This is a genomic window from Photobacterium sp. S4TG1, from assembly GCF_036040035.1.
GTDB lineage: Bacteria > Pseudomonadota > Gammaproteobacteria > Enterobacterales > Vibrionaceae > Photobacterium.
In genome coordinates this window covers 1-57,671 of record NZ_JAYXUH010000002.1, presented here as the reverse complement: position 1 = coordinate 57,671, position 57,671 = coordinate 1, and the positions used below count along the sequence as shown (strand labels likewise).

Sequence of the window (57,671 nt, the reverse complement as noted above, 5' to 3'; positions counted from 1 at the left end):
GATCGGGCAGATCGTAGTGATATAGATCTTCGCCGTTCAAATGGGCAAATTTTGAAAGATGTTATAAAAACTCAGGCTATTTATCCTGGTGATATCGTTATTATTGATCAAAGCTTTTTCTAAAAAGGATAATTATAGATGAGTTCATTATTTGTTGGAGAAGGAAATAAACTAGAAAGTACTATTGACTTTACACGTTTGTTTAAATCAATCATGAGAAATTGGTGGAAAATTTTAATATTTACCATGTTTGTCACCGGTTTATCTATTCCCTTTATTTTGAAATTAACACCAACATACGAGGCTTATGCAACAGTATTATTGAAGGCTCAGCTCGCTAATCCAACCACATTTGATAAAGTGATTGATTTTGATTCTACTCGAAGAGAATACTATGAGACTCAATATCAATTATTAAAATCTCGCCGTGTTATTTCACAAGTGGTAGATAATTTAGAGTTATATGATAAGCCTGAATTTATTGGCAATAAAAACATTAAACTTGATACGTTAGATAAACGAAAAGAACGTAGTCTTCAGTATGTATTAAAACATATGACAATATCACCTATTCGAAAAACGCAATTAGTTGCAATTGGCTTTGAATCAACAACGGCAACAGAGTCTGCTGCTGTTGCTAATGATATTGTTAAAGTGTTTGTTAATTATTCAGTTGAAGATAATCGTGATGCTAATTTAAATACGTCATCATTACTTAAAACTGAAGTAAATGATTTACATAATAGATTGAAAGTAAAGGAAGAAAAGCTTAATGCATTCTTAAAAACTGAAGGACTTATTACTTTTCGTGGAGTTGATGGTTTTCAAACTGAACAGCTATCATTATTGATGGACAATCTAGCAACGGCTAATGCCCAGCGAGTAAATTTAGAGGCTCTTTATAACGTTGTTACCAATTACCAAAAGCAAGGATTTAATGCATTAGCTGCTATTCCTGATGTTTCTCGTCATCCGCAGATGGAAAATTTACGTCAAATGATTATTGAGCAGAAGGCTCAACTTGCAGATCTTCGACATCGCTATGGCCCTAAATACGAGAAAGTTATTCAAGCTCAATCACAGCTGAATATTCTTCAACGCCAAGCAAATGCTTTGATTAATGAAATTGCGGAAGGTATTAAAGAGCAATATAAGTCGTCATTAATTAAGCAAAATCAATTACAAGCTGCTGTTAATAAAAGAACAAATGCATTTCAATTGTTAGGTGAGAAAAAAACAATATATGATAATATGATGGACGATATTAGCCAAACACGTACATTGTATAATCAATTGTTGCAGCGCCAAAATGAAACCCAAGTTAGTGGTCAATTTTCTGAATCTACGGCAAAAGCTATTGATAGCGCTACAATACCATCAAAACCAACTAAGCCTAATAAAAAGTTATTAATTATCGTTGTTGCTATTATGTCATTATTAATTTCTGTCTTATTTGTAATTGTAATGGCTGCTTTAAATAATAAAGTAATCTCTATTAATGAAATAAAGCGCCGTTTAGGTCTCGAAGTTATTGGCGAAATTAAGCTATATGATCAAAATACTACCCCTAAATTAGTATTTGAAAATACTATGGAATTTTCAACATTAGATGAAGCATCGCTTGGTATTCGTAGCCAGTTATTACTATTAAATACTGATGCCAAAACGTTAGCTATAACATCAGCGACTATGGGTGAGGGAAAGTCATTAGTCTCTACATTAGTTGCAAAAACAATGTCAATTGATGCTAAAGTATTATTAGTTGATATGAACCTACGTAATAAAAGTATTACTCATTCTTTTGGCTATGAGAATAATAGTGGTTTAACTGATATTCTTTATAAGTATATATCAGTGCGAGATGCTATTATTCCTTATAAAGGAATTGATATTTTAACTACTGGTAGTAATACGTCTTGTTCACCATTATTAGTACTAACTCATAATAAACTTCTATCATTATTTTCTGAATTAAGAACAAAATATGATTATATTATTATAGATACTCCAGCTGTAAGTGATGCTAAAGATGCAACTTTAATTAGTCAGCTTACTGATGCTATTTTATTTGTAGTTGCTTCTAATTGTAATAGCGCGAATGTTTCTCTATTTTCAATCGATCAGCTTAAACAATATAATGCAAAAGTGATCGGATGTGTATTGAATAAGGTAAGAAAACAAAGCTTAGAATCTAATGAAAATATTTCAGTAATATCATCAAAGGATGTTCTTTTATGAGTTTAATTAAAGGGGCCTCTACCATAGGAGGAGCTTCAGTAATCTCACAATTAATAGGTGCGTTTACTATTTTATTCATGTCATATCGCTTTGGTATGTCGGATGTAGGTAACTATGCACTTACATTTAGTATTATTATGATTGGTGCTCAAATCGCACTCTATGGTTCACATTTTCTATTGCCAAAAGTCGATCCGCAAGATATTGGTAAAGCTGTAGTATTTTGTATGTTGCAATCTTGGGGAATAAGTGTAATTTATATCTATATTGTTAGCTATTTCTTTTCGTTACCATTTTTTGCGATTTACGTTTTAACCGCAAGTTACTCAATGATGATTATTTCTGAGTATGTTTTCTTACGTAATCAAAATTTTAGTCAGTTGGCTATTCAGCGTATATCAGCCACTTCAGTTGTATTTATTGCATTATTAGTGTCATGGAAAGTTGAGTATTTTTATTATATATGGGCTATTGTTCATTTATGTTTGATTGGTTATTGGTTATATAAATGCCTAGATTTCAGTATGTTTTCTAAATCTGATTTCTTGCCTACAACGCAAATTCAGTTTTTCATCAAACACTGGAATCATTTATCACGAGTAGGGACTGCAGAAGTTGTGGCAAATGCAAGCTTACAGTTACCTACAGTATTAATTAACTATTGGTTTAGTCCATTAGTTGCGGGTTACTTTGCTGTTGTTAATCGTTTTTGTTTATCTCCTGTCCTTATTTTGGGTCAGTCGGTACGTAATTATACTTTTTCTAAATGGTCTGAAGATTTTCGTAATAAAGTATTTAACTATGCTGAGTTTAAACAGGTGCGATTGTTTTTAATAACGATCGCATTAATCACGGTTGCGGGTATTTATTTTGTTTATCCATGGTTAACTCAGCATGTATTAGGTGAGCAGTGGATACAATCAGTCGAAACATCGCGCTTAATGTTACCTTATGTCTTTGCAATGCTTGCTTTTGTGCCATTGACTGTTATTGAATTAATATTTGGAAAGCCTAATTATTTTTTACGTATTCAATGTGAACAACTAGTAATAGTTGCGCTAGCGTTTTTTATACTACCATTAATTTATAAAAGTTATACGGTTTCATTATTAGTCTTCACTATATTAACGGCAACAAGATACTTAATGATTTATATTAGTATCAACAAGCATGCACTTATTTTACGTAATAAAGGCGTAGCATAGATGAATACTGGCACCTTTTTTCAGGTTTATGTATTTATTACACTTATATTTAGTGGTACAGCCCAGTATTTTTCAAATATTGATGCTTTTTTATGGTTGCCTTTTATTATGACTATGGTAATGGTTTTGCTAATACCATTACAAACTCGCTATAATTATGAACAATTAGATCAGCTTGAAGCGACGGTTCTTGTACTTTTTGTGGGATTTTTTGTGTTAGCAATAACTACTACTTTGATGCAAGAAGGGTTAAAAACAACTATTGCAGGTATTAAAAATGGGTTAGGTATATCATTATTATTGCCTTGCCTCATACTTGGCTTTTGCCGTGAATCACAATTATATAGAATTACGCAGAAGCTATATTGGATATTTTATGCTCAAATACCATTAGTAATGTATCAAGCTTTAGTTGTTGTGCCTGCTCGTGTGGCTTTTCAAGGTAAAATGGACTCATGGGATTCTGTTGTTGGTACTTTTGGCGGCAGTATGGTCGCTGGAGGTAATGGAGCATCGATGGGCCTATTTACTTTGCTTATAATGATGATGAAATTATCAGAGTATAAGCATGGTGTTGCAAAGCTTTGGTCATTAATATTGCACTTAGCTATAGGTTTTATTATTTGTGTTGTTGCTGAGGTTAAGTTTGTTACGTTGTTAGCGCCATTTTTTCTTCTTTATGTCTATATAAAATCCAGTTACATTAAAGAAGTAAAGGTTATTGATTTTAAATCAATTTTTTTATCTATTGTCGGTATTTTTATTCTATTATCACTAATAATAACGATTCTATCACTTGGTTTTTCAAGTGAATATCAATCACATTCAATGAGCATTTTTGATATTTTTATAGAAAATATTGGTTATATTTTCGATCCGACGATTATTGTTGATGGCCTTGATGGTAATTTAGATGAATTAGGACGTGTTACCGCACTGGCATTTTGGTCATATCATTCTGATATTCATGGTATTGTAAATCAGTTATTTGGCTATGGTTTAAATAGTTCAAATGCTGGCGGAGCAGAGCCTGGCTATATTGCGATGTTATTTGAATTAAGTTTAGGTTCAACAGCGTTAGCTATTTTTTTATGGGAAATTGGCCTTGTTGGTACTGGATTATTATTAGCTATTGTGTTTATTATCTTGCATGGTTCAAAACCACAACCATTATTTTCGATGACGTATTTATCAAAATCAGATATTAAACTATTATCTTATCAACCTGCATTTATCGGATTTATTATTGCAGGTCTAATTACTTTACCTTATTCACCATTATTAGCGTTGATACCTGTATTTCAATTTCAGTTTTATTTTTCGTTAGGTGCAATAATGATTATTCGTAAAGCAACTTTGACTAAAGCAAGAGGTCTACATGCTTGAACTAATAAAAAAAGAGTTAATATTGAATTCGAGTTTAACATCTAAATTTTTTATTGTTAATTTTCGATTAGCGTCTTTTTTTTATAGGGGCGGAATAATAAATAAATTATTTATTATTAACGTTATTGTACTTAAATTACTTAAATTTATTTGTGGGATTGATATATCTCCTAAAACAAAAATAGGCTCTGGTCTAATTTTGTTTCACCCGCAAAATATTGTTATTAATGCTAATAGCGTATTAGGTGATAATATAATGCTTAAACACAATGTAACTATTGGTAATAAAGTCGATCCTATTACAGGTCAGCATATTTCACCAGTCATTGGTAATAATGTTGAATTAAGCCCCGGAGTTATAGTGTTAGGTAATGTTAGTATCGGTGATAATTCAGTTATTGGAGCTGGAGCAATTGTCACTAAAAATATTCCTGAAAATTCAATTGCTGTTGGGAATCCTGCCAAAGTAATTAAACAAGTAGATGAGAGATAATTGATGGATAATAAAGTCAATGTGATTAACTTTGTACCGGAAGAGTTACCATCATATCGTCCAGATGTTGATGTTTTATACTCTAAAGAGTTACCTAAAGAAGGTGTGAATACCACGATTATAGGTATGCCCAAAACAGAAACGGTAAATATTAAGACCGAGGGTAGCACTTTAAAAACCAGTAAAAAAACAACTAATCGTCATTTAGATTCAGTGTGTTACTTTTTTTATGCTGCAAAGCTAGCTTGTAGAGCTAAAAAAGATGGTTTTCACTTAATTCAAGTACGTGACATGGTTTGGGTGGGCTTAATTTGTCTGATAATCGCTAAATTAATCAAGCTACCTTATACCTATTGGGTATCATTTTTATATGCAGAAAGCCGTACGATGCGGGCTAAAGATCAGACTGAAAATATACCTAGTTGGAAACGCCCAATTATTTTAGCTCGTGGCTTGGTTGAAGAATTTATTCTTTATCGCATTATTTTACCTCACTCAGATCGCGTCTATGTCCAAAGTGACTTTATGCTCAATTACATTAAAGATAAAGGTATAAAACCAAGTACGATGATGGTTGTGCCAATGGGGGTTGATATTGAAAAGATTGATGCCTTTGTTAATACAGATGCGATAAAAATACAGCAGTGGGGTGATGCACCAGTTATTGCTTATTTAGGTAGCCTTGATCGATTACGTAAACTTGACGTTATTATTGAAGCATTTAAAGAAGCTAAGGTTACTGTGCCAGATCTTAAATTACTTTTTGTTGGTGATTCTGAAGTGATGAAAGATCGCGAGTTTTTACAACAAACAGCTGATGATATGGGATTGAGTGATGATTTTCATATTACGGGTTGGGTACAAACAGAGCAGGCGTGGGCATATCTTAAAGGTGTCGATATGGTGATTGGTTTTATGAATCGCGGATTGTTGTTAGATGTATCAACACCGACCAAGGCTATGGAATATATGGCACTTAAAAAAGCCATGATTTGTAATGATTCACCGGATCAGCAATTTGTTATTGAACAATCTGGCTGTGGACGAGTGACTGATGGAACGAGCCAATCCTATGCTGCTGCAATGGTTGAATTAGCACAGCATCCAATGACACAAACAGAGTTAGATGCTGGATATAATTATATTAAAAATAACCGTTCTTACGCGTTTATTGGTGAGCAAGTTGCTGCTGATATTAAGAATGTCGTTAATCAAATAAATTCATAATGACTGGTAATTCAATGAAAGTTCTATTTGTTAATAAATTTTTCTTCCCACATGGTGGCGCTGAGACTGTTTTCTTTCAAGAACGCGATATGGTGCAAGAAGCAGGATATCAAGTTATTGATTTTTCAATGAAGCATGAAAAGAATATTCCATCAGATTATGCGGATTTTTTTGTTGATAATGTTGATTACCATGGTAAACATTCTATTTTTGATAATATTAAAGTTGCAGTGAACTTTGTACATAATCAATATGCATGTGATCAATTTGAAAAGCTAATTAAAGCTGAGCAACCTGATATTGTTCATTTCCATAATATTTATCATCAAATCACACCATCAGTGATCAAGATTGCACGAAAATTAGGTTGTAAAACAGTATTAACTGCGCATGATTATAAGTCTGTTTGCCCCAATTACAGCATGCTTGCTGCTGGGGAGAATATTGACTTAGATTGGATCACCGGTAGTAATATTAATCTCTTTAAATACCAGTGGCAGGATGGTTCATGGCCACGCAGTGTATTACTATCATTAGAAGCATTATATCATCGTACGATGAAGAGCTATGAAGCATTAGATGCTTTTATTGCCCCTTGTGAATTTATGAAATCAATGATCTTACGTCAAATTCCATCAGCAAATGTTGATGTAATTGTTAATGGTATTGATGCATCAACCACTGATATTGGTAACGACGGTGGTTACTTCTTATTTTGTGGTCGCTTAACTCAAGAAAAAGGTATTGTGACATTAGCACAAGCACATAGCCAACTTAAAGGTAATACACTGCTTAAAGTATTAGGTACTGGGCCGATGTTTGATCATATTAAGCAACATTTTGATAATGTTGAGTTATTAGGTTTTCAAACCGGGGACGCATTGACAGAAATTATTAAAAATGCGAAAGCGGTTATTGTGCCATCTGAGTGGAATGAAAACTGCTCTATGTCAGTGTTAGAAGCGATGAGCTATGGCAAACCAGTGATTGGGGCAAATATTGGTGGCATTCCTGAGCAAGTATTAGATGGTGAAACGGGCTACTTATTCACAGCGGGTGATGCTGATGATCTTACCGCTAAAATGCAGTCATTAGCAGATGATGAAACATTAGTTGCTGCTATGGGACAAAAAGCACGCGCACGATTATTAAATAAATACTCACTGAAGTTGCATAAAGAAGAGTTGATAAAGCTATATCAATCACTTTTGGCTAATTAATTTTTTATTAATAATAAAATGTTAGTTAGCCCTGATGTTTGTATTTGAAGAGATCCTATTGTGAATAAATCTATTCTAGTTTTAGGTACGCGTGGTATACCCAATGTGCCTGGTGGTGTCGAATCCCATTGTCAGTCGTTATATCCTTTATTGGTTGAAAAATATGCATTAGATATTATATTAACAGCGCGTAAACCTTATGTTCCGTATACTGAGAGTGAGTATGAGGGCGTAAAGTTGAAAGCGTTACCAACGATGACAAATAAATCGTTAGAAGCGCCGTTACATTCATTTTTAGCTGCGTTTTATGCAATAAAAGAAGGGGTCGACATTGTACATGTGCATGCTATTGGTTCTGGTTTAGTTATTCCATTATTACGCTTATTTGGTAAAAAAGTCGTATTTACACACCATAGTCAAAACTATGATCATCAAAAATGGGGTAAGGCCGCGAAATTTATACTTCGTCTTGGTGAAAAGTGGGCAATGAAATATTCATCAGAGGTGATTGTTATCTCTGATTTTATGCAAAATCTAATGAATGAAAAATATGGCCGTAATGACACCCATTTGATTTTTAATGGTGTTAATCCGCCACAATTACCGGCACCAAGTAAGATCAATGATTATTTATCAAAGTATGATCTTAAGCCTCGGGATTATATTATTGCTGTTGGTCGTTTTTCTCAAGAAAAAGGGCTGGATGTTTTATTAGAGGCTTATAAACTTAGTGGTATCAAAAAAAAATTGGTATTAGTTGGTGATAGCGATCATGTTACTGAATATAGTTATAGGCTCAAAAATACAGCAAGAGAGATGGATAACGTTATATTAACGGGTTTCTTATCTGGGGAAGAGTTACATAGTATTTTCTCACAAGCCGATATATTTGTTTTACCATCATTTAGTGAAGGGCTACCGATAGCTTTATTAGAAGCAATGTCATTCTCTTTACCTGCTATTGTTAGTGATATTCCGGCCAATAAAGCGGTACACTTAGATGAGAATTGCTATTTCCCATGTGGAGATAGTCAAAAACTAGCTGCATTACTCACAATGACAGTCGATCAGCCGTTAGTTTGTTATGCCGAATATTTAAAAAAATATGATTGGCAATTAATTGCACAGCAAACTCATGATGTTTTTTTAGCTTTAGATAATGGTTAATCGTAATGGACGAATGTACAGTTGACTCATGCGGTAAATATACGCAAATACAACAAGATGTCATTGATCGTGTTATAACAACAATACCGATAGATGTTTTGAATTCATTGGATTATAAGCAATTAACTGCGATTAAAAAAGCAGTCGCTATTAATAGTGGTTATAATGATCACTATGTTGATTTTCGTCCTGTTATTGGTATCGGGCGTTGGCGTTACTATGCAGTCTTTTTACTAGGTAAAGATCGTCGTAAAGCGCCTCGGAATCAAATGACTATTACGACTATTATTAAAGCAATTCAAATTGTATTTGGACTATTATTTCTATTTATAGCCGCAGTATTAGCTTTATATTTAATTAAATCAGCATTAGGTATTGACATATTTAAACATTTTTCATTTGGTATTTGGGATTATTTTAGATTGCATGTTTTACAATAACTTCAATAAATAATAGTAATTAGTAAATGTTGAATACTTTAATTATATATGTTTTATATTTATGGTTGCAAAATAATATAAGGGTTTAAATAAAATGAAGTGGGTGAAAAAATTTACAGATCAAGATTTTTGGCGTATTGGACTAATTAGAAAGCATCCATTAGATGTGATTGTCAATGGATTAAATGCTTATGATATTCATTGGTTTAATTTCACAGATAAAGATTTTGAAGCTGATCCATTTATATTTAAATTAAACGATAAAGATTATATTGCTTATGAGATTTTTGATTACTCTCATGGCAATGGAAAAATTGAATGTGTTGATTTTGATGGCAAGCGCTATGATTTTTTTGAAGATGTAAATAAAATTTTAGGGCATAAATCATTTCCTTTTATTTTTGAAGAAGAAAAGGAATTATATTCTATTATAGAGACTTCAGACTTAAATGAAATTTCATTGTATAAGTTTAATGGTATTAAGTTTGAAAAGGTAAAAGTATTACTTAGTGATGGTAAGTATATTGATAGCTGCATAAAAAAAATTGATGGAGTATTTTATTTATTTACCTCTACTTCGAATGAGCCTTTTAAGCAGCAGTTATTTTTTGCTGATACTTTATTGGGAAATTACCAACAGCATCCCTGCTCTCCTATCGCAAATGATAACGCTTTTGGTCGAAATGGTGGGCCAATTATCGATCGTGATAATAATTATTACCGTGTTTGCCAAAATTGTGCAATAACATATGGCGGTAGCTTAAAAGTAATGAAAATTACGGTACTATCGAAAACGGCTTATAAAGAAGAATTTTTCAAAGATATAATGCCTGTCACTCCATTTACTGATGGTATCCATACGCTATCATACTGGGGTAATATAACCGTTATTGATTCAAAAAATATATTAACGAAATACAGTAATATATTTAGAAAACTTAATTATTTGGTGATGGTAAAAATTGGTAAGGAAATTCCTTATTTTGATAAATAAATGATTTAAAAAATAAAAACGCCAATTAATTTATGAATCGGCGTTTTTAATAATTATCTTTGGATATTTATCGTATCAATATTATACCAGCTATCAGTAAGCATTCCGTCAATAGCTAGCTTTATTTTAGCTATAGTTGTTGAGGGTTCAACAAGGGCAACATCCAGCTGATAGCTACCGGGTTGAATATCAGCTGGTAAATAGAAGGTATCAACTTGTTTATATATTGGTGTGCTAGTGTGACGATTCTCTGCTGGTAACCATGTACGAATATCATTGTTAGTTGTAAAATAGGATACAATATAATTATCAGCGTTGCGTAAACGCCAGACTACTGGGTAGTTATTATAACTAGGTGCTACACCCACGTTCTTCCATTTTGAAATGATTTTTATCGGTGACGTAGGTACAAAGCGGCTATTTATTTTAACTGATGCTAGTTCAAATCGATAACCAAGTTTCTTAATAAAATTATTAACGAGATCTTTATAGATCACCGGAACATTACCCGACTTTAGGTTAAATAAAGAAGCATGAGAATCTAAAGCGAAGTCAAATGTCTTTTTAACATTATCAAGTGTATAAATACTTTTGTTTTGCGCCCAATAATCTAGATCTTGGCAAACTTCAAAATCAACGGGAGCTTGCTTCCAACGATTAAGAAAATTAGTATCAGCATACATATTTTTTTTATACCCATTGCCTTGAATATGCTCTATGGTGTTTGGATAGCCTTGTTCCATATGATTCCAGCCTGATTGCCAGTCTCCAATACAATCAGCACGCCAGCCAATTCCTCGTTGAGTTGCATAACTAGTAATATCATCATCAGGTGATGTTAAATCAATAGAAAGCTGTTTGTCAGGAAAGGCATCCTGCATTAATGTGATATAGGGTATTAAATCTTTTGTAGTATAGCCATGATGACCAAGTGTTGGTTGTTGATATCCCATTTGTGATGCTAGGTTCCATTCTCCCCAAGTGCCAATTAAGCCAATATCTAAACGTAATATGTTTTTATTATTATTATAATGTTTTCCCATAGCTTTAATAAATCGTTCTAAATTCTCTTTTAAGATGGGATTTTTATAGTCAACGACAAAGTGATTATTATCAGGACAAGTTTGGCCTGTTATCTTATCATCAATTTGTTTTTTTACCCAACAAGGTACTCCTAATATTTTTTTTCCTTCATTAGGTGAAGGGTTATAATAAACTTCATCTTTTCCTGCCATCGTCATAAATCGGATAACTATTTTTTTGCCTAATGCTGCTGCTTGATTAATTGTTTTATCAATAAGTTGAAAGTTATATTTCCCTTGTTGAGGTTCTAATTCCTCCCAATACCAACGAAAATAAACAACCGCGGTTTTTGGATGGCTTGGTATGTTCCACCATGGATCACTATTAATATTAAATGTTTGATGGTCAGTAATACCTATATCAGGATTAATTAAGATATTATCAATGACTGTAGGTGTACTTGTCTGACTTATCTCTTTTGCAATAGCTATACTATTTAATGAGGAAATGATAATAGCAGCCAAACCTATTTTGGCTGTCAATATAATAGATTTTTGATATATATTATAAGCAATGATTTTTTTAGGTTTATGCAGCATGATTATTTATCCGTAAAATATTAAACAATTAAATATAAGTGGTATGTATGGGTTTGATGTTAACTATGCTAATATGAAAGGATATAATAATTATTATTGTAACTTGTATTAGACAATGTAACCTTATATATAACATAGCACGTCTTAATAATAAATAAATTAAGACGTGAGATTTATTTATATATTATTGAATATTTGTTGTAGTAGGAGCAATGTAAGCTTTAGTGCCCCATAATGGCACTGTTGATAAACTATGTTTATAACTACCGGTTGTTGTTTTTGTTGAATATGATAAATACATTAATGTTTCTGACTGAGGATCATAAATTCGACGAATTTTCATTGATTTAAAAAATATACTTTTAGACTTTTTAAAAACGACTTCACCCGATTTTGATTTATCAATATTTGCTATCATTTCAGGCGTTATTTCACCAGTTTGGCGGCATGAAATAGAAGAATCAGAAGGATCGGCCAAACTTAAATCCGCTTCAATACTTGCTATATGACATGTCACACCCGGTACGATTGGGTCAACTAATGTATTTAATTTAATATCTTTAGTAGTAAACATCCCTAAAGAAACATCACCTACTTCATTATCCGAGCAGCCGCTTAGTGTTAATGCGACAGCAATAGTACTCGCGACCATTAAAAATTTTTTCATACAAGACTCCTTGTTAAATGAATCATCTCACTTAAAATTTTAAATTATAGTTTGTTATTATTACGCTAAGTTATACGCGAATTTTTGATCCTTTTCATTATACACTTTTAAAAAAGCGTGTTTGTCATCAACAAATCAGTCTTAGTTGCCTACGATAGAAATAAATATTATCGATTTATTAGTAAAGTTATATTTATATAAGGTTATGAAAAATAAGTGTTATTTGTTATTTTTTCTTGTGAGTTAAAATAAGAGATGTTTCTTAAATGATAATTTTTATTAAAAATAGTCTTTTCAATTGCTAAAATTACACATAGGATGAATGTAGCAATATTGTTATTATAATAATTATCAACGGATGATTATTACTGATTATGAGGAGGATATGATGTCAAATATTCTTGCGTTTCCAGTAAAAGAACAGCCTCGCGATCGTACACCGTTAGAATTAATTGTTGAACAGGAATTGTTAGATTTAGGTGCAGATAGTTACATGGTTGACATTGTTATTGAGCGAATGGAAAAATTTTTAGAACTTGCTTCGTTTGAGTTTGATTTGAAAATGAAAGTGTCTAAAAATTGTTTAGATGAAATGAATCAAAATGTATTTCCTGTAATTTCTGATATGCAAGAATCAATGCGAAATACAATGAATGATATGTTAACTGAGCGTGTGTTACATGAAATTCGACTCTATAATTTAGAGCAACACGCTGTTAGATAAATGACAATCTAACTTTTCTGCATACAGTTCGATAAATTCTATTTAATGCCGCTGGTTAATGATCATTATCTCAGCGGCTATTTACTCTTTTTTATCCCTAATTGCCAAATTTTTTCTGCTTGACTGCCTATTGCCCAAAAACTTAATGCTAATATCGCAAAAAAGAGGGCTTTGTGTAATGTGTCCCAGAAGTATTCAAAATAACGACTATAGAGACACAGTAGTAAAAAGATAATGCCAAAAGTGCGAATTAAAGCATTGTTGTTTTTAATTCCGTAAAAAATGGAGCCTATGGTGATAAGAAGCATTGCTACACTCCAGCCCCAGAGTTCGATCTGTTTCACATCAGACCAAGCTTGTAAACTGTCATAGTTTCCAAATATAGTTAGCATCCATAGGGCATTAAAGAAATAAATTAATCCAATAAATAGAGTGGCTTCTTTAGCGAAATAAAATCGGCTGTGGGGCTGAAAGAGAGCACTTAGCCCTACAATCAACATACCCACAAAAATGAACCGTAATGGAATATTCATTCCCCAAAAGAGAAAATGATCTGGTGCAAGGTAAGATGTCTCCGTTAGCACCCATAAGCCAATCCCTAATAGAGAAAATAACCATACTAAAACAGATCGAAGCTGAAAGTCGATTATTGCATAAGCTATTGTGGGGATGAGTATAAACATACTTTCACGCCAATTTAGCGCTAAAGTGGTGTGACTGAGAAACCCACTCGCAACTGCCGTTATGAGTACGCCAAAAAAGAACATAGCTTCATTGCTGACGGTTTTTTCTGGGTGGTGTTGGCGGCGTTTAATACCAACATAAAATAATAGCCCAGCCAGTATCGTACTCAATAACGTTAATACACTTGCTGGTGTGTTAATAAGACGCGAAATTAATGCAATTAGATAATCATCAGCGACTAATAAGAACACGGAAAGAATGAAACAAGCGATAGCAATCCAGAAGGAATAGACAGCGAGTAGCTTCCAATCAAAACTAATTATATGGTAACTCTGGCGTAACTTCAGCGCCTGTTGGTCATCAATCAGCTGCTGTTGCTGCCATTGTGTGATGGTTTCACTAAGCAGTTGTCCCTGACGCTTATTAACTTTTATATCCATATCAGTTCCAGATAGTATCGAGCATGTATTATCTTATAGTGCTGTAATCATTGTAACTGATGGTAAGCCGTAATGGCATAAATGTTTATTTTTTATACTAATAGTGATCATTACAAGATAGGCATTAATGATAAACACTGACGACATAGGCAAGTATTCGTTGAATTTGTGAGTGTTTGACGTGGTTCAATCTCAAAGCACCAACAAGTTGATTTTCCAGCTTGAATATCACATTGCGCTGGTTGTTGACATTGCGGACACGAATGGGTTGATGTTATTGCTTTTATTTCAGCCATGATAGCCAGTTGCTGGTGTTCTGGATAAGCTATCCAGTGGCTGATTTCTGTCATTGTGCGTAAGCAGCCACTGCAAATTCCCGCATTGTTTTTACATTTAGCGACACAAGGTGATTTCACGTTTTATACTCATTAATAAGCCATGTTCAATAATCAATATGCTAACGATTAATAAGTGTAAATGCTACTTTCGCTACCATGATAATATGGTAGTTGTTTGTTTAAATCACTTAATCTATTTATGACGCTACTTGTTTTAACACCTCATAGATTGCAATATTCTCTTGTGATAAATGATGGCTTGGTATTGTGAGTGTAGGGACGTGCTTCATACCAATTTTAATCATGACATTTTCGGGACCTGAGACTGTTTTTAAGTGCCGTCCATAAAGGTGGTGTAAATTAAGCTTATTAAATCCAAACTCTTTTATGCGTTCAACAGCTTCTGTACAGTAACCATTACCCCAAAAAGGGACACCAATCCAATAACCCAGTTGTGCACTGTGCTGGTTAATGTTTTCTAATCCTGCACAGCCTATAAGTTGGTGATTACTTTTAAGCGTAATAGCAAAAATAGCGGACTGGTGACTATGCCAGCCGGCTAAATGTTTTCCGATCCATTTTCCAGCCAAACCATCAGAATAAGGGTGTGGAACACTGATCGTACCGTTTGCGATATCAACATTGCCTGCTAGTCGTTGAATCTTGGTTGAGTCGGATAATTCTAAAGGACGCAGTATTAAGCGTTCAGTCGTTAGTAGTGGTTGATTTTTAGTCATAGAAGATGCTCACATATATGGCTCGATGTGACTATTAATCAATAAATATAAATTAATTTATAGGGCTACGATCAATTATTGAGTAGGTTACTGGCTTAAATAGTGGAATCTGTGGAGTCACACTGAATTATTGTTAAGTACTGGATCTCGAAGTCGTGTTTATTTAAGGATCTTTGATTGTGGTTTGATTGATTAGGTGGGGGTGGGCTTCACTAAAATGAATTAATTTCATTAAGGCCAATTTAATAAAGCGATGAATATGTTGTTTTATCAGCCATCCTGTTCCGATAAATTTAGGTGAAAAGGTCATGTGGTACATGATTTTTGTTTGCTCTGCATTGATACTGATAAATTTAATCCAGCTACCATGTTCGGCAATGGGGGCTCCGGTGATAATTTTATAATGAAGATGTTCATTTTCTTTGAAATCAATAATCTGTTCTTGATAAGTAAAAAAACCGTTGTTCACTTCACGAATCGCGCCAATCCCATTATTATGTGGCTTACCTGTACGCAGTAAGATGTAATTGGCATTGAAGAACCGATGTAGTTGCTCATGATCTGAGAGTAAGGCAAACAAGACCTTTCTAGGTGCATTGGCTGTAAGTTCAATCGAGATACTGTGTATTGTCATTATGTTTTCCCAAATCTGAAACCTTTTCGCATCATTAAGCATAGATGTTAGGACGATATTTGCATTCTAATAATACTTAAAAAACCAAAAATAACTGTTGCCGGCAACGTTTAGGCAAAGAGAAGCGAAATATACGATCTTTAAAAAATAATTATTAAAGAGTGATGAAATAAAAAAGGGTATTTTTACCTTGTTTAGCAATATGTTAGCTTTAATTTAATCATATAATTAATAAAATGAAGAGATATATCACAAAAAAACAGATGAGAAGAGTTGTCAAAGTGTAAAAATATAATTATATTAACTGTGTTGATATAGATCGTTAGGTGAAAGTTAATTCAAAAACCAGAAAGTCTTAGTTTATATTCTTTCCTAAATTACCCTCCACGAAGTCTTATCACAGTGATATTTATTCACAATTGAACTTGTTGGTAGAAGTTGTTGTCATAAATAGATATACACACAAGAAGTTGTTCATAATAATTCAATTAATGTGTCATTATAGTGTCATATAACATTGGTTAAGTAGAACACGAATAGTCGAGTAAGAACGGTATTAATACATAGTGATATCAACCTTGCTCATTGGGAAAAAAATGAGAGGTTTATAATGAAAACACGTAGTCGCAGACAGTGGTTTTACCATAAAAATCAAACAACTAAAGCTATAAAAGCTTAAGTTTGAATAAAACATTTCTTTAATAGGCAATAAAGGAATGAATACATTTAATTATCCTCTAATTAAATGTTTGTTGAAGATTGTTTATTACAAATATCAACTGCCAAAGTGGCCAGAAATCTATATTCGCGTTAGAAAATTTCTGGCTAACTTATATCTCCTTTAATAATTTAAATCCTTATTTATTTCATTTTACATAAAAGCAAACGTTTGCATTGGTGCTTGGCTCAATGTGAATACTTATATATGCAATTTTTATTATTATCTATATAACGAGCCACCAAGAACAATATCAATTGGTAGAACTTTTAGTGGCATATTACCGATATAAATATTACCGTCGACGACCAGTTTATTCGGTAAGGTTTGAATTTGGCTATATTGCAGCAATAAGTCACCTTTAACATAAAGGTTATCAGGGAGTTTTTTGAGTTGAGTATGTGCAACACTAAGATCACCGAGTACTCGTAAACCAAAGTTAAGCTCTTTAATTTTAGAGTAAGCAAGATTGATATACCCATCAACGTTGAGAGCTAAAGGTAAGTGCTCTATGCTGCTATAAGCTAAATTAAGGTTCCCCTTCACCGTAAGGCGTAAAGGCAGCATGCTGATGCGGCTATTTTCGAGATTAAGATTGCCGTTCACGATTAAGGGATCAGGTAAGCGAATATTGCCGCTGTCTGTTAGTGAAAGATTACCATAGCTATCTTGATAGTTGAGTAAATGGATCGGGGTTAATGCCATTGCGGGTTGTGCTATCACAAAACACATCACACATAATAGCTGTTTAACAATACACATATAAATAGACCTGAATTTTGTAATAATAAAGACAACAATATATCGACATCGAGGTGCATTTCTTTAATGTGAACCGATACTGATAACAATCGTTTATTGCCATTTTTGTTTGTCTCTCTATTCAATGTATAATCAGCGCCCATTTGGTTATAGAGAGGGATCTGTGATGAATAAAGTTGTATTACTCGATCATATTCAACAGCAGTTAGAGCTGACATTACACATAGCAACTGAAGCTGCAATGCGTGCTTACAATACCGCAACAGACGATGAAAATGTTGCTGAAAATAAATATGATACTTTTGCATTAGAAGCTTCATATCTTGCTCATGGTCAGGCACAACGGGTTGCTGAATGTAAAGCTGATATTAGTGCATATCAACATTTATTGGCTGCAATGCCAACCCAGCAAGATACGGTTGTAGTTGGGCATTTGGTTGTTTTAGAAGATCATGACGGCAATGTGAAAAATGTATTTTTAGGCCCTGCCGCTGGCGGATTAAAGTTTACGATTGATGGACAAGATGTGATTATCGTGACACCGACGTCTCCTTTTGGTGAAGCATTACTTGGGCGTAGTATTGATGAAGAAGTCGATATTCATATTAATAACAATGTTATATGGTTTGATGTGATCAGTATTAAATAATGTTATTAACGCTTATTGAAACTGATCACAATGACGTTGATAATAAAAATGTAAATGCTCAATAAGTAGTTTAACTTTCGTTGGTTGTTGTTTGGTATAAGGATATACCGCATAAATACCTAATGATTTAGCCACATAAGGTGCTAATACTTCAATTAATGTGCCTTGAGCTAAGTCTTGAGCCACTAATACTTTGGGTACATAAACTAATCCTTGACCGTGCAATGCGGCTCCACGTAATGCTGAAGCGTTATTGGTCGTAAAATTACCATGAACATGGATGGTATGAGAACCTAGTTTGTCGTTGACGAGCCAAGCATTAGCTCCTGTTTCTTGAAAGCTATAACCTAAGCAATTATGGTGACTTAATTGTTCTGTATTAGTGGGGGTTCCATGTCGTGCAAGATAACTAGGCGCGCCACAGATAACCCAACGAGCTTCAACTAATTGCCTCGCAATAAAGCTTGAATCAGGCATTGCACCAGTACGAATGGCTAAATCAAACCCTTCTTGTACCAAGTCAACAAAACGATTATCAAGATCCATTTCAATATGAATATCGGGATATTTCTCACTAAACGCGGCAATTGCCTCTGGCAGAATAAGCTCTCCTGAAATAGTGGGGACGGTTAATCGAATAGTGCCCGTTAAGCTTTCACCTAAACCATTCATTGCATCATTAGCATTTTGAACGGCGTTATAAACTTCTCTGGCATGGTGATAAAACACTTCACCAGCTTCTGTTAGGGTTAATTTACGGGTAGTACGGTAAATAAGTTGCACGCCTAATGCTGTTTCTAATCCCGTAATACGCTTGCTGACAACGGACTTAGTTAAACCGATATGCTCGGCTGCTTTACTAAATGATCCTGTTTCAATTAGATGATAGAACAGTAATAAATTTTTAGTGGTTTGCATTAGTATAGTTTTTGCAACACAGATGTGAATTAATCAATATATATCAACTATACCTATAGCAGTAAAATTATTCATCCTTTATTAAAATAATTAGCATGGAAATTATGCTTAACAATAATTATATGGAGCAATGATGCAGCCTGTTTATACGGATTTAATAGAACAATTACGCCAACAAATTGATGAAAAAAGAATTATTACTGATCCAACATTACTATTTGCTTATGGTACTGATGCCAGTTTTTACCGTTTGTTACCGCAATTAGTTCTACAGCTTGACACGCTTGATGAAGTTATTTTTGCCGTTAAAATGTGTTACGAGCGTGAAATTGCCGTTACTTTTCGAGCAGCGGGAACGAGCCTTTCTGGACAAGCTCAATCAGATTCAGTGTTAATTACATTAACGCGTCGGTGGCGTGATTATAAAGTGCTAAATGAGGGGGCTCAAATTTGGCTGCAGCCGGGGATTATTGGCGCAGAGGCAAATACTATTTTAGCGCCCTTTGGACGTAAAATTGGCCCCGATCCTGGCTCTATTAATAGCTGTAAAATTGGAGGTATTGTTGCCAATAATGCCTCTGGAATGTGTTGTGGTACCTCACAAAATAGCTATCGTACTATTGCTGGAATGACGGTAGTATTGGCTGATGGTACGCTACTTAATACGTTGGATCTTAATAGTATTGCTGCGTTTAAAAAAAGCCATGCTGAGATGATTTCTGAATTGATGTTATTAGTGAGTGAATGTCAGGCTAACCGTGTTTTAGCTGATAAGATTCGCCATAAATACCGCTTAAAAAATACCACGGGTTACAGTTTAAATGCGCTGGTGGATTTTGATGATCCCATTGATGTGTTACAGCACTTATTTATTGGTTCAGAAGGAACATTAGGTTTTATTGCCGATGTTACTTATAACACCGTTATCAACCATGCATTTAAAGCATCGGGGCTGTTTGTTTTTGCTGATATAGAGCAAACATGTCTCGCTGTGAGTCAACTGAGTAAAACCCGTGTTGCAGCGGTAGAGTTAATGGATAACCGTTCATTGGCATCTGTGGCAGAAAAACCCGGTATGCCACGTTTTATTGCTCAATTAGGTATTGATGGTAATACCGAAGCTGCGGCTTTATTGATTGAGTTACATGCTGAAGATGAGCTAGATTTAGATCTTCAAAGTGATGGCATACAACAGATAATCAATGCTTTTTCACCAATTGAACAAGTGAAATTTAGCCGTGATGCAAAGGTTTGTGATCAATTATGGGGCATTCGTAAAGAACTGTTTCCTGCCGTTGGCGCAGTTCGAGATAGTGGTACAACCGTAATTATTGAAGATGTCGCTTTTCCTATCACTCAACTGGCTCCTGCTGTACGCGACTTACAAACATTATTTGTACAATATAAATATCATGAAGCCATTATATTCGGTCATGCTTTAGCGGGCAATTTACACTTTGTTTTTACACAGGCATTTGATACACAGCCTGAAATTGAACGCTACAGTGCTTTTATGGACGCTGTCGCTCAATTGGTTGCTGTTGATTATCAAGGTTCATTAAAAGCAGAACATGGTACTGGTCGTAATATGGCACCGTTTATTGAACTTGAATGGGGAAATGACGGTTATCAACTTATGCTGGCGATCAAAGGTATTTTTGATACTCGTGGTATCTTAAATCCAGGAGTGATCATTAATGCCGATAAAAAATCACATATTAAAAATTTAAAAGCCATGCCTGTTGCAGATGAACTGATTGATAAATGTGTGGAGTGTGGTTTTTGTGAGCCTGTGTGTCCTTCGCGTAATTTATCATTAACCCCACGTCAGCGTAATACTGTGTTTCGTGAAATATCTCGTTTACGGCGTAGTGATGAGGATCCGGCTCGTTTAGCGGCGATGGAAAAAACCTACCGTTACTATGGGCTCGATACATGTGCAGCAACCGGTTTATGTGCAGATCGTTGTCCTGTTGGCATTAATACTGGTGATTTAGTTCGAAAATTACGCCAAAATCATACTGAAAAAGCAAAGAAAATAGCATCATGGACAGGAAATCATTTTGCAACGGTAACTGCGTCAGCGAAAGCTGGGCTTACGATGGCAAGCCAGATGCATAAAGTATTGGGTACGAATAGAATGCGTAAGTTGACCTATAAAGCTTATCAACTATCAGGCCATAAAATACCGCAGTGGACACCTCATTTACCTCTACCTGCGACTAAAATCGTTGCGCCAGTTATTAATGGTATTACTAAAGAACGTGTCGTGTACTTTCCAAGTTGTGCCGCACGAAATATGGGAGCTGAAGCGCAAGCAAAGGATCCGCGGGCATTAGCTGAAGTTACAGTATCGTTATTGGAAAAAGCGGGCTATGAGGTTATTTTACCTGCTGATTTAGAGAATCAATGTTGTGGAATGCCTTATACAAGTAAGGGCTTTCCTGAAACCGCACATCTTAAAGCGCAACAATTAGAGCAAGCATTGTGGTCAGCCTCAGAACAAGGGTTATATCCAATTTTGATGGATACCAGTCCGTGTGCTAGCACTAGCAAGCAATATTTACGTAAAGAATTAACTATTTATGAGCCATTTAAATTTGTTGCTGAGTTTGTTTTATCAAGATTAAAAATCACTCCACAAATAGAGCCTGTGATGCTGCATATTACTTGTACTTCACGGCGCCAAAGTTTAGCACCACTGATTGAGCAAGTGACTAAAGCATGTGCAGTGAATGTAATTATACCCGACGATATTAGTTGTTGCGGTTTTGCTGGAGACAAAGGTTTTACTACGCCAGAGCTTAACGCTAGTGCACTTGCGCCATTAAAAGCACAGGTGCCAGTTGAATGTAGTGAAGGGTATTCAAATAGCCGAACTTGTGAAATTGGCTTATCAGAACACAGCGGTATTGAATACCGCTCTATTTTATATTTAGTAGATAAAGTAAGTTGCTTACATTAATACAGAGTGACTTAGTTATGTCTAAGGTAGATAAAAATCACTAACAATAAAGCCCTATTCATATAGGGCTTTTGTTTTTAAATTTGTTCAATATATATCGCGATAGATGACGGTGTATTTTAATGGCAGAGATTTATGGAAAAGTGTTCAAAAAGCCACCGTAAATAAAAGTGGTTATTAAGTTTTTATATTTAAAATAACCCCTTATCTATAATTAAGATCTGTCAAATTATGGTTATTTAGCGAAGTAAAATCACTATTTTAATGCATTTACTCTAAATCATATTAAATAAGCTGTAAAAATCGATGTCATTTTATATGTTTGTGTTGTGGGTAACATTTATCTGTACTTGAAAGCATTGGTGTGCAAGCTTATTATTTTATGGCTATAAGTTACGTTTATCTGTAGTACAAAATTATTTTTAATCCTAAGACGATAATGATGTACACATGATGAATACAAGTAACATTTTTAGCGAAAATAATTCCTATCATCTAGACTCAAATTTAGCTAACTTTTAGCTAAATAGGATAAATCCATGGCAACGACAGATACGGCTCAAGTAGAACAACCAAACGCAACAAAAAAAACAAATAAGTTTCGCAACATTATTATTTTTATTGTTATTGCTGCCGGTTTAGGTACCGCAGGATATTTTTATATTCGTCATCAAAAATTATATCCAAGTACTGATGATGCTTATATTCATGCCAACATTCTTTATGTTGCCCCACAAATCAGTGGCAAGGTACTTAATGTAAACGTTGAAAACTATCAACATGTTACTGAAGGGGATTTATTGGTTAAGATTGATCCAGCCCCTTATGAAATTGAGCTAGAACAAGCGAAAGCGGCTTATGAAGTGGCAACACAGCAAAATAAAGCCACTGATGATGCTATTTTAGCTGCAAGTGCAAATGTACGTGCGGCTGATGCTAATCTAGTTGATGTTCAAAAAACGTATCATCGCATAATGGATTTAGTTAATCGTAAGTTGTTACCAGCACAGCAAGGCGATGATGTTAAAGCCAAGTTGGCGGGTGCGCAAACTTCACTTGAAGCCGCTCGTGCAAAAATGTCGCAATTGATTAACCAACAAGGTGCGAAAGGCAATGAAGCCCCACAAGTTAAGCAAGCCGCTGCTGCATTAAGTCAAGCAACATTGAATCTCTCTTATACTAATATCTACGCGCCACATGACGGTGAGTTAGGAAAGGTTAGTGTTCGTCCTGGTAGTGTTGTTTCTCCTGGTTTAGCTATGATGCCATTAATTGAAGATAATACTGCATGGCTACAAGCTAACTATAAAGAAAAAGATATTGGTTTATTAAAAGTGGGTATGACGGCTAAGGTTACATTAGATATGTATCCGGATGTAACTTATCAAGCTCAAGTTGAAGCTCTTTCTCCTGCAAGTGGTTCATCTTTCTCACTCCTACCGCCTGAAAATGCAACGGGTAACTGGGTGAAAGTACCACAACGATTCCCTGTACGTGTGAAGTTTGTTGATTTGAAAAATAAACCATTACTTCGCGTTGGTGCGAGTGCAAATGTTACTATTGATACTCAATCAGAGACTAACTAATGAGTGGGTCAGTTACACCAGCTAACCGTTTATGGATCACCTTAGCCGTTATGTTATCAGCGATCATGGTATTGCTCGATATGACGATTGCCAACGTTGCTTTGCCGCATATGATGGGGGCATTAGGGGTTACATCTGAACAGGTGACATGGGTACTTACTTCTTACTCAATGGCTGAGGCGATCTGTATTCCTCTTGCGAGTTATTTTGCGCTTAAATTTGGTGTACGCAAGTTACTGATCGTTTCTGTTGTTGGCTTTATTATTACATCTGGTTTGTGTGGTCAAGCTGATAGTCTTGCCGAAATGGTCACCTTTCGTATTATGCAGGGGGCTTTTGGGGCGTCAGTTATTCCACTCGCACAATCAACGATGGTGCAAATTTACCCTGCAGATCAGCGCGGTAAAGCAATGGCATTATTCAGTGTTGGTATTTTGCTAGGACCAATCTTAGGGCCAACTGTCGGTGGTATTATCACTGAAAATATGGACTGGCGCTGGATTTTCTATGTGAATGTCCCTGTGGGAGCACTGTGTTTAACCTTAGTTTATCTGTTTGTTAAGATTGATGGTAAAGGAGAAACCAAGCTAGATTGGCCACTTGTTATTGGTATGGCTATTGGTATCGGCTTATTACAGATGGTACTTGATAGAGGTAATGAAGAAGGATGGTTTGAGTCTAATTTCATTCTATTTTCATTAATTATCAGTGCAATTGCATGGGTATTCTTCATTGTACGTTCATTACGTACAAAAGGAGACATCGCACCTATGTGGCTACTAAAAGATCGTAACTTGACGGTATCATGTCTGATCATGGCTGGTTTTTCGATGGGATTGTTTGGTATTACCCAACTGCAACCGATGATGTTGGAACAATTACTAAACTATCCAGTTGAAACAACAGGCTTTGTTATGGCTCCGCGTGGATTAGCCTCTGCTGTTGTATTGCTCGTTATGGCGCAATATATGGATAGATTAGATCCTCGAATGCTGGTGGCGGTCGGGCTTGGCTTTAATATTTTTGGTACTTATCTAATGATGCAGTACTCAATGAATATTAATTTTTATTGGGTTCTTGTGCCGTCAATTATTCAAGGTATGGGAATGGGATTGGTGTTTGCACCATTGAGTCAAATGGCTTACCGCACAATAGAGCAAAAATATGCTGTTGGTGGCGCAGTAATGTTTAATTTATGCCGAACCATTGGTAGCTCATTTGGTATCTCAATCGTAAACACTTATTTTAGCCGTACTCAACAACGAGAGTGGCATGCATTAGGTGCTGATATTACGGCAACCAATCCAATATTACAGCAACAAGCAATGCAGCATCACACTACAGTGACGGATCCTAATTTTATTGCGCAAGTAGGTGCGTTACTGCATCAACAATCAACACTACTGGCGTTTGTCTATACATTTGGTTTCTTGATGTTTTCTTACGTTGCATTATTACCATTGTTAGCCTTATATCGGTTTAAAAAAAATGCAATTAGTGAGAATTAAATAACATTTTTTAAGCACGAAGATGTCAATTTTCACCAAGAAAAAAGGCCAATATTTGGCCTTTTTATTTGCTAAGTTTTGATGGTAATTGGCTGATTTTATTAATACTATTATTATTTATAATATGATCAACGTATTGTTTTTGATAGCAATGCTTTTTTTAGGCGGTTATAAATCACTGACTATAAAAAACTTTACAAATACTGCTTTTAATGAGAATATATCTCTACTCTGTAGCTAGAGTTATTGATCGAGAATTAAGTTAAAGAAAAACCTTAGAAGCATCTTCGTTATTGTTGTGTAAATTCGTGTTTCCCTTCGCTTTTCATCGTCATTTTAAATAATTCAAGCTGCAGTGCATCGCATTTGCGATAATTTTAAAGAATTTATATAAGGGACACATCATGTCTAACAAATCAACTGGTCTAGTAAAGTGGTTTAACGAAGAGAAAGGTTTTGGTTTCATTACTCAAGACAACGGCGGCGCTGACGTATTCGTTCACTTCCGTGCAATCGCTTCTGAAGGCTTCAAAACTCTTGCTGAAGGCCAGAAAGTGTCTTTTGAAGTAGAGCAAGGCCAAAAAGGTCTTCAAGCTGCAAACGTTGTAGCTCTATAATTTTATAGTTAATCTATAAAGTTTGATAAAAGCGTAAATAACTTGGTTATTTGCGCTTTTGTAGTTTCTGAAGGTTATATTTAAATATCATCGCGTTAATTTCTTCTGTAGATGTATAATTTATTACATCATTCACCAACGAATTATTCTTCTTAATTAGCATCCATTCCTTAGTACTAAATGTCATTATCAGTCGATTGATTATTGCATCAGTTCTTGCTGATTAAAATTAACTAATCGACCATCATAAGCACAAATAATACTAACCACGTCTTTCTTAAATATCTGCGGGCATTTATAGGTTGTTTTTAAACTTTGTATCTCATTGTAGATGTTAGATTCAAATTCTGGAGGATAAACGACATTAATTGATAATAATAGGCCAGTGTGTGTTTTACTTGTTAGATGAAGATTTTTCCAATATGTCATGGTGTTCCTTATTAAATACAATGTCTGCCCCTCTAAATAGTATGACATACTGTATGTTAATGATAGTGGTATTTAGTATAAGAGCCATAAACAGATTGATGTTCTGTATAAAGTGTTATGTATAGCGAGTAAGCAATATAATTTGCTTATAATTGAAGGGGATTAGAAATATGAGTAGGTATAGAAAGATGTCTAATTCATTAAAGCTACTACAAGTGCTGAAGTAGCTTCAAATGAATCATTTTTATTTATCGAGCGTTTGTTGGTGCGACAAGACGAGCCTTACCGATAACGTGAGCAAGAATGTTATAACCTGCTAATGCTGGTGATGCATTTTCAGGAAGTTTGATATTAGCCGTATTTAAGGCATAAACCGTGATTTGGTAATTATGTGGTTTTGCCTTTGGTGGAGGACATGCGCCACCAAAACCTTTAAAACCAAAGTCATTGGTAACCATACTTGCACCTTTTGGTAATAATTTACCACCAACCGTACCAGCACCTTCCGCTAATGAATGCACATCAGCTGGAATGTTGATCACACTCCAGTGCCACCAACCACTCCCTGTTGGTGCATCAGGATCATACATTGTTACCGCAAAGCTCTTTGTACCTGCTGGAACATCGACCCAACTCAATTGCGGTGATTCATTCTTACCGGTACAGCCCCATTGGTTAAATAGCTGAGAATTACTTAGTGTATGATCATTGGTAATATTTTGACTTGTTAATGTCATTGCAGCCTGTGACATAAAAGACGGCAGGGTAAAAAGCAGTGCCACGGCAAGCGTTTTAATTTTCATAATAGTGCCTATTAATTAGTTAAAACTGACGTTATTTTAATGTTTTATCATTATCGAACAATCAGTAAACGTTATGGTGAAATATCTTATGCGTATAATGTGTTATTAGTTACAATAGCTCAAACCAATAAAACTGTACCAATAGTTGAGAAAAAATCACTTAAGGATTCAATGTGAGATCACTTCCCCCATTAAAAGGTATTATTTATTTTGAAGCTTCTGCAAGATTACAAAGTTTTAAATTAGCAGCAGAAGAATTATTTGTAACACCAGGTGCCGTAAGCCATCAGATTCAGACACTTGAAGAGTTTATTGGTCAAAAATTATTTATTCGCCAACATAGGGGAATTAAATTAACTAATGCTGGTGTGCGTTATTTCAACCGTATTGGTCTAATTTTAAAAGATTTAGATCAGGCCACGACAGATATTGGTTTTGTGACAAAAACACAGAAAATAATCATATCTATTCCACCAACATTATTAAATAAGTGGCTATTACCACGAATTAATTACACATACCTGAGTGAAAACGATATTTCAGTTGTCTTTATTGACACTATTGAAATATTGGATTTAAACAAAGAAAATATTGATATTTCAATTCGTTATAGTATTGAAAAGCCAACTGAAAAACATTGCCGGTTATTGTTTAAGGAACAAATGATTGCGGTTTGTGCTCCCGACTATATTGATAAGCCCCTAACTCATTTGTCAGCCGAGTTATTATCAACCTGTACATTGATCGAAACGACGAATAGATTAATTCAATGGGACTTAATTTTAGCGAATAATAATATTAAATCACATCCTAACCAAAGTAAGATGTATTTTCAAAACTCAATGCATGCAATTGAGGCCGCAATACAAGGGCTGGGTATTGCCTTTATAAATCGTACTTTTGTTGAGTCGTATTTAGAGCAAGGTGTTCTTACTGAAGCTATTAAATTTAGTGTAATACAGGATCATATTCCCAGTTATTATTTGGTGAGTAACTATGAAAAAATGCAGAATCCAGCAACTCAACTTCTTTACAAAGAAATTGAGTCATATATTAATGATGATATTGTAACTGCTGATGATTAATATTTCTTAAAAATATCTAAAAGACGCTTTATTCACTATGCATCGCTGTATCTGTAATTGCGTCATTATCCTCAATATCTTCAAGCAGTGCCCTCAATTGTGAAATTGCTTGTGCCAGTGAGTTCTCATTATTACAAATTATTGATTGAATCTGTTGTTGATAATCAGATAACTGCCTCATTATTTAGCCTTATACACATCAGTTGTTAATGTTGTGTTGTATTTTTCACCAAGCAGTGAATCACGGGCCGCTGACCATGCGTTGGCATAACACATAGCTAGTTTAGCTTGATCACTACTCACTACAACTCCTTTATCGATTGTGTTTTTTTGGCTAGCGCAGTGACGATCGATTTTTTTACTGTATTTATTACCTTGATTTGTAAAATTATAAACTTGATCTTTAGCGCTTTTTGTAGCTTGTTGTAAACAAAGAATAAGACCTTGCTCATCATAGTTTTGATTACTAACACATGATTGTACAACAATGGAGTTTGCTGCATTGGCTGCCGCTGAAAATAGAGTACCGATAGTAAGGGTAACTAGTATTGTTTTTTTTATGAAAGGACGCATAGGAACTACTCTGTCATTCTTTGGAGGTTAATCGCTAAATATTATACGCTAGGGGTATAGAGTAAATAAAAAAAATAACCTCTAAGCGTTTAATTTTATGAGTAATAAAAAAATTCGGATTTAGGTTAAATTTTTGTAATTATTTGTTGTGATTGTGGTTGTAATGGATTTATTATGTAAATTATAAATAATAATAAATACTCAAGGATGATGTATGAAGGAAGCAGTATTTGAAAATGATGTTGTTCGGCTTTATTTGAACGATATATCATTTAAACCTTTGTTAACCAAAACAGATGAAATTCTTTATAGTCGTAAATCTTTATTGGGTGATGAAAGGGCTAAACGTGTTCTTATTGAATCTAATTTACGTCTTGTCGTTAGCTTAGCTAAGAAATATCGTGCTTCTGCTTTGTTATTGAGTGATTTAATTGATGAAGGAAATATTGGTTTAATAACGGCAGTTGAAAAATTTGATCCAGAAAAAGGTTTTAGATTCTCTACATATGCATCTTGGTGGATTAAACAGACGATTGAACGGGCGATTCATAACCAAAGTCGTACTATTCGATTGCCTGTGCATGTGTCAAAAGAAGTGAATACTATTTTACGCGCTCATCGTGATTTAATGACAAAGAATAATAATGAACCATCTCCAGAAGATATTGCTAGTTATTTAGAGCGTGATGTGAGTGAAATTTCTTTTTTAATGACAAATAATCAGCATGTTTTATCATTTGAACAAACATTGAATGAAGATGATACCAATTCATTATCGTATTTTGTTGCAGATGATAATGCGAATGTGGATAAATTAATAGAACGTAGCGATATGCAAATGGTTACTAAGAAAATGCTATTTACATTAACGGAACGTGATCGTGAAATAATTTGTCGTCGGTTTGGGTTATTAGGCCATGAGCCTCAAACATTACAAGAAGTTGCTGATGCGGTAGGGCTAACACGAGAACGAATTCGACAACTACAAATAAAAAACCTTATGCGTTTAAAGCGAGCGCTGGCTAATGATAATTACGATATAGAAATGTTGTTTTCAGCATCAGCCTAAAATAACAATTATTTTATTATCTATATAAAAGAGATGGCATTTGTCATCTTTTTTATTAACGAAATATTGATCATAAATACAGAGTTATGCTCCATATCTGTAGATTGCACTTTATATTGAGAAGCATACTATAACATCATGTCCTTAGTGATAAAGTCATTATCATTCATAAGTTTAGGAGTATTGTTATGCCAACTACCGATGAAGCATGTGAACATTCAGAATTACTTAATGCATTAATCTCTAGGCAATCATTATTATCTACCAATAGAATGCAATATATTGTTTATGCTGCTGCGCTCGCGACTCAAAATAAAAAAGTATTACAAACAATTCAACATCTTGTCGGCGATATAACACTTAATAATCGAAAAGACATTAATCATGCAGTTGTAAGAATGGCTGCCACAAATGCTTATTATATGGCTATCCACAGTGTCAATTTAAGCTCGGCAAAGACAAATGCGATGCAATTAGCGCCTTTAAAAGAATTAGATGTTGAAGATATAACCAGTTATTACTACGCGTGTATTGCTGCTTGTTTAGTGAATAAAGGCTATAGCTGCCTTAATAATCATATTACGTTACTACGCTCCTGTAATGAATCTGATGATTCTATTAGTATGGCATTAAGACTAACAGCATCTGTGTTAACTATGTGTCAATCACGTTTTAATGATGATTATTTCTTAGATAATTAATTGATTTCAAGATAGATGGTTAAAACAGACAAAAAAAAACCGCTAATTAATTAGCGGTTTTTTTGAATGTGGCGGAGAGATAGGGATTTGAACCCTAGATACGCTATAAACGTATGCCGGTTTTCAAGACCGGTGCTTTCAACCACTCAGCCATCTCTCCATAACGCAGATGGTAAGATTAAATACATGCCATGTAAATATATTTATCTTTATTGCATGATCTGTAATCAATAATACTATTATCTAGGCATTTTTGCGGTTTATTTTTAATATGTTTATTCTATAAAATAATAATTTAAGTAGTTAGCAATACAAAATTACTATTGTCACTTGATGTAATAACTAATAACCATATGGTATTATCCTCTAAATTTTTAATGTTATTCCTTTGTATATATGGGGTATACGTTAAATATTAATATTAAATCACCATTAATCGTTAATGGTATGTTGAGAGATAGTGTTGTGATTGATTTGTTGAAAGATATATTGGGATGGACATCCGTGGTGTTTTATATATTAATCACTATATTTAACACGATGAAAGTTACCCGTTATGCCGCTTTTGCTTCTGCAACAAATGATACTGTATGGTCAATTTTAATGGGGTGGTGGCCGAAAGTTATTCTTAACTTATCGGTTACAGCAATTAATCTATATCGATATTTTAAGGATTTTACCCAAACCGCTAAAATCATTATTCAATTGCTAGCGACAGTTATGGTGATAGGTATATCATATATTATTTATGTTGCTGTGAATGCTTTTATTGCTGAGCCAACATTAGCAGTTGGATTACAATTTGTTGATTTAGGTGTGATTGTCATTGCTTTATATATGACTGAGTTGAAAAAATATCGCATACTAATGTTGTTATCTGGTTTTGTCGGTATGGTTGGCTATTTTGGTAATCCTCAAATGATGATAATTAAAGCGTTAGTTATTATGATCATGAGTTATAAATTATTTACTACTCGAAATGATACTCCAGAACAACAAGCGGCTGAAAATAAATAAATTAAGAAAAAGGTCTAATCAGTTTTTGATTTTTAATTGATATAAAAAAACGCTCATTGTTTAACACAGGGAGCGTTTTTTGAACATTAACTTAATTAAATATAAGTAAGTTAAGTTTGAATTAGATTTCAAAGCTAGCGAGTGCATCGCCATTATCTAGTAATTGTTGTAGTGCTTTAGGTGTACGGCCTTGGCCTGTCCACGTTTTCTCATCACCATTTTCATCAACAAATTTATATTTAGCAGGGCGAGTTGCACGCTTTTTCTTAGCTTTTGGTGCATCGCCAATTAATGCGATTAATTCTTCAGGTGTAATGCCTTCTGCAGCAAGCATATCACGGTACTTTTGTAGCTTTGCTTCTTGTTCTTTATTTTCAGCTTTAGCAGCTTCTTCTTCCACACGACGTTCTTCAACGACTTGGGTGAACTTTTGTAGACCTTCTTGTAGATCTTCAATAGACATTTCACGCGCTTGAGCTCTTAAAGAGCGTAGATTTAAAAGAGTTTCAATCATGTTATTAATTCTAAATAAAAGTAATTTCGCCTATTGTACTTAACTTTTATAATAAGACACTAAAAATAGTCACCATAGTTGTAACTAAATCTCATTTTTTCTTTTTTAATTGTCATTTTGACAGCTTTTTTATTTAAAGTATTAATGAGAAAAGAATTATTCTGTTAAGTGATATAGCAAGAAAAAGAGGAAATATTAATCGATGTTGAATAACAAATTCTCACTGAATGGCGTGTTATTGTAATCCTTACATACAATAATCAATAAATATTAAATGTTTTAATCGTTAATAGATCTAGCTGTTTGATTGGCAATGTAACATTAATTCTATATGTTAACTGCCACATAAAAATTGGTTAGTATGCAGTTTCACTATCACTATGTTTTAATTGGTAATTAAGTTGGTTATTTGTTTCAAATTGTGACTCAATAGAACCTTTTTTGATGGTTAAATCAACAAATAGATGATATTCGCTCAAATAATTTATAAAAACTGTGTCCATCAAAAAAATTCATCGTTACCATTATTGATATCATTTGTGTGATTAGTGTTAAAAGAACATCATATATGTAACTTTTCATGGATGATATATAGCAGTAAGGATATCGTTTGAATACATTACGTAAAAATTTTGAATTAATTGATAAGCTCACATTCTTTGGGGCGTTAGCAATGTTGATTTCAGTGGTTGTGCCGCTTCTTTTATTCCCTAAAGAAGGAGCAGAATGGATTGCTGTTGCAAAAACGTTTATGACTGACCAACTTGGATTTTTATATTTAGCGTTGGGTATGGCTGCTTTTTTCTTTATGATTTACATAGTTTTTTCTGATATTGGCCAAATTAAATTGGGTGATGCAGATGAAGCTCCCGAATTTAAAACAGCATCATGGGCGGCAATGCTTTTCTGCGGTGGTATTGGTGCGAGTATTTTGTACTGGGGCGCTATTGAATGGGCTTATTATTACCAAAGCCCGCCATTTCAATTACAACCAGGAAGTGAAGAAGCTGTTCGTTGGGCTGCAACTTACGGTGTTTTCCACTGGGGTCCTATTGCATGGTGTATTTACCTTGTACCGGCAGTACCAATTGCGTATTTCTTTTATGTACGTAAACAACCTGTATTGAAAGTTTCAGCAGCGTTAATGCCTGTGATTGGCGAAGCACGTAGTCATGGTTGGATTGGTAAAGTTATTGATGTGTTGTTCATTTTTGGATTACTCGGTGGTGGTGCTACAACATTAGGCTTGGCCGCGCCGTTGATTACTGAAGGGGCACATTATCTCTTTGGAACACCTAAATCGACAGAAACACAGATTATAGTATTGCTTATCTGCACCTGTATTTTTGGATACTCAGCTTATGCCGGTATGGAAAAAGGTATTAAAGTACTAAGTAATATTAATTTTTGGGGAGCATTAGGCTTACTTGCTTTTATTCTTGCCGTGGGTCCAACAATTTTCATGTTAGAAACGGGTCTTGATTCATTGGGACGTATGTTATCTAACTTCTTCATCATGGCAACATGGGCAGAACCTTTTGGTGGCTACGGCTCATTTGAAGATACGCACTTCCCACAAGATTGGACTATTTTCTATTGGGCATGGTGGTTAGTATTTGCGCCAAGTATGGGGTTGTTTATTGCTCGAATTTCTCGTGGTCGTACTATTAAGCAGATGGTTACAGGTTCGATCTTCTTTGGTTCGATGGGCTGTTTCCTCTTCTTTATGGTGTTAGGTAATTACGGTTTATCACTACAATTATCGGGTGCACTTGATGTCGTTGGTATTTTAAATGCTGAAGGCGCAACAAAGGCTATCTTCTCTATTCTTGAACAGCTACCATTTAGTACGATTGTCATAGCTGTATTTACATTGCTATGTTTAATTTTTACAGCAACAACATTTGACTCTATTTCTTATATCCTCGCTTCTGTGGTTCAAAATGACGTAACAGAAGAGCCTATGCGTTGGAATCGATTATTTTGGGCATTTGCAATGTCGTTCATGCCATCAGTATTGATGTTTATGGGGGGGCTTGCAACATTACAAACAGCTGCAATCGTTGGTGGTTTACCACTGTTATTTATTACAGTCATGCTAATGATATCTGCCGTTAAAGCTGCATCTTTAGATTTAAGAAATCAAGACGGTTACGAAGATCCTGTAATCAATATTGAAGAACTGCCTGATGTTGATCCATGGTCAAAAGAAGGAATGGCACTAGCGAAATTTGAACAGTTAAAAGATATTGCGATTGAAGCTGCAGAAACAGAGCGTGGTGCGCTGAATGAAATTTGGAAGATTAAGAAAACAATCCGTGCTCAAGTATTAGCAAGTGGTGATAGCGGTATTGATTCTGGGGATGTACCTCAAGAACTAGCAGAAGAGCTGCACCGTTTAACAGCAGAAGCAATGGCTGCTAAAGAAGCAAAACTTGAAGCATCAGAATTAGCTCAAGAAGCTCGAATCCTGTTTAACGATATCATGAAACAGAAAGAAGAAATGTTAGATATGGAAGCACAAAAAGCATAACTAACAATTAAGATAAAATTATTATAGGCGATCTTCGGATCGCCTTTTTTAAGTTAAAAGAAATTTTGTTCATATATTGAATATATTCACCGTGTATTTCTATATTTCCTTTCATTTAAAAGTATTACCATATCTCTTCATATTCGCTGTAACCACTTATCGATATAAAATATGGCAACAGAAATTTATCTTATTTATAGCGAATATATAAATGTGATATTGAGCTCAATAAATTCGTCATTAGCCTAATAACAATAAAAATCACAATGCAACAAGTGGCGTAAATTTACCTTTATATGTATATTTCTTATGTTTACTACGAATAAGGTTTATACATGAATATTAAATCTATTACTCTCGTAATTAGTACGTTGTTATGCAGTTATTCGGCGACGAGTTTGGCTGCTTTAAACGCATCAACCGATGCGACGCAGCAACTTGAGCAAATGAAAACACGGGTATTGCAACGAATTATTGAAGCGCAAAAGCTGATCAATGATCCTGCTAATATTGAAATCCGCAATGGGCAACGTTTTCTAAAATATAACGGGTATTTATACCCAATTACAGTCAACAACTTACCTTCTTTTATGCCTTTTGTTGATGGTTTTGATTATGCAGATCGTTCCGCGGAGGCTATGTTTGATTTTATTCAAATGCCATGGAAGTTAGTTAATCAAATGGATGGCGTTTATATTTATAATGACCAATTTGGTTATACCTATTTAGAGCAATGGGATAAAGATAAACAATGTAATGTTCAATACCTTGTTGGTGATAAAGATTTAGTTAGTACGGCTTCAAAAGACTGTTTGCCCTATAACGCAGCTTTAATTGATGCCTACGGCTTTATTGATGAACAGCCTATTACTAATCATCTTAGTGGTGATTTTGCTGCACAAATACGTTTTATTCAAAACCAAACAGCAGAACCTTTTGGTAATGATGAAAAAGAACAACAACGGATTGTCTCTCAACGTGAAGCCTTACTTGTTGTCACTCCAATGGCTAACGATGAACCTAAAAGCGTTGAACTGAAAATATTCAAAGATGGTGTATTACTTGAGACTCGTCAAATGACGAATCCTCTACAAATTTTAGAATCGGACCGTGCTAATCACGATGATCGTAAAGATGTAGTGTACTCCAAACGGTCATTCACAACAGTTTTACCATGGAATTGGGTTGAGAAAGGGTTAAGCTTACAGTTTTCAACTTATAGTGGTTTAAGTGGCGAATTAACGGCAGATCGAATTGATTTTGCAGCTCCTGCTCATCTTGATTTACCTATGATTAGAATTGGTATGTTAACTGAGCCGCCAGCAGCAAAACCATTAGAATTACAAACTGCACATTACGGCTCAGAGCTTTTCCAACGGTTCCCATTAGCATCAATGACAATCAGTAATTACTTACCTATTAAGTTAGATAAAGTAGTGATGTCTAATGGTGACATAAAAACAAAATACAGTGAATATGCAGCTCCCGGCATTCATAGCGGCGATATGCGAGAAGATATAACGAAGTCGTTAATTCAACTTGGTATTGCTAATGCAAATTATGGTGTTGCCAGTTCAGGAGCCAGTCAATGGCAAGCAGATAATTACCCAGCTATTGTTATTGGCCACTCTGTTGGTCGTTATAAAAATGACAAAGGTAATATTGGTGATTATACCCATGGTTTGTCTGGCGGTAATGGCATGGTACTGCTTGCGGATACTACGGGAAATGAAGTCACCCATGAGATTGGACATGCCTTGAGTATGGGCCATTATCCTGGTGGTCACGTTAATGCAACCCATGGTGCAACCACAGGGTGGGGCTATGATGCCTATCGTGGTTACATGGCAGATAACCTTAATTGGTGGTCAAAAGTTAATGGTGACTATGGTTATGGCGATATTATGGTTACGCCATATAAAACGCATTATGGCTATGGCGCAGATCCTATGGGGGGCGGTGGTTTTGACTCATCAACGTCCAGCTATCCATTATTTACCGGCTATTCATCAAAGCGTATTCAACACTATTTAGAGACTAAAGACTATCTTGATACGACAGCGACAAGTGGTTATAGCCATTGGAATACTATCGAACAACAATTTGAAGCTGTATCAACAACCACTAAGTTAAAACCAATCGCGCAAGGGGTTGATGTAATGACGGTGGTGGGTTTTTATGATCCACAACAGACCAATACCAGTTATATTTATCCTGCGTTATATGGCAGCTCAGGTAATGTGTATGAGTTACCTCAACCGGTTGCAGGACAATGTTGGGCAACGGTGACATATGGCGATAACTCACAACAGATTATTGGGCTTGATGGCAGCCGTAAAAATAGCGGTTTAAGCAATAAACTGCATTTTAACTTAGCGCGTGATCGTGCGCCGCAAACCGTGACTATTGATTGCCCTCAAACTAGTTTAGAAACGATAGTACGAAGTGAACTATTAACTCAGTTTGCTCAAGATCGTTTTTATGCATGGGGAGAGAATAACCGTTGGGGTGAAATCGGTGATGTGTTTGAATATCATCGCAATGGCCGTGTTGAACTTTTTGAATTGAAAAAGCAACATTATTGGTATTTCCCAGGTGCTGGTGAATCAAACAGTGAGTGGGCGTTTGTAGGTTATCTTGATCAATTTATTACCGATAAACAGCCAGAGATAAACTTTGATGACTTAGGCCAAGTAAGACTAAATTCTCGTACCTTTATCGCGAATACAGAATATCCTGAGGCAGCGATTACCATCGGTAAGGGGCAAGGGTATGATTTAGCGATTGAATCTCAAAAAACATTGGCTGAACAAAGTGATTTAGCGCATCTTGATTTTGAAACTATGCCTTTATTTGATCAATGGGTTGCCGATCGTTATGGTAATGGTGAATTGAATAATGCCGTAACGCATAAACGTAAGCGGGCAGGGGCAGCTTATGTTCATATTAATAAAGAACTTAACACCCGTGATTATTTCTTAATGAAAACAGTCACAGCGGGAGAGTTCCCTACGGATCATCGCAGTAATAATGATTGGAAATATTTAGGTTCAGCGGAATCTTATGTTAATTTTGATTTCAACCCACTGATATTAAATCGTGACATGGTATCGAATGTTGAACGTATTCAGCATTACTTTAAGCAGTCAGCTTTATTTACATGGGATCAACGAACAATCACGACTTGGGATAGCTCAAATAGCGCGGTGTTCATTAATCCAACCGTTGAGGGTATTAATGAATACTTTATTCAAAGAACACCTGCTCAAGGTGGTGAGTTCCCAACCAATAAAGCGTCAAATCGTGATTGGATTTATGTCGCTGATGATAATTCGCTGAATCAATTGGTGCTGGAAATGAGTACCAACCAAGCGGTATTTGAGCAATTAGCACTTGATTGGTATAAACAAGACAGTTTTGGTAACTGGGGTGATAATGGTAAAAAAGGCAACATTGGTGATATTTATACCTATGATTTCCGTGATGGTAAAACCCATTATTACCGTTTAAAGACAACCCACTATGGTTATTTCCCATGGCCGTCAGACCAAGATCCTAGCAATGGTAACTGGCACTATATTGGTCATTACTAAGCTTAATCAGTACTAATTAATGATGTTTTAAAGCCGTATTTAACCTTGTGTTATTTGCGGCTTTTTTATTGATGGTGCAACAAGGTGCCGTCAAATGTTAAACTGTTACTCATTTCATTTAATGATCACAAAAGGTAGTGTAATGAATCCAATTATTGCGTTGTTGAAAGAGAATAATATTAGTGATGAGCAGATCAATAATATTTTCCAAACACTGACTCAAAATCCTTTAGCAGCAATGGCAACTATTAGCCAGTTAGGTTTACCGCAAGACAAACTACAAATGTTAATGGCACAAGTAATGCAAAATCCTGCATTAATTAAAGAAGCGGTTGAAGAATTAGGTTTAGATTTTTCAAAAGTTGAAGCTGCTAAAGAACAACTACAAAAATAAGTTTACTGATAACAGCATATTTAAGGCCGTATAAACCCTATATTCAGTGGTTTTAGCGGCCTTTTTTATTGCTGTGATATAAACATATTATTTATCAATAGTCGTTTTGGAAAATAACCGACATTAGCATTGTCTAATATACAGTTTAGCGTAAGATAAAGGCTCTATTATGGTGATTGGATAATAAATAATGCATCTTGATGAAATGAAACAACGAGCGATAGAGGTTTCTGAACTTCTAAAAATAATGTCCCATCCTGAAAGGTTGATCGTACTTTGTCAGTTAATGGATGGAGAAATGAGCGCCAATCAATTGCAGCTTAACTCGACATTAAGTCAATCTGCTTTTTCACAACATTTGGCTGTGCTGAGAAAAAATAACATCGTCACTATTCGAAAAGAAGCGCAATCGGTTTTTTATTCTTTAGCTGATCAGCGTATTACAGCACTTATAACCAGTTTCCATGATATTTTTTGTGATCAAGATTAAGGTGAGGTGAGTATGACTTTTCAAATACCTTGGCAATCATTTTTAGGTGGCATGTTACTTGGATTATCTGCGGTTATATTGATGCTGTTTATTGGTAGAACAGCAGGAATCAGTGGCATTATTAATGGTGTGATTAAGCGAGAAAAACAAGAATTAGGGTGGAAAATTGCATTTTTAGCTGGAATGGTTTTAAGCGTATTTATTCTATCCCCTTTGGGCGTAACATTGCCGACGATTAGTGAACAGAATATTGGCATTATTTTAATTGCTGGTTTATTGGTTGGTTTTGGTACTCGGTTAGGTAATGGATGCACCAGTGGTCACGGTATTGTTGGTATGGGACGTTTTTCTAAACGTTCAATTTATGCAACTTGCGTGTTTATGATGTCAGCCATTATTGTTGTATTTATTCGTCGTTTATTAGGTGATTTATAATGAGCAGCTTAAAGATAAACCGTATTGTTGTTGGTGCTATTGCCGGTGTTCTATTTGGCTCTGGAATGATTATTTCAGAAATGGTTAACCCTCATAAAGTGATCGCTTTTTTAGATATTTTTGGTCAATGGGATTCAAGCCTTGCTTTTGTGATGATAGGAGCTCTGCTCGTGTTTGCTCCTTGTTATCATCTGCTGATAAAAAAACGTAAAACAGCCATCAATGGTGATGTAATTGCGCCTAAAAATAGTAATAAGATTGATGCTAAATTAACGGTGGGCGCGATTGTTTTTGGTATTGGTTGGGGACTAGCTGGTTTTTGTCCCGGCCCTGCAATCACTAATTTAGGTGGTGGTAATTATGCGGTCTTTGCTTTTGTTGCTGCTATGATTTTAGGTATGGTTATTGCCAATAAATATATAGCATCAAGATCTTAGTGAGTGATCTTGCTTTTTGCTTTAATAATGTAAGGTAAAGATGATGAAAAAGTGGATGATATTGGTTATTGCGATCATATTGGGTAGCGGTGTTTTTTACACGGTAGCACGTACAGAAGCGCCTATAACATTAAAAGAATTAATAACGCAACCTCAGCAATGGCAAGTCAAAGTACCCGATACAACCGCGAGTATTCATTAAAATCCATAAAGCAATTGCAGCAGCACCCATACCTTATGGGGGAGTATCAAACACCTGATGGCACTGATAATACAACAATTTACCTTGATGTTAATCAGGCTGTTCAACAAGGAAAGTATATTGCGACATCTTTTGTAACCACGAATTCGGGTAGTGGTACATTTTACTATTTATCCGTATTTGAACAGCACAATAAAAAACTTGATAATCTGACCAATATTTTTATTGGTGATCGAATTAATATCGAAAAAATCACTATTGTTAGCAATAATCCTCTCATGATTAAAATTGATTATAAAACCCATGGTGAAAACACACCTTATGCTTTACCAGCAGACGTTGCTAAATCACAAATATATCAATTAAAGGATAATCAATTAGTGCTACAGCAATAATTGAATTGCCATTGTTATTTTAAAGACTATTTTTCTTCTTTATTTCCCCATAGCCAATATTTATAAATATTGGCTATTTTATATTTTCAATAAAAATGAGCAATAACGATTTATCAATTAATGATATTTATCGTTATGATGAATAATATCCCGAATAAACGCAACTAAAAGTTTTTTTATGCTGTTTATATTCAATTTTTAAGTGTTTAAAACTGCTTTTGTTAATTAAAGTAGTTGTTAAGTGTGAATAATTTACGTGTTGATACAATTTACATCTGAATGACAATTAATATCAATAAACATGTTGACCATATAATGTTAATCATAGAGAATAAATTCCAATTAAGCATGATTGGTTGTGAGGATGTATAAAAAATAGCAAATAAACATTATTCTTCTATTAAAAATGAATTTATATATGATAAAAAAAATACTAATTTTATTCGTAGGATTTAATAGTATTCCTGTTTTTTCGAATGATTTGTTAGGAAATCAATTATTTTCACCTATATCAGAATCTCGAAGAGCTTTGCAAAATAACAATCGTGAGATTGAACAATTATCTGATAAGGGGCAAACGGAACGTTTAATCAAAAATAAGGAAGAAAAAAAACTAATAGCTGAAAACATATTACCTGATTCTAGTATGTGTTTAGAAATAAGTAATGTTTTTTTACAAGGAATCACCTTACTTGATAATGATGATTTAGATAGAATAACAGCCTTACCTACTCAATGCATTACAACTAAAGACTTAAATACATTAGCTCGTGAACTAACACAGATCTATATTAATAAAGGTTATATTACTTCTCGTATTGAATTTATTCAGCCTAATGATCAAGGTGAACTTGGGGTTCAGGTTATTGAGGGTTTTATTGAAGGAATAAAAGGCAGTGATCATAAGGTTAATCCTTATTTTATCTTTCCTGATTTTGTAAATAAACCATTGAGATTGCAGGACCTAGACCAAGGTTTAGATCAGGCTAATCGTCTTCAATCAAATCAAGTTACATTAGATATATTACCAGGAAAATATAAAGGTGGATCAATTATTATTCTTAATAATAAGTATAGTTCGCCATGGTCAGTAATTGCTAGTGTAGATAATTATGGACAAGAAAACACGGGAAAATGGTTGAGCAGAGCAACATTCTCTGTTGATAGTCCATTAGGTATATCGGATTTTATAAGTTTGAATGCAAGTACAACGTTAGAGCCATATTCAAATAAATACAGTAGAGCGTATAACTTATTTTATTCATTACCTTATGGGGATTTTACATTCAGTAGTTTTTATAGTTATTCAGAATATCTAATAAAGCAACCGCTTCAAAATACAATTATTACACTTAGTGGAGAAACACAACAATATGGAATTAAAAGTGATTATTTATACTATAGAGATCAAAATGATTTATTAACTATTAGCGGGCAATTAGCGAATAAACAAGTAAAGAACTTTTTATTAGACTCTTTGCTTTTTGTTAGTAGTCCTGAATTGACTGTTCTTGAGCTAAGTTTAAATCATTCTCATATTTTTTCTACTAGTGTTTTAAGTTCTAATTTAAGTATAGAAAGAGGATTATCAATATTTGGCTTCGATGATAAAAGAAATATCATTGATAATGAATTTAGTAAGCTAAAGTTATCATTTAATTATAGTTACAGTTTTAGTGTATTTGATTCTATTTACCAATCAAATAATCAATTATTTGCACAATATAGTCCTAATGTACTACCAGGTATTGAGTGGTTAAGTTTAACCGATCGATCTGCTGTACGTGGTTTTAGCAATACGAGTATTTCTGGCGATAACGGATGGTATTTACGAAATACATTATCTCATTATTATTTTATAAATAGTGCAGTAATTCAACCACGATTAGGTATTGATGTTGGACAAGTATATCCACATGGTGAAAGTCAAGGTAACTCAACAGTTATTGGTATGAGTACTGGAATTTCACTTAATTATAAAAAAATTATGTTTGATATGGATATCAGTCATGGAAAAGTTGTGTCGGGATTAGTTTCTAAAAATGAACCAATCACGGCATTATTTAATGTTACTTATAAAATATAAAATATAAGAAATAGGAAAATAAGAATGAAAAAGAAAAAATTCATATTATCACCATCAAGTAAAGTGACAGTCGCTATTACGCTTGCAATGATTTCGATACCAACTTACGCTGCCGGGATTATTTCAGGAACAGGTGGTCCACAAGTCTCTACGGCATCAAATGGCGCTGAAATTGTTAATATTGTTAAGCCGAATCAAAATGGTTTATCACATAACCAATACAACCAATATAACGTTAATAAACCAGGAGCCGTACTTAATAACTCACTCATTGCAGGTCAATCACAACTTGCTGGAAAACTTGGAGCAAACCACAATTTACAAGGCCAAACGGCCAACATTATTTTAAATGAAGTGATAACTCGTAATCCTTCATTATTGCTCGGTAAACAAGAAATTTTCGGTATGGCTGCTGATTATGTATTAGCTAACCCTAATGGTATTACTTGTGATGGTTGTGGTTTTATTAACACCAATCGCTCCTCTTTAGTTGTGGGTAATCCCGTGATTGAAAATGGAAAATTAGAAAAATATCAGACAAATAATCAAAATAAATTGCGGGTTAACGGCGAAGGGTTAACAACCGCAACTATTTTAGATTTAATCGCGCCAAGTATTTCTGTTAATGGACGAATTCAAGCTAAAGAGATTAATGCAATTACGGGCCATAATGATGTATCTCGTGATACGTTAACCATTACGGAGAGAAAAGGTCTGCCTCATGCAATAGATAGTTATTATCTTGGAAGTATGCAAGCAGGTCGTATTCGAATTATTAATACTGATACAAGTAACAGCGTTAATCTTGAAGGGCAACTTAAAGGTAAAGATATTGTTTCTGTTGATACTAAAGGTAATTTACTACTGACAGCATCAAATATTGAAGGCGATAATATTGATTTGAAAGGTCAAAAAATTCGTTCACAGGGCAAAATAACAAGTAATACAAATAAATATTATGGTGCGAAGAACTATCAGAACTACCGTGGTGGGATTGATATTAATGGACAGACTGATAGCCAACAACTAAAGAAAACAGCATTAGTTGGTAAAAATATTAGTATTATTGCGGCTAAAGATAATCATCTTACAGCAACGCTAATTCGTGGTGATGATGTTTTAATTAAAGGTGGTGATGTACTACTCGATAATCATAAAACTATAAACAAAAAGAGAAATACGAATAATAATTGGTATTATTCTCAGACAAATTACGCAACAACGACAGCAGAAAAAACGCAACAGCATAGTACTGTTGTTGAAGCGAATAAAACCGCTAATCTAATTTCAACTCAAGGTGACATCACACTTATCGGATCAAAGGTAAAAGCAGGTGAGTCTTTAGCACTTAATTCTGCTCGTGATATTACTTTATCTGGCGTTATAGAAAAGGAGAAAAATGGTCATAATAGAAATTTACGTAATCATACATCAAGTCTGATTACTGGACATTTTCATGATAGCAATGAGGCAGAAACCTTAAAATCATCTGAATTAATTTCTGATGGCGGGCTAGGGGTTAATGCGCAGCAGAGTGTACGATTAAATGCTGCTAAAATTCAGTCTAAGCGTGATTTGATTATTAATGCGAAGAAAAAAATCGATATTAATGTTCAAAAAACAGCCAACAATAAAACAACAAAAAATGATAAAACCTATTGGGGAGGGATCGGTGGCGGTAACAATCAAAATAATAGTAATAACAGCACGATTAGTCACCGCTCTGAAATATTATCAGGCGAGCATTTATTAGTATCAGCAGATGACGGCATTAATATTACTGGAAGTAAGGTTTCAGGTAAAAGCGGTGGGTTTGTTCAAACTAAAAATGGTGGTTTGCGAATTGATAATGGAATAAGCACATTTACTGATAACGTCGACAGTCGTAATGGTACTGCGTTTAATATTACTAAAAACTCAAATAAATCGACGCATAATACTCAAACTGTTCATGGTAGTGAATTAGTGTCTGACGCTAATTTAAAATTATTAAGTAAAAAAGATATTAATGTGGTCGGAAGCCTTGTCAAAAGTGCAGGTACTTTAGGTATTGAATCATTAGGCTCTATTAATATTACAGCTGCAAAGCAAGAAGAACAGTTAGATCAAACGAAAACTAAACTAGCTGTTGATGCTTATGCTAAAGAGAGCGGTGATAAACAATATAAAGCGGGTTTACGTATAGAACATACAACAGAAACAGAGCAGACGCATAAGACGAAACATGTTGGTTCGTCATTAGAAGGTGGAAGTATTGACGTTGCTGCACAAGGTGATGTTAATTTCAACGGTTCTACGCTAAAAACTACTAAAGATAATGCCAATATTAGTGGTGAAAATGTTTCATTTTTAGCAGAAAAAGATAAAACAAATACGACTAAGACTAAAGATACCATCGGTGGTGGTGCGTATTATACCGGAGGAATTGACAAAGCAGGCTCAGGCTATGAGGCTGGATTCTCTAAAGAAAAAAGTGAATTATCCAAGGAAGATGCCTTGGTATCAAAAACAGATGTTGCAGGTAGTTTGATTGTTAATGCTAAAGATAAGCTGACACAAGAAGGTGCTGAACATCAAGTAAACGATCAATATAAAGCAACGGCAAAAAATGTTGATAACTTAGCCGCTATTAGCAAAAACGAAACAAAAATAACGACGTCATCGGGTGGAATCGATATTGGTACTAATATTGATTACAGCGGAGTGACTCGACCAGTAGAAAAAGCCATTAAAAGTATTGGGAAAGGAGACATTGGTGGTGCTATCGATAATATTGGAAAGACAGGAACACCAAACCTTGGTCTAGATGTTGGTATCAAAGGACAAACGTCTGAAAATAGTAAAGATTCAACAACGGCATCGGTGACTAACATTATTGCTGGCTCATTAGATATTAATGCTAAAGAAACTGTGAATGATGAAGGAACCCAATATAAAGCCAATCGTGGTGATTATAAATTAACGGCTAATCAGCATATAGATCAAGCGGTCGAGAATACTCAACACGAAATGAATAAAGAAACACATGGTTCTGGTGGTCTTCGTGTTTATACGACGACAGGTGAAGATTTAACGATTAATGTTCAGGGTGAGGGCGGAAATTCTTCATTTGAGAATAAAAATTCTCAGGCGGTAACGGGCTCTATTGTAGCTAAAAAAAATATTGATATTAATGTCACTAAAGACGCTATTTATCAAGGTGTAAATATTATATCTGAAAACGGTTCAACGCAGATAACAGCAGGAAGAAATGTTAAATTTGAACAAGCTAATAATACTAATTCTTCATCGTCTGATAAAAAAAGTGCTAATGCATCTGGATCAATAGGTACAAATCCTAATGGTAAAACGATGGGGTTAGGACTTGGTGGCGGTATCGAAAAAACATCGTCAGAAACTAAAAATGCCATTACAGGTTTAATCTCTTCTGGTGGTAATCTAGACGTTGTATCCGGAAATGATATTAATTTCCAAGGTACAAAAGTAAACAGTAATAATGACATATCAATTGTCGCTAAAAATAAAGTAAATGTTGGCGCTGCTGAATCTACATACACCAATAAAGAGAACAATATTTCAGGTAAATTGAATCTTGGTGGTGGTAGTAACGAGACTAAAAAGGACTCAGGTAGCAATGCTTCCATCGGCGGTGCTGTAAATCTTGCATTTAAAGATGAAACATTAGTTAAACAACAGGGCTCCGAATTAAGCAGTAATAATAAAATTAATATCAATGCAGGATCGAATGATAACGATGCTATTCATGGGGTGGGTAACCAAGTTAAGAGTAAAAATATTACTTTAACGGCGAATAAAGGCGGTATTATTCTTGAATCAGCACAGACAACAGAGCATAAGAATAATTGGGATGTAGCCATAAATGGTAATGCGGTTGTTGGTCAGTCATTTAAAAAAGATGGTCAAGGTAAAGCCGATCCTAATAGTGGTTCAGACTCACATAATTTAAATGCTGGGTTAAGTGTGGGTGTTGATAAACTGGATAAACAAATCAACCAGAATGCTAAGATCGGCGCAGATAATATTACTATTATAAGTCAAAAAGATACCCGTATTGCTGGCGGAGTACTCAATGGCGGTAAAATTAATGGCGATATTGGTGGTAATTTAAATATTGAAAGTCGTAATGATAGCGAGCATAAAGTTAGTGTTAATGTTGATACGGGCATTGGGCACACTAATACTAAATCACCGAGTATCACAACTAAATTATCTAAAGCTGGCACTGCACATTACTCTAAACCATTGAATGAAAAATTAAATAGTGTCGTCGAGTCTGGTGCAGGTCAGGTGACTGAAAAATATAATGCGTTTGCTCGTCGCCATGATAAATCACAAGATACCGCAGGCACCGTAAGTTTTAATAAGGCACAAGACAAAGTAACATTACCAGAAAAAATAATAGAAAAAGCATCGGAAAAAACCGCATTGTGGGATCGTGGTGCGCGTACCATTGGTAATGGTGTGAAAAGTGCTTTGGTTGAAGATAAAATAAAAGGCCGTAGTGGGCATGCTGGTTTCAGTTTTGATGTTGTGAATAATAATCTAGTTACTGAACAATCAGTAATTCATGCTGAAAATGGGGTGGATCTTAACGTTAAAGGTGGCACTAATCTTACGGGAGCAAAAATAAGTACTAATAATGGTGGAGTATTGATAGGTGATTCTAAAGTCATCAATAAAGATATGCATGGATATAACCATAATTATGGTGCGAGTTTAGATGTTCCATTTACCGTTGGTGGTGTTTTAAATACGATTACTAAAGGTATTACCAAAGGTGAATCACCAATAACAGCATCTGTTAATATGAATAAAACAATAGCAAGCGCTGGTATTATGATTAAATAATATTAAATTTTTTGAAAAGTAAAAAGTAAATATATTCGGCTTTACTGATCGTTATTAATACAATTAATTGATTTAGTCATATTCAAGTATGATGCTGATGAGTTTATTTTAAATATAAAGGCCACATAAAAGTGGCCTTTATTTATGGTTATTTTTTAATATTATAAATGCCATAGTATTAGAATTGAAGACTGTAGGATTTCATCTATGGTTTAACAATCCAGATATAGGAGGCTTGAGCTAGTCATGAGACTAACTCAAAATTGGATAGAAATTAGTTTCAGAGAATCAAATATTAGCGATTCATGAATAACTAAAAGTAAGGAAAATAGCTGAACTTGACGTCCAAAAAGAATTAATAACGCAACCTCAGCAATGGCAAGTCAAAGTACCCGATACAACCGCGAGTATTCATTTAAAATCCATAAAGCAATTGCAGCAGCACCCATACCTTATGGGGGAGTATCAAACACTTGATGGTGCTGACAATGTGACTATTTACCTTAATGCTAATCAGGTTGTCCAACAAGGTAAATATATTGCGACATCTTTTGTAACCACGAATTCGGGTAGCGGTACATTTTACTATTTATCCGTATTTGAGCAGCACAATAAGAATGTTGATAATCTGACCAATATTTTTATTGGTGATCGAATTAATATCGAAAAAATCACTATTGTTAGCAATAATCCTCTCATGATTAAAATTGATTATAAAACCCATGGTGAAAACACACCTTATGCTTTACCAGCAGACGTCGCTAAATCACAAATATATCAATTAAAGGATAATCAATTAGTTTTGCAACAATAAATTGTTTCGTGATTTATTAGTCGTTTGATAGATCTGTAAGTCTATTATTTAAAATAAAAAGGTCACATCAAAGTGACCTCTAGTTATGAAAGCTATTTACATATTTTATATGTGGTTGTAAGGCTTCATATTAATCATCCACCACTTCTATTGTTTTATGCTGAGCACCAAGATACGTGCCTTCATCAATTTTGTAGCGTAAAGTTTCATTACAATGAGGGCATTCAAACTCTTCATTAGGCTCGATACACTCATCTTCAATCCAATCCCAACCAAGATGTTTCTCGCAAGAGGGGCAATGCATAATGTTATCCTTTTTTACTCACTCTAAGGTCTTAAACCCTATTCATTTAAATACAGCTCAGCCATGCCATCGAGCTTACTTTTCACTTCTTGCCAGTTGGGCATTACGCTGGTTAATAAGCGCCAGAAGTTTTCGCTGTGGTTGTATTCTGCAATGTGGCAAAGCTCATGTAAGATCACGTAATCAATACACTCTTTAGGGGCTTTGATCAGGTGAGGGTTGAGCATTAATGTGCCTTTTGCTGAGCAGCTTCCCCATTGTTTGCGCATTGGCATAATACGAAATGACGGAATGCCTTTCACCCATGTCGCTTGTGGCAGAAGTTCAGCCAAACGTTGATGAAAAACCCGTTCTGCTTTAACGCTATACCAACCTGAAACTAAGGCTTTTACTAGCTTGGGCTTATCATCATTAAAACGATTAAGGGTAACCAACAGCTTGCCTCGATCCATCTTCACGTTGGAAATGGCTTCTCGGTCTTCAACTACCTTCAATACATAGCGACGACCCAAATAGAATTGCATCTCACCACTAACGTAATGTTTGGTTTGAACATATTCTAAATGAGAGCGAAATTCTTTCAGTGCATCCCAAATCCAACGTGCTTGGTGCATAACCGCTTCGTGAATAGCCGATTTCTCGGCATCTTCAGGGGCGGTGACGGCAATACGGCAATCAGGATGAACGCGAATAGTGACCTTCTTTTTTTTACCTTCAGCAAAGGTTTTACGAATAACCTCGTAGGTAACAGCTTCATCACCATAGATGAAGCTGTATTCCTCAATGCTATTTTCTTTGCTGTCTCTCTTGTTACTAATGGATGCCATTAATGGTGACCTGCTAATCCCAGTCGAGTGATTTGAATAACATCCGTGATCAGTGTTTGTGCTTTATCAATCCCTAAATCATTAAACAGTAATGGTAATAGACCTAATCGAATTTGGTTTTCAATCTCAGCAGGGTTAATGGAATATTCACTCACCGCTTTGCGTACAATCGTATCGATATCCAGTGCATATTGAATGCATTGCTCTTCGGATAAAAGCGATGGCTCATCTCGCTCTGTTAGGAACAAACCATGCTTTAAAAATAAACCAAAGTAGGCTTGAACATGACGTTTGATTTTTGGATCAAGTTCAGCAAAGCGATCTTTAGGCATTCCCGCCACATCACGATCTTTTACCTGTTGCTCGAAATCAGCAAACAAAAGGTATTGTTTAACTGGGCTATCAAACATCTCTTTGGTTTGGGCTATCGCTTTTTTTAACAGGTTAGAGAAATACTCTTGGGCATAAGGGTCATCGGCTAAGTCTTGCTCAATCATCTTGGTAACACGACCTGTGATAACGTCTTTTTTGTTATTCGCTTCATCATCGGTCATTTGCTCAGGTTTGGCATCTTTACCCATGTTGCCAACCAAGTACGCACCTTCAGGCTCTTTAATCTCAACACCACCAATGTGTTTGTCTAACATTGCACGAATACTGTCGGCATACTCATCGTAATCAACGGTTTCTTCGGCATCTTCACGAACTTGTTTACGCAGTTGAGACAACCTTTTTAAGGTTTGTTTATACAACTCACGCTTATTATCAAAGCTCTTATCATTGAAGTAATTTGCTGACTGTAACGCGACCTTTAAACAGTTGGCAAAGGCTGTTAGCGCATCATAGAAGTCATTACGTAGCTTTAGATTGGTATCGGTTAGTTGACCCTCAATGGTATCAATCTTAGGGGCTAATACTTGACGCAGTGCCTGACCGTCTTGCTTGTTATTAACGCTCGCAAAAATAGACCATAATGCATCGTATAAACCCGGTAATTTTTTATACTCGGTGTCCATACGGTTATATAACCCTTTAAGATCATCAATATCAAAACCACCTTGAGTACGCTCTGCCAAGTTTTGATACTTTTCAATGGTGGCATCAAGTTCACGTAAAATACCGCGATAATCAATCAGGTAACCAAACTGCTTTTTCGCATGTAAGCGGTTAACACGGGCAATGGCTTGAATAAGGTTATGCTGTTTTAACGGTTTATCGATGTATAACACTGTGTTTTTGGGTTCATCAAAGCCTGTTAACAGCTTATCGACCACGATCATAATGTCGGGGCCTTCATCCTTTTCAAATTCTTGAATGATGTGTTTGGTATAGGCTTTTTCGTCCGTCCAACCTTTATTGGTGATATTGGTTTCCCACTAATTTTGCACAATATCGGTACTTTCACTGTCAACGTTGTCGTGTCCCTCACGAGTATCAGGCGGAGACATCGCAACCACAGAGGTAACTTTACCGATTTTATCTAACAGCATCTTATAGCGAATCGCAGAGGCTTTTGAATCACACGCCAATTGACCTTTTAAGCCTTGGTTTTTGAAATTTTGAAAGTGATCGGAAATATCATAAGCAATTAACTCTAAACGACCTTCGGTTTGATAAACTTGACCTTTTTGAGCAAATTTACGTTTTAAGTCAGCGCGTTGTTTTTCAGATAAATCTTTTGTGATCCGTTCAAACCATGCATCGATGGCTTTATCGTTGGTGCTGAGATCAGGAATGCGTTCTTCATAGAGTAATGGCGTAACGGTGCCATCTTCTACTGCTTGTTGCATGGTGTAAGAGTGGATGATTTTACCGAATTTATTCTCGGTCTTATCGTCTTGCAGTAGCGGTGTACCCGTAAAGCCAATGTAAGCCGCTTTGGGTAGGGCTTGTAGCATACGGATATTGTTTTCACCGTTTTGGCTACGGTGACCTTCATCGACAAGTACGATAATATCTGGGCTATCGTTGTAGCATTCTGGAAGGTGAATTGCAGTACCAAATTTGTTGATAATCGAGAAGATAATACGCTCGTTACCTTTACCAATTTGTTCCGCAAGGCGTTTGCCTGTGGTTGCCATTGCCGCGGTTTTATCTTTATCAGACAGGGCGCCACCTGACTTAAAGGTGCTAGCCAGTTGATCTTCTAAGTCCACACGGTCGGTCACGACAATCACGCGACATTTGGCGAGTTCTTTTAACCAAATAAGGGCTTTGGATAAAAACACCATCGTAAATGATTTGCCAGAGCCTGTGGTATGCCAAATAACACCACCATTACGTGCGCCTTTGTCATCAAAAGAGGTGATACGTTCCACTAAGGCTTTAATGCCAAACACTTGCTGATAACGCGCAATAATCTTACCTACTTTTTTATCAAACAGAGTAAATAGGCGCGTCATTTCTAACAGACGATCATGATGAAGTAGCGAAACCAACAAGCGATCTTGATCCGTCACCACCAAATCACCGCCTGCAATCAGTGATAGATATTCATCTTTGATCGCTGCTGCACGATGGTTAAAGATCGCATTTAGTTGGGTTTCATTCAGCGCTGTGTTTTTCAGACGCTCAAAGGTACTTTCTATGATTTGTTCTTCTTTCCACTTTGCCCAAAATTTACTTGATGTTCCGCATGTTGCGTAGCGTCCATCATGCCCATTGACAGACATCACCAGTTGGTTATAAGCAAATAAGCTTGGAATAAAGTCTTGCTTTTGATTTCGAATCGTTTGAGAGATACCTTCGTCAATAGTGGGCTTCCCTGTCTTTGACGAATTAGGACGTTTTGCTTCAATCACTACCCACGGCAAACCATTAACAAAACATACAATATCGGGTGTGTAGTAGGTTGTTCCTTGAGTATTGTCTACGTCCATCTCTTCGGTGAAATGAAATTGATTGTTTTCAGGTGTTTCCCAATCAATGATTTGGATGGTTGGGCTGGCTTTTTTACCGTCCACAAACTCAGTGACACTAATGCCATAAGTTAACGCGTTATAAAGCTTTTCATTGGCCGCTTTTAGCCCTTCATTCATTGCAGGGTTAGCCAACTCTTGCACGATTTTATCAATGGCTGATTCAGATAAATGGCGTTCTTTACCCATAAATGAATAGGTTTTAAAGCTCAGAACCTTGCGCAATACCGATGGCAGAATAACGGTGGCTTTGTTGCCACGCATAGCCATGCATTCACTCGGTGGAATGAACTGATAACCAAGGTTAGTTAAAAGTGCGAGTGCAGGGATCTTGGCACTCTGCTCTTCTTTGAAATTGGGTAAATGAGGGTTAGTCATTGTCAGTCTGTCCTTGTTGCGCCAATAACTGTTGGCGTTCTTTTTCTAATTGGTGACGCAGTTCTTCTTCGCTCGGCAGTTCTAACATGTATTTCGAGGCAAACAGATGCTCATTGTCATTCAGCACCGAATACTTGGCAACGGTGCGGTTGTTGTCAGTACACAGAATTAAGCCAATGGTCGGGTTATCGTCACTACGGCGTTTTTTCTCTTCATACATGCGAACATACATATCCATTTGCCCCACATCTTGATGGCTAAGTTTATGCATTTTAAGATCAATAAGCAGGAAGCATTTCAAATGGAAGTTGTAGAACACCAAGTCAATAAAAAAGTCACCATCCTCGGTGACAATACGCTGTTGGCGTTCAACAAACGCAAACCCTTTACCCAGTTCCAGCAAGAATTTTTGTAAGTTATCAATCAGAGCTTGTTCAAGTTCACTTTCTTGTAATGAAACGCTCGGTACCCCTAAAAAATCAAAGATGTAAGGATCTCGCAGATAGTCTTTTACTGTTAATGCCAGCGCGGTCGTTTTGTGGTTGGCTTCATCGATAACGGGTTGCAGATCTTGTTGTTTGGCTTGCGTTGACAGTAATCGCTCATAATATAACGCACCGATTTGGCGTTCTAATGCACGAGCCGACCATGCTTGGCTAATGGCTTCGTTCATATACCATTGACGTGCGAGTGGATTATCGATTCGCAATAAACTGCGATAATGGGTCCAACTCAATTCGTGACGCACTGCGTCACAATTTGGATAAGCCAAATAAAACAAACGCATATTACGCAGGTTAGAGCTATCAAACCCTTTGCCAAATTCTTTAGTGAGTGAGGCGGATAATGCTTTCAGCGTTCCTTTACCATATTCAGCACGAGTTTGCCCTTGTTGCTCGTCTTCAACAATCAAGCGACCAATTTGCCAATAGGTTTGCACCATTGCGCTATTTACCGCGTGAACAACCTGTTTACGGCCTGCGGTCAGTAATGTGCGAATATTATCGAGCAATGGGGTTGAAGATGGCAAAGAGGGTGTCGTCATGTGTCATGTCCTTTGTTTCAATGGATACAGTAAACCTATCTGAACAATAGGGCTTGAACACACAAGCCCTGTGATTATTCGCACTAAGATGACAGGGAGACGCGCCTTTTTCCTGTTAAAAATTGCTGCATCAACGCCTTTTTCTCTTGCTTGAAGTGCGCAAGTTTGGCTTCTAGCAACTCGATTTCTTTATCGGCAGCGGTGAGGACTGAAGCGATTTTTTGTTGTTCTTGATATGGAGGAACGGCAATTACAAAATCGTCAAGAACTTTGACACTTAAATTAGGTGGATCAGTACCAAGTAGTCCAATATTGATTCTGTGAGCAAATTGATCACTACGAAGCACTTGAAAGATAAACTCTGAATTAACATTATTTTTACATACTATTTTTGCTACCCTTTGATTTAGCAAAGATGTATCACTTTCTTTGGTTAGCCTTGCGACCTTTAATTTGTTGCCAATAGTTGGTCGAGTAAGGGCAACAACTATATCCCCTTTAGTTAGTAAAAACTTTTTGTATTCAGATAAAAAGTGTCTCGGTAGAAAGCTATCTGCGTCCCATTTAATTTCTCCAATCCCAACATTTGCAATTTTTAACCATTTCGCACCGGAGTCTGTCGCATCAGAACTCTTAAACGCAAAACCGCTAAAAAGCTTAAACAAACTAATCGGTGATTTAGATTCCCAGTCCCCCTCAAACGCTTTATCCGTTTCAGGATCAACTAAACGCTTTTTACCCGTCAACAACTGCTGCATTAAGGCTTTTTTCTGCTGTTTGCTGGCATCAATCAGTTTTTCAGTGGTTGCAATGCCGCGATCCCATGTAGAAAGGATTTGAGCGATTTTGCGTTGTTCTGGGAGTGAGGGTAACAAACAAATCACTGATTTAAGCTTATCTGGCGATGTGTGCTTTACTTTTGTTCCTGTAGATTGCTCTGCAATTTGTTTTCTAATATATGGCGAATTGTAAGTTAGATATAGAAACTCAGGGCAAATACCATTTTTATCTTTTATTTGAATCAGACCAAGCCGTTGATTATGCAAATAGCGATCATGGCTTGGGACAAACAACGTACTCCCTAAAAGCCCAGCAGCTTGTTCGGTCATAGCAACAAGTAACTCGCCTTTTGATAGTAAGTACCCTTTTGGAATATCACCCACATAATACTTAGTTTTGCTCTTTTGGTCGCGAAAGCCACCTGGTTCATAGAAGCTACCAGGAGTTAAAAGAACATAATTACCTTCTTCTCTAAAGAATTCGCTCTTAAAGGCAAAACCATGTTTGATATCTATAAAGGGATTGAGATCAGTTTTAATCCAACCATTAGGCACCATAACCCAACTCCTCTAGGTAACCCGCCATTTCCACTTCTAGGTCGGCTAACTCAGTTTGTAGCGTCAAACGCTCACTACGTACTGCCATCAAATCAATTTCCGCTTCTTCTTCAAAGGTATCCACATAACGAGGAATGTTGAGGTTGTAGTCGTTCTCGGCAATCTCTTCTAATGTGGCAAGGTAAGCGTACTTATCCACGCTTTGACGGGCTTTGTAAGTATCAACAATCTTTTGAATATTATCGCTCGTTAATACGTTCTGGTTCTTGCCCGATTTAAACTCACGCGAGGCATCAATAAACAACACCTTGTTGTCTGTTTTGTGCTTTTTGAACAACAGAATTGCCGCTGGAATGCCTGTACCGAAGAACAGTTTTTCAGGTAAGCCAATCACGGTATCTAATAGGTTTTCATCAATCAGTTGTTTACGGATTTTACCCTCACTCGATGCACGGAATAGCACACCATGAGGCACAACCACACCCATTCTGCCTGTCTCTGGTTTTAGGGTTTCAATCATGTGCGAGATGAAAGCGTAGTCGCCTTTGGTTTTTGGTGGCACACCACGACGGAAACGACCAAAGTGATCGCTTTCTGCGTCTTCATGTCCCCACTTATCTAGTGAGAATGGTGGGTTTGCGGTTACTACGTCAAAGTGCAGTAAGCCACCGTTGGCATCTTGCAGCTTAGGGTTACGAATGGTGTCGCCCCATTCAATACGGTGGTTGTCTTCGCCATGCAGGAACATGTTCATTTTAGCCAGTGACCATGTTGAGCCAATCGCTTCTTGACCAAACAAAGCGTATTGCTTAGAGCCGCCAAAGTTCTTTTGAATTTGCTTACCACACTTCATCAATAGCGAGCCTGAACCACAAGCAGGATCGCAGATCTCATCGCCTTGTTGTGGCTCAAGAATGATAGACAGTAGATCCGATACTTCTGGCGGGGTATAGAATTCACCTGCCGATTTACCACTGCTAGCCGCAAAGTGTTTGATTAAAAACTCATACGCATTACCGATAACATCCAATGAACCGACACGGCTAGGGCGTAGGTTTAGGGTTGGTTTACCAAAATCTTCCAGTAGGTGACGCAGAATGTCGTTCTTTTGCTTTTCATCACCCAGTTTATCGGTGTTAAAGCTAATGTCTTGGAACACACCTTTGAGTTTGGTGCCGTTTTCTTCTTCAATTGCATGTAAAGCTTGGTCGATACGAGAGCCATTACCTACTTCAAAGCGATGCTCATACAGATCCCAAAATGTTGAGCCTGTTGGGATTTTGAATGATTGGCTCGCCAGCATCGCTTCAATCATGGCTTGGTTGTCACCAAACTGCGCTGTTAGCTCTTCGACTTTGTCTTGGCGCACATCTGAGATGTACTTTAAGAACAGCATAGTTAGTACGAAGTCTTTGTAGATTGATGGGTCTACGGTGCCACGGAAGGTGTCACAGGCACTCCATACCGTTTTATTGATGTCGTCTTGGTTGATTGGGGTAGTTGGCATTTAGTTATTCTCTAATAGCGTTAAATTGTTTTAATTAGTCGTTCAGCAATGCGCTTAAATGAGGCAAAGCAGTTACGCCAGAAAAGACCCGTTGATGAGAATCTATGATGAGTTTTTCAAGTTGTGCTAGTAGTGCCACAACCCAATAGTCTTTCTCAATTATGGCTGGGTTTCCGAGCGCTAAGGCATCGGAAACCTCAAGAAACTGCTGTTTCAGTTTATTCATGGTTAATTTGGAGAGTGTATAACACGGCTACCCACTACCAGTTTTCGATTAAACTGTTTTGAGTTCCATGAGTAATTGATGGATGAAGGGATTTGAGTGTTTTCACCCGATAAGCTTTGAAGAGACGGACTATCGATCTCAAAGTCTACACCTTTCATCTTAAGGATTTCTCGCATAAGCGCATCCGTCCCACCTGGATGAGTTGGTATTGGCTTACCCGTTAAACTATTCATTCGTGATTTGGTGTAAAGGCCATAGCCGATTTTCATTAATTCGCCTTGATTTACTAATTGTTTCAAAGCGCGACCGACTTGATCATAACAAGCCACACCTTCAAAGTTTTTACGTTCAAAAACATAACGTCTTGAACGTTTTATCTTTTGATAAATACGTTCAGTTGTAGTCATTTGAACCTCCATACTCTGACTTGCAGTGAGTATAACTTACAGACGTATTTTAAGGAATAAATACGACATTAAATATATTAATGTTGTCGCCATCTACATGTTATTTATATGCTTTTATATTTACGACCTAAAGGTGACATATGATTTAATTTTATGCCGACATGCTTTATGAGCCTATCTTTTCTGAAATATTAAGAGCATCGTCAATCTCTACTCCTAAATATCGAACAGTATTATCTAACTTCACATGGCCAAGTAACAGCTGTACAGCACGTATGTTTTTAGTTTTTGCGTAGATGAGAGTTGCTTTTGTTCTGCGCATTGAATGCGTTCCGGGATCTATT

General features: G+C 35.7%; 50 protein-coding genes, 1 tRNA gene and 3 pseudogenes (1 of these 54 running past the window's edge). 31 read left to right on the top strand and 23 right to left on the bottom strand.

Translation table 11 applies throughout. The features are described 5' to 3' along the window. From VXS03_RS03865 to VXS03_RS03820, 10 genes are all read left to right on the top strand, one after another. Positions 1-123: the 3' end of a polysaccharide biosynthesis/export family protein gene (locus VXS03_RS03865; RefSeq protein WP_327762091.1), read on the top strand. Its footprint begins 414 nt before the window's first position; 123 of the gene's 537 nt are visible here — the last part of the coding sequence; its start codon lies beyond the left edge, outside the window; it ends in the stop codon at positions 121-123. Between the two features lie 15 nt (positions 124-138). Next, positions 139-2,238: a GumC family protein gene (locus VXS03_RS03860; protein ID WP_327762090.1), complete on the top strand. Its 2,100-nt coding sequence runs from the start codon at positions 139-141 to the stop codon at positions 2,236-2,238. Beyond that, positions 2,235-3,443 carry a lipopolysaccharide biosynthesis protein gene (locus tag VXS03_RS03855; RefSeq protein WP_327762089.1) on the top strand — a complete coding sequence of 403 codons (1,209 nt, stop codon included), beginning with the start codon at positions 2,235-2,237 and terminating at the stop codon, positions 3,441-3,443. Before VXS03_RS03860 ends, VXS03_RS03855 begins: the two co-directional genes overlap by 4 nt. Beyond that, positions 3,444-4,829: a capsular biosynthesis protein gene (locus VXS03_RS03850; RefSeq protein WP_327762088.1), complete on the top strand. Its 1,386-nt coding sequence runs from the start codon at positions 3,444-3,446 to the stop codon at positions 4,827-4,829. Further along, positions 4,822-5,322, top strand: coding sequence for a serine O-acetyltransferase (locus VXS03_RS03845; protein WP_327762087.1), 501 nt, complete (start codon positions 4,822-4,824; stop codon positions 5,320-5,322). Before VXS03_RS03850 ends, VXS03_RS03845 begins: the two co-directional genes overlap by 8 nt. Positions 5,323-5,325: 3 nt before the next feature. Further along, positions 5,326-6,549, top strand: coding sequence for a glycosyltransferase (locus tag VXS03_RS03840; RefSeq protein WP_327762086.1), 1,224 nt, complete (start codon positions 5,326-5,328; stop codon positions 6,547-6,549). Between the two features lie 14 nt (positions 6,550-6,563). Beyond that, positions 6,564-7,769 carry a glycosyltransferase family 4 protein gene (locus VXS03_RS03835; RefSeq protein ID WP_327762085.1) on the top strand — a complete coding sequence of 402 codons (1,206 nt, stop codon included), beginning with the start codon at positions 6,564-6,566 and terminating at the stop codon, positions 7,767-7,769. A 60-nt stretch (positions 7,770-7,829) separates the two neighbouring features. Next, complete coding sequence (locus VXS03_RS03830) at positions 7,830-8,936, top strand: glycosyltransferase family 4 protein (RefSeq protein WP_327762084.1); 1,107 nt, start codon at positions 7,830-7,832, stop codon at positions 8,934-8,936. A gap of 5 nt (positions 8,937-8,941) precedes the next feature. Then, positions 8,942-9,376, top strand: a complete 435-nt coding sequence (locus VXS03_RS03825; RefSeq protein ID WP_327762083.1) for a hypothetical protein — start codon at positions 8,942-8,944, stop codon at positions 9,374-9,376. Positions 9,377-9,470: 94 nt separating this feature from the next. Further along, the gene (locus tag VXS03_RS03820; protein WP_327762082.1) at positions 9,471-10,370 is read left to right on the top strand and encodes a glucosamine inositolphosphorylceramide transferase family protein; all 900 of its coding nucleotides are present in this window, start codon (positions 9,471-9,473) and stop codon (positions 10,368-10,370) included. A gap of 53 nt (positions 10,371-10,423) precedes the next feature. Here VXS03_RS03820 and VXS03_RS03815 read toward each other — a convergent pair whose 3' ends face one another. Both VXS03_RS03815 and VXS03_RS03810 read right to left on the bottom strand, forming a co-directional pair. Beyond that, a complete protein-coding gene (locus VXS03_RS03815; protein ID WP_327762081.1) occupies positions 10,424-11,992 on the bottom strand; it encodes a DUF4832 domain-containing protein in 1,569 nt (522 codons plus the stop codon). Positions 11,993-12,176: 184 nt separating this feature from the next. Beyond that, positions 12,177-12,659 (bottom strand): CreA family protein, encoded by a 483-nt coding sequence (locus VXS03_RS03810; protein WP_327762080.1) that lies wholly within the window; start codon positions 12,657-12,659, stop codon positions 12,177-12,179. A 388-nt stretch (positions 12,660-13,047) separates the two neighbouring features. Here VXS03_RS03810 and VXS03_RS03805 point away from each other — a divergent pair, with 388 nt between their 5' ends. Continuing rightward, entirely contained in the window at positions 13,048-13,383 is a 336-nt protein-coding gene (locus VXS03_RS03805) for a hypothetical protein (protein WP_327762079.1), read from the top strand. 77 nt (positions 13,384-13,460) lie between these two features. Here VXS03_RS03805 and VXS03_RS03800 read toward each other — a convergent pair whose 3' ends face one another. The 5 genes from VXS03_RS03800 to VXS03_RS03780 form a co-directional block, all read right to left on the bottom strand. Next, positions 13,461-14,507, bottom strand: a complete 1,047-nt coding sequence (locus tag VXS03_RS03800; protein ID WP_327762078.1) for a hypothetical protein — start codon at positions 14,505-14,507, stop codon at positions 13,461-13,463. Positions 14,508-14,617: 110 nt separating this feature from the next. Then, positions 14,618-14,923, bottom strand: a complete 306-nt coding sequence (locus VXS03_RS03795; protein WP_327762077.1) for a cysteine-rich CWC family protein — start codon at positions 14,921-14,923, stop codon at positions 14,618-14,620. A gap of 119 nt (positions 14,924-15,042) precedes the next feature. Next, the gene (locus VXS03_RS03790) at positions 15,043-15,582 is read right to left on the bottom strand and encodes a GNAT family N-acetyltransferase (RefSeq protein ID WP_327762075.1); all 540 of its coding nucleotides are present in this window, start codon (positions 15,580-15,582) and stop codon (positions 15,043-15,045) included. Between the two features lie 163 nt (positions 15,583-15,745). Then, positions 15,746-16,216 (bottom strand): SRPBCC family protein, encoded by a 471-nt coding sequence (locus tag VXS03_RS03785; RefSeq protein WP_327762074.1) that lies wholly within the window; start codon positions 16,214-16,216, stop codon positions 15,746-15,748. A gap of 940 nt (positions 16,217-17,156) precedes the next feature. Beyond that, positions 17,157-17,696: a hypothetical protein gene (locus VXS03_RS03780; protein ID WP_327762073.1), complete on the bottom strand. Its 540-nt coding sequence runs from the start codon at positions 17,694-17,696 to the stop codon at positions 17,157-17,159. Positions 17,697-17,862: 166 nt separating this feature from the next. On the opposite strand from VXS03_RS03780, the gene VXS03_RS03775 reads away from it, so the two are divergent. Then, positions 17,863-18,345: a GreA/GreB family elongation factor gene (locus tag VXS03_RS03775; RefSeq protein ID WP_327762072.1), complete on the top strand. Its 483-nt coding sequence runs from the start codon at positions 17,863-17,865 to the stop codon at positions 18,343-18,345. 12 nt (positions 18,346-18,357) lie between these two features. On the opposite strand, the gene VXS03_RS03770 is transcribed toward VXS03_RS03775, so the two are convergent. Beyond that, positions 18,358-19,263 (bottom strand): LysR family transcriptional regulator, encoded by a 906-nt coding sequence (locus VXS03_RS03770; protein ID WP_327762071.1) that lies wholly within the window; start codon positions 19,261-19,263, stop codon positions 18,358-18,360. Between the two features lie 130 nt (positions 19,264-19,393). Here VXS03_RS03770 and VXS03_RS03765 point away from each other — a divergent pair, with 130 nt between their 5' ends. The 4 genes from VXS03_RS03765 (at position 19,394) to cspE (ending at position 25,939) form a co-directional block, all read left to right on the top strand. Further along, on the top strand, positions 19,394-22,228 hold the full coding sequence (locus VXS03_RS03765; RefSeq protein ID WP_327762069.1) for an FAD-binding and (Fe-S)-binding domain-containing protein: 2,835 nt from the start codon (positions 19,394-19,396) through the stop codon (positions 22,226-22,228). A gap of 539 nt (positions 22,229-22,767) precedes the next feature. Next, the gene (locus VXS03_RS03760; protein ID WP_327762068.1) at positions 22,768-23,814 is read left to right on the top strand and encodes an HlyD family secretion protein; all 1,047 of its coding nucleotides are present in this window, start codon (positions 22,768-22,770) and stop codon (positions 23,812-23,814) included. Continuing rightward, positions 23,814-25,322 (top strand): DHA2 family efflux MFS transporter permease subunit, encoded by a 1,509-nt coding sequence (locus tag VXS03_RS03755; RefSeq protein WP_327762067.1) that lies wholly within the window; start codon positions 23,814-23,816, stop codon positions 25,320-25,322. The genes VXS03_RS03760 and VXS03_RS03755 overlap by 1 nt, the downstream gene beginning before the upstream one ends. Positions 25,323-25,726: 404 nt before the next feature. Beyond that, the gene (gene cspE, locus VXS03_RS03750) at positions 25,727-25,939 is read left to right on the top strand and encodes a transcription antiterminator/RNA stability regulator CspE (RefSeq protein WP_036791338.1); all 213 of its coding nucleotides are present in this window, start codon (positions 25,727-25,729) and stop codon (positions 25,937-25,939) included. 201 nt (positions 25,940-26,140) lie between these two features. Here the strand turns inward: cspE and VXS03_RS03745 are convergent, their stop codons facing one another. Together VXS03_RS03745 and VXS03_RS03740 are read right to left on the bottom strand one after the other, a co-directional pair. Then, entirely contained in the window at positions 26,141-26,368 is a 228-nt protein-coding gene (locus tag VXS03_RS03745; protein ID WP_327762065.1) for a hypothetical protein, read from the bottom strand. Between the two features lie 248 nt (positions 26,369-26,616). Continuing rightward, complete coding sequence (locus tag VXS03_RS03740; RefSeq protein WP_327762064.1) at positions 26,617-27,171, bottom strand: YbhB/YbcL family Raf kinase inhibitor-like protein; 555 nt, start codon at positions 27,169-27,171, stop codon at positions 26,617-26,619. 173 nt (positions 27,172-27,344) lie between these two features. Here VXS03_RS03740 and VXS03_RS03735 point away from each other — a divergent pair, with 173 nt between their 5' ends. Continuing rightward, on the top strand, positions 27,345-28,256 hold the full coding sequence (locus tag VXS03_RS03735; RefSeq protein ID WP_327762063.1) for a LysR family transcriptional regulator: 912 nt from the start codon (positions 27,345-27,347) through the stop codon (positions 28,254-28,256). 28 nt (positions 28,257-28,284) lie between these two features. Here the strand turns inward: VXS03_RS03735 and VXS03_RS03730 are convergent, their stop codons facing one another. Together VXS03_RS03730 and VXS03_RS03725 are read right to left on the bottom strand one after the other, a co-directional pair. After that, the gene (locus VXS03_RS03730) at positions 28,285-28,437 is read right to left on the bottom strand and encodes a hypothetical protein (RefSeq protein WP_327762062.1); all 153 of its coding nucleotides are present in this window, start codon (positions 28,435-28,437) and stop codon (positions 28,285-28,287) included. Continuing rightward, on the bottom strand, positions 28,437-28,829 hold the full coding sequence (locus tag VXS03_RS03725) for a hypothetical protein (RefSeq protein WP_327762061.1): 393 nt from the start codon (positions 28,827-28,829) through the stop codon (positions 28,437-28,439). The genes VXS03_RS03730 and VXS03_RS03725 overlap by 1 nt, the downstream gene beginning before the upstream one ends. Positions 28,830-29,043: 214 nt before the next feature. Between VXS03_RS03725 and rpoS the strand changes: the two genes are divergently transcribed. Next, positions 29,044-29,898, top strand: a complete 855-nt coding sequence (gene rpoS / locus VXS03_RS03720; protein ID WP_327762060.1) for an RNA polymerase sigma factor RpoS — start codon at positions 29,044-29,046, stop codon at positions 29,896-29,898. A 188-nt stretch (positions 29,899-30,086) separates the two neighbouring features. Continuing rightward, on the top strand, positions 30,087-30,599 hold the full coding sequence (locus VXS03_RS03715) for a hypothetical protein (protein WP_327762059.1): 513 nt from the start codon (positions 30,087-30,089) through the stop codon (positions 30,597-30,599). A 69-nt stretch (positions 30,600-30,668) separates the two neighbouring features. Here the strand turns inward: VXS03_RS03715 and VXS03_RS03710 are convergent. After that, positions 30,669-30,759 (bottom strand) — tRNA-Ser (locus tag VXS03_RS03710). 287 nt (positions 30,760-31,046) lie between these two features. On the opposite strand from VXS03_RS03710, the gene VXS03_RS03705 reads away from it, so the two are divergent. Further along, entirely contained in the window at positions 31,047-31,616 is a 570-nt protein-coding gene (locus VXS03_RS03705; protein ID WP_442957420.1) for a hypothetical protein, read from the top strand. A 121-nt stretch (positions 31,617-31,737) separates the two neighbouring features. On the opposite strand, the gene VXS03_RS03700 is transcribed toward VXS03_RS03705, so the two are convergent. After that, positions 31,738-32,139: an H-NS family histone-like protein gene (locus VXS03_RS03700; RefSeq protein ID WP_327762476.1), complete on the bottom strand. Its 402-nt coding sequence runs from the start codon at positions 32,137-32,139 to the stop codon at positions 31,738-31,740. A gap of 601 nt (positions 32,140-32,740) precedes the next feature. Between VXS03_RS03700 and VXS03_RS03695 the strand changes: the two genes are divergently transcribed. The 11 genes from VXS03_RS03695 (at position 32,741) to VXS03_RS03645 (ending at position 48,378) form a co-directional block, all read left to right on the top strand. Next, entirely contained in the window at positions 32,741-34,663 is a 1,923-nt protein-coding gene (locus VXS03_RS03695; RefSeq protein WP_327762058.1) for a BCCT family transporter, read from the top strand. A gap of 335 nt (positions 34,664-34,998) precedes the next feature. After that, positions 34,999-38,256, top strand: coding sequence for a M66 family metalloprotease (locus tag VXS03_RS03690; RefSeq protein ID WP_327762057.1), 3,258 nt, complete (start codon positions 34,999-35,001; stop codon positions 38,254-38,256). A 142-nt stretch (positions 38,257-38,398) separates the two neighbouring features. Continuing rightward, positions 38,399-38,650, top strand: a complete 252-nt coding sequence (locus VXS03_RS03685; protein ID WP_327762056.1) for a DUF2999 family protein — start codon at positions 38,399-38,401, stop codon at positions 38,648-38,650. Positions 38,651-38,840: 190 nt separating this feature from the next. After that, positions 38,841-39,140 carry an ArsR/SmtB family transcription factor gene (locus VXS03_RS03680; protein ID WP_327762055.1) on the top strand — a complete coding sequence of 100 codons (300 nt, stop codon included), beginning with the start codon at positions 38,841-38,843 and terminating at the stop codon, positions 39,138-39,140. Between the two features lie 12 nt (positions 39,141-39,152). Next, on the top strand, positions 39,153-39,575 hold the full coding sequence (locus tag VXS03_RS03675; protein WP_327762054.1) for a YeeE/YedE family protein: 423 nt from the start codon (positions 39,153-39,155) through the stop codon (positions 39,573-39,575). Next, the gene (locus VXS03_RS03670; RefSeq protein ID WP_327762053.1) at positions 39,575-40,012 is read left to right on the top strand and encodes a YeeE/YedE family protein; all 438 of its coding nucleotides are present in this window, start codon (positions 39,575-39,577) and stop codon (positions 40,010-40,012) included. The genes VXS03_RS03675 and VXS03_RS03670 overlap by 1 nt, the downstream gene beginning before the upstream one ends. 43 nt (positions 40,013-40,055) lie before the next feature. Next, positions 40,056-40,214 carry a hypothetical protein gene (locus VXS03_RS03665; RefSeq protein WP_327762052.1) on the top strand — a complete coding sequence of 53 codons (159 nt, stop codon included), beginning with the start codon at positions 40,056-40,058 and terminating at the stop codon, positions 40,212-40,214. Continuing rightward, positions 40,172-40,609 carry a hypothetical protein gene (locus tag VXS03_RS03660; RefSeq protein ID WP_327762051.1) on the top strand — a complete coding sequence of 146 codons (438 nt, stop codon included), beginning with the start codon at positions 40,172-40,174 and terminating at the stop codon, positions 40,607-40,609. The genes VXS03_RS03665 and VXS03_RS03660 overlap by 43 nt, the downstream gene beginning before the upstream one ends. Positions 40,610-41,027: 418 nt before the next feature. Then, complete coding sequence (locus VXS03_RS03655; protein ID WP_327762050.1) at positions 41,028-42,695, top strand: ShlB/FhaC/HecB family hemolysin secretion/activation protein; 1,668 nt, start codon at positions 41,028-41,030, stop codon at positions 42,693-42,695. A gap of 24 nt (positions 42,696-42,719) precedes the next feature. Then, positions 42,720-47,564: a hemagglutinin repeat-containing protein gene (locus VXS03_RS03650; protein WP_327762049.1), complete on the top strand. Its 4,845-nt coding sequence runs from the start codon at positions 42,720-42,722 to the stop codon at positions 47,562-47,564. A 454-nt stretch (positions 47,565-48,018) separates the two neighbouring features. Next, a complete protein-coding gene (locus VXS03_RS03645; protein ID WP_327762048.1) occupies positions 48,019-48,378 on the top strand; it encodes a hypothetical protein in 360 nt (119 codons plus the stop codon). Between the two features lie 130 nt (positions 48,379-48,508). On the opposite strand, the gene VXS03_RS03640 is transcribed toward VXS03_RS03645, so the two are convergent. The 9 genes and pseudogenes from VXS03_RS03640 to VXS03_RS03600 all read right to left on the bottom strand — a co-directional run. After that, on the bottom strand, positions 48,509-48,682 hold the full coding sequence (locus VXS03_RS03640) for a hypothetical protein (RefSeq protein WP_162841587.1): 174 nt from the start codon (positions 48,680-48,682) through the stop codon (positions 48,509-48,511). 38 nt (positions 48,683-48,720) lie between these two features. Then, on the bottom strand, positions 48,721-49,509 hold the full coding sequence (locus tag VXS03_RS03635) for a M48 family metallopeptidase (RefSeq protein ID WP_080155572.1): 789 nt from the start codon (positions 49,507-49,509) through the stop codon (positions 48,721-48,723). Next, positions 49,509-52,805, bottom strand: a pseudogene (locus tag VXS03_RS03630) (type I restriction endonuclease subunit R). Before VXS03_RS03630 ends, VXS03_RS03635 begins: the two are co-directional and overlap by 1 nt. Further along, positions 52,798-53,850, bottom strand: coding sequence for a PDDEXK nuclease domain-containing protein (locus VXS03_RS03625; protein ID WP_327762047.1), 1,053 nt, complete (start codon positions 53,848-53,850; stop codon positions 52,798-52,800). Before VXS03_RS03625 ends, VXS03_RS03630 begins: the two are co-directional and overlap by 8 nt. Before the next feature lie 83 nt (positions 53,851-53,933). Next, the gene (locus VXS03_RS03620) at positions 53,934-55,187 is read right to left on the bottom strand and encodes a restriction endonuclease subunit S (protein ID WP_327762046.1); all 1,254 of its coding nucleotides are present in this window, start codon (positions 55,185-55,187) and stop codon (positions 53,934-53,936) included. Then, complete coding sequence (locus VXS03_RS03615; RefSeq protein WP_327762045.1) at positions 55,177-56,694, bottom strand: type I restriction-modification system subunit M; 1,518 nt, start codon at positions 56,692-56,694, stop codon at positions 55,177-55,179. Before VXS03_RS03615 ends, VXS03_RS03620 begins: the two co-directional genes overlap by 11 nt. A gap of 64 nt (positions 56,695-56,758) precedes the next feature. Beyond that, positions 56,759-56,920: pseudogene (locus VXS03_RS03610) on the bottom strand (nucleotidyl transferase AbiEii/AbiGii toxin family protein); the annotation flags it as partial. 2 nt (positions 56,921-56,922) lie between these two features. Next, complete coding sequence (locus tag VXS03_RS03605; protein ID WP_327762044.1) at positions 56,923-57,327, bottom strand: DUF6088 family protein; 405 nt, start codon at positions 57,325-57,327, stop codon at positions 56,923-56,925. A 166-nt stretch (positions 57,328-57,493) separates the two neighbouring features. Beyond that, positions 57,494-57,671 (bottom strand): annotated as a pseudogene (locus tag VXS03_RS03600) (integrase); the annotation flags it as partial.

Bases quoted from the DNA above. Each gene is read 5' to 3' on its own strand.
- VXS03_RS03860 (WP_327762090.1), top strand. From the start codon at position 139: ATGAGTTCATTATTTGTTGGAGAAGGAAATAAACTAGAAAGTACTATT.
- VXS03_RS03855 (WP_327762089.1), top strand. From the start codon at position 2,235: ATGAGTTTAATTAAAGGGGCCTCTACCATAGGAGGAGCTTCAGTAATC.
- VXS03_RS03850 (WP_327762088.1), top strand. From the start codon at position 3,444: ATGAATACTGGCACCTTTTTTCAGGTTTATGTATTTATTACACTTATA.
- VXS03_RS03845 (WP_327762087.1), top strand. From the start codon at position 4,822: ATGCTTGAACTAATAAAAAAAGAGTTAATATTGAATTCGAGTTTAACA.
- VXS03_RS03840 (WP_327762086.1), top strand. From the start codon at position 5,326: ATGGATAATAAAGTCAATGTGATTAACTTTGTACCGGAAGAGTTACCA.
- VXS03_RS03835 (WP_327762085.1), top strand. From the start codon at position 6,564: ATGAAAGTTCTATTTGTTAATAAATTTTTCTTCCCACATGGTGGCGCT.
- VXS03_RS03825 (WP_327762083.1), top strand. From the start codon at position 8,942: ATGGACGAATGTACAGTTGACTCATGCGGTAAATATACGCAAATACAA.
- VXS03_RS03820 (WP_327762082.1), top strand. From the start codon at position 9,471: ATGAAGTGGGTGAAAAAATTTACAGATCAAGATTTTTGGCGTATTGGA.
- VXS03_RS03815 (WP_327762081.1), bottom strand. From the start codon at position 11,992: ATGCTGCATAAACCTAAAAAAATCATTGCTTATAATATATATCAAAAA.
- VXS03_RS03810 (WP_327762080.1), bottom strand. From the start codon at position 12,659: ATGAAAAAATTTTTAATGGTCGCGAGTACTATTGCTGTCGCATTAACA.
- VXS03_RS03805 (WP_327762079.1), top strand. From the start codon at position 13,048: ATGTCAAATATTCTTGCGTTTCCAGTAAAAGAACAGCCTCGCGATCGT.
- VXS03_RS03800 (WP_327762078.1), bottom strand. From the start codon at position 14,507: ATGGATATAAAAGTTAATAAGCGTCAGGGACAACTGCTTAGTGAAACC.
- VXS03_RS03790 (WP_327762075.1), bottom strand. From the start codon at position 15,582: ATGACTAAAAATCAACCACTACTAACGACTGAACGCTTAATACTGCGT.
- VXS03_RS03785 (WP_327762074.1), bottom strand. From the start codon at position 16,216: ATGACAATACACAGTATCTCGATTGAACTTACAGCCAATGCACCTAGA.
- VXS03_RS03780 (WP_327762073.1), bottom strand. From the start codon at position 17,696: ATGTGTATTGTTAAACAGCTATTATGTGTGATGTGTTTTGTGATAGCA.
- VXS03_RS03775 (WP_327762072.1), top strand. From the start codon at position 17,863: ATGAATAAAGTTGTATTACTCGATCATATTCAACAGCAGTTAGAGCTG.
- VXS03_RS03770 (WP_327762071.1), bottom strand. From the start codon at position 19,263: ATGCAAACCACTAAAAATTTATTACTGTTCTATCATCTAATTGAAACA.
- VXS03_RS03765 (WP_327762069.1), top strand. From the start codon at position 19,394: ATGATGCAGCCTGTTTATACGGATTTAATAGAACAATTACGCCAACAA.
- VXS03_RS03760 (WP_327762068.1), top strand. From the start codon at position 22,768: ATGGCAACGACAGATACGGCTCAAGTAGAACAACCAAACGCAACAAAA.
- VXS03_RS03755 (WP_327762067.1), top strand. From the start codon at position 23,814: ATGAGTGGGTCAGTTACACCAGCTAACCGTTTATGGATCACCTTAGCC.
- cspE (WP_036791338.1), top strand. From the start codon at position 25,727: ATGTCTAACAAATCAACTGGTCTAGTAAAGTGGTTTAACGAAGAGAAA.
- VXS03_RS03745 (WP_327762065.1), bottom strand. From the start codon at position 26,368: ATGACATATTGGAAAAATCTTCATCTAACAAGTAAAACACACACTGGC.
- VXS03_RS03740 (WP_327762064.1), bottom strand. From the start codon at position 27,171: ATGAAAATTAAAACGCTTGCCGTGGCACTGCTTTTTACCCTGCCGTCT.
- VXS03_RS03730 (WP_327762062.1), bottom strand. From the start codon at position 28,437: ATGAGGCAGTTATCTGATTATCAACAACAGATTCAATCAATAATTTGT.
- VXS03_RS03725 (WP_327762061.1), bottom strand. From the start codon at position 28,829: ATGCGTCCTTTCATAAAAAAAACAATACTAGTTACCCTTACTATCGGT.
- rpoS (WP_327762060.1), top strand. From the start codon at position 29,044: ATGAAGGAAGCAGTATTTGAAAATGATGTTGTTCGGCTTTATTTGAAC.
- VXS03_RS03715 (WP_327762059.1), top strand. From the start codon at position 30,087: ATGCCAACTACCGATGAAGCATGTGAACATTCAGAATTACTTAATGCA.
- VXS03_RS03705 (WP_442957420.1), top strand. From the start codon at position 31,047: ATGTTGAGAGATAGTGTTGTGATTGATTTGTTGAAAGATATATTGGGA.
- VXS03_RS03690 (WP_327762057.1), top strand. From the start codon at position 34,999: ATGAATATTAAATCTATTACTCTCGTAATTAGTACGTTGTTATGCAGT.
- VXS03_RS03685 (WP_327762056.1), top strand. From the start codon at position 38,399: ATGAATCCAATTATTGCGTTGTTGAAAGAGAATAATATTAGTGATGAG.
- VXS03_RS03680 (WP_327762055.1), top strand. From the start codon at position 38,841: ATGCATCTTGATGAAATGAAACAACGAGCGATAGAGGTTTCTGAACTT.
- VXS03_RS03675 (WP_327762054.1), top strand. From the start codon at position 39,153: ATGACTTTTCAAATACCTTGGCAATCATTTTTAGGTGGCATGTTACTT.
- VXS03_RS03670 (WP_327762053.1), top strand. From the start codon at position 39,575: ATGAGCAGCTTAAAGATAAACCGTATTGTTGTTGGTGCTATTGCCGGT.
- VXS03_RS03665 (WP_327762052.1), top strand. From the start codon at position 40,056: ATGAAAAAGTGGATGATATTGGTTATTGCGATCATATTGGGTAGCGGT.
- VXS03_RS03660 (WP_327762051.1), top strand. From the start codon at position 40,172: ATGGCAAGTCAAAGTACCCGATACAACCGCGAGTATTCATTAAAATCC.
- VXS03_RS03655 (WP_327762050.1), top strand. From the start codon at position 41,028: ATGATAAAAAAAATACTAATTTTATTCGTAGGATTTAATAGTATTCCT.
- VXS03_RS03650 (WP_327762049.1), top strand. From the start codon at position 42,720: ATGAAAAAGAAAAAATTCATATTATCACCATCAAGTAAAGTGACAGTC.
- VXS03_RS03645 (WP_327762048.1), top strand. From the start codon at position 48,019: ATGGGGGAGTATCAAACACTTGATGGTGCTGACAATGTGACTATTTAC.
- VXS03_RS03640 (WP_162841587.1), bottom strand. From the start codon at position 48,682: ATGCATTGCCCCTCTTGCGAGAAACATCTTGGTTGGGATTGGATTGAA.
- VXS03_RS03635 (WP_080155572.1), bottom strand. From the start codon at position 49,509: ATGGCATCCATTAGTAACAAGAGAGACAGCAAAGAAAATAGCATTGAG.
- VXS03_RS03625 (WP_327762047.1), bottom strand. From the start codon at position 53,850: ATGACGACACCCTCTTTGCCATCTTCAACCCCATTGCTCGATAATATT.
- VXS03_RS03620 (WP_327762046.1), bottom strand. From the start codon at position 55,187: ATGGTGCCTAATGGTTGGATTAAAACTGATCTCAATCCCTTTATAGAT.
- VXS03_RS03615 (WP_327762045.1), bottom strand. From the start codon at position 56,694: ATGCCAACTACCCCAATCAACCAAGACGACATCAATAAAACGGTATGG.
- VXS03_RS03605 (WP_327762044.1), bottom strand. From the start codon at position 57,327: ATGACTACAACTGAACGTATTTATCAAAAGATAAAACGTTCAAGACGT.